This window comes from Pseudochrobactrum asaccharolyticum (assembly GCF_003314995.1).
Taxonomy (GTDB): domain Bacteria; phylum Pseudomonadota; class Alphaproteobacteria; order Rhizobiales; family Rhizobiaceae; genus Pseudochrobactrum; species Pseudochrobactrum asaccharolyticum.
The window spans coordinates 537,283-578,933 of sequence record NZ_QNRH01000004.1 but is presented as its reverse complement, the minus strand read 5'-3'; the positions used below and the strand labels follow the sequence as shown (position 1 = coordinate 578,933).

At 50.5% G+C, this 41,651-nt stretch carries 36 protein-coding genes and 1 tRNA gene; 11 read left to right on the top strand and 26 right to left on the bottom strand.

Translation table 11 applies throughout. The features are described 5' to 3' along the window. Nucleotides 1-81 precede the first annotated feature (81 nt). The 5 genes from DFR47_RS13910 to DFR47_RS13890 all read right to left on the bottom strand — a co-directional run bounded on the left by DFR47_RS13910 (nt 82) and on the right by DFR47_RS13890 (nt 3,488). Nucleotides 82-164 (bottom strand) — tRNA-Leu (locus DFR47_RS13910). 133 nt (nt 165-297) lie between these two features. Then, the gene (locus tag DFR47_RS13905) at nt 298-879 is read right to left on the bottom strand and encodes a GDYXXLXY domain-containing protein (protein ID WP_113944979.1); all 582 of its coding nucleotides are present in this window, start codon (nt 877-879) and stop codon (nt 298-300) included. Next, the gene (locus DFR47_RS13900) at nt 876-2,039 is read right to left on the bottom strand and encodes a DUF2157 domain-containing protein (protein WP_170137502.1); all 1,164 of its coding nucleotides are present in this window, start codon (nt 2,037-2,039) and stop codon (nt 876-878) included. Before DFR47_RS13900 ends, DFR47_RS13905 begins: the two co-directional genes overlap by 4 nt. Nucleotides 2,040-2,118: 79 nt before the next feature. Further along, nucleotides 2,119-3,057 (bottom strand): sterol desaturase family protein, encoded by a 939-nt coding sequence (locus DFR47_RS13895; RefSeq protein ID WP_113944977.1) that lies wholly within the window; start codon nt 3,055-3,057, stop codon nt 2,119-2,121. 23 nt (nt 3,058-3,080) lie between these two features. Then, nucleotides 3,081-3,488: a hypothetical protein gene (locus tag DFR47_RS13890; RefSeq protein ID WP_113944976.1), complete on the bottom strand. Its 408-nt coding sequence runs from the start codon at nt 3,486-3,488 to the stop codon at nt 3,081-3,083. Nucleotides 3,489-3,982: 494 nt separating this feature from the next. Between DFR47_RS13890 and DFR47_RS13885 the strand changes: the two genes are divergently transcribed. The 3 genes from DFR47_RS13885 (at nt 3,983) to DFR47_RS13870 (ending at nt 7,295) form a co-directional block, all read left to right on the top strand. Then, a complete protein-coding gene (locus tag DFR47_RS13885) occupies nt 3,983-4,135 on the top strand; it encodes a DUF1127 domain-containing protein (RefSeq protein WP_022711474.1) in 153 nt (50 codons plus the stop codon). 411 nt (nt 4,136-4,546) lie between these two features. Beyond that, nucleotides 4,547-5,950 (top strand): methylenetetrahydrofolate--tRNA-(uracil(54)-C(5))-methyltransferase (FADH(2)-oxidizing) TrmFO, encoded by a 1,404-nt coding sequence (gene trmFO / locus DFR47_RS13875; RefSeq protein WP_113945030.1) that lies wholly within the window; start codon nt 4,547-4,549, stop codon nt 5,948-5,950. Nucleotides 5,951-6,248: 298 nt separating this feature from the next. Next, complete coding sequence (locus DFR47_RS13870; RefSeq protein WP_147245566.1) at nt 6,249-7,295, top strand: hypothetical protein; 1,047 nt, start codon at nt 6,249-6,251, stop codon at nt 7,293-7,295. Between the two features lie 169 nt (nt 7,296-7,464). Here DFR47_RS13870 and DFR47_RS13865 read toward each other — a convergent pair whose 3' ends face one another. The 4 genes from DFR47_RS13865 to yajC all read right to left on the bottom strand — a co-directional run bounded on the left by DFR47_RS13865 (nt 7,465) and on the right by yajC (nt 11,875). Then, nucleotides 7,465-8,337, bottom strand: coding sequence for a phytoene/squalene synthase family protein (locus tag DFR47_RS13865; RefSeq protein WP_374788317.1), 873 nt, complete (start codon nt 8,335-8,337; stop codon nt 7,465-7,467). 3 nt (nt 8,338-8,340) lie between these two features. Further along, the gene (locus DFR47_RS13860; protein ID WP_113945028.1) at nt 8,341-8,730 is read right to left on the bottom strand and encodes an Mth938-like domain-containing protein; all 390 of its coding nucleotides are present in this window, start codon (nt 8,728-8,730) and stop codon (nt 8,341-8,343) included. A gap of 260 nt (nt 8,731-8,990) precedes the next feature. Beyond that, nucleotides 8,991-11,240 carry a protein translocase subunit SecD gene (gene secD, locus DFR47_RS13855; RefSeq protein ID WP_113944973.1) on the bottom strand — a complete coding sequence of 750 codons (2,250 nt, stop codon included), beginning with the start codon at nt 11,238-11,240 and terminating at the stop codon, nt 8,991-8,993. A gap of 290 nt (nt 11,241-11,530) precedes the next feature. Beyond that, complete coding sequence (yajC, locus tag DFR47_RS13850; protein ID WP_113944972.1) at nt 11,531-11,875, bottom strand: preprotein translocase subunit YajC; 345 nt, start codon at nt 11,873-11,875, stop codon at nt 11,531-11,533. A 419-nt stretch (nt 11,876-12,294) separates the two neighbouring features. On the opposite strand from yajC, the gene DFR47_RS13845 reads away from it, so the two are divergent. After that, complete coding sequence (locus DFR47_RS13845; RefSeq protein WP_113944971.1) at nt 12,295-13,161, top strand: ATP-binding protein; 867 nt, start codon at nt 12,295-12,297, stop codon at nt 13,159-13,161. Between the two features lie 64 nt (nt 13,162-13,225). Here the strand turns inward: DFR47_RS13845 and DFR47_RS13840 are convergent, their stop codons facing one another. The 12 genes from DFR47_RS13840 to DFR47_RS13785 form a co-directional block, all read right to left on the bottom strand. Further along, nucleotides 13,226-14,641, bottom strand: a complete 1,416-nt coding sequence (locus DFR47_RS13840) for a LysM peptidoglycan-binding domain-containing protein (protein WP_374788316.1) — start codon at nt 14,639-14,641, stop codon at nt 13,226-13,228. A gap of 324 nt (nt 14,642-14,965) precedes the next feature. Continuing rightward, nucleotides 14,966-15,604, bottom strand: coding sequence for a protein-L-isoaspartate(D-aspartate) O-methyltransferase (locus DFR47_RS13835; protein WP_245416551.1), 639 nt, complete (start codon nt 15,602-15,604; stop codon nt 14,966-14,968). Between the two features lie 277 nt (nt 15,605-15,881). Further along, nucleotides 15,882-17,162 carry a serine--tRNA ligase gene (serS, locus tag DFR47_RS13830; RefSeq protein WP_113944968.1) on the bottom strand — a complete coding sequence of 427 codons (1,281 nt, stop codon included), beginning with the start codon at nt 17,160-17,162 and terminating at the stop codon, nt 15,882-15,884. A 158-nt stretch (nt 17,163-17,320) separates the two neighbouring features. Next, nucleotides 17,321-18,157, bottom strand: coding sequence for a twin-arginine translocase subunit TatC (gene tatC / locus DFR47_RS13825; protein ID WP_113944967.1), 837 nt, complete (start codon nt 18,155-18,157; stop codon nt 17,321-17,323). After that, nucleotides 18,154-18,789, bottom strand: a complete 636-nt coding sequence (tatB, locus tag DFR47_RS13820; protein WP_113944966.1) for a Sec-independent protein translocase protein TatB — start codon at nt 18,787-18,789, stop codon at nt 18,154-18,156. Before tatB ends, tatC begins: the two co-directional genes overlap by 4 nt. Nucleotides 18,790-18,898: 109 nt before the next feature. Further along, the gene (locus tag DFR47_RS13815) at nt 18,899-19,123 is read right to left on the bottom strand and encodes a twin-arginine translocase TatA/TatE family subunit (protein WP_113944965.1); all 225 of its coding nucleotides are present in this window, start codon (nt 19,121-19,123) and stop codon (nt 18,899-18,901) included. A gap of 381 nt (nt 19,124-19,504) precedes the next feature. Then, entirely contained in the window at nt 19,505-20,179 is a 675-nt protein-coding gene (scpB, locus tag DFR47_RS13810) for an SMC-Scp complex subunit ScpB (protein ID WP_122005360.1), read from the bottom strand. 50 nt (nt 20,180-20,229) lie between these two features. Continuing rightward, nucleotides 20,230-21,126 (bottom strand): segregation and condensation protein A, encoded by an 897-nt coding sequence (locus DFR47_RS13805; protein ID WP_113944964.1) that lies wholly within the window; start codon nt 21,124-21,126, stop codon nt 20,230-20,232. A gap of 33 nt (nt 21,127-21,159) precedes the next feature. Then, a complete protein-coding gene (nagZ, locus tag DFR47_RS13800) occupies nt 21,160-22,185 on the bottom strand; it encodes a beta-N-acetylhexosaminidase (RefSeq protein WP_281011642.1) in 1,026 nt (341 codons plus the stop codon). Nucleotides 22,186-22,361: 176 nt separating this feature from the next. Next, nucleotides 22,362-25,697, bottom strand: coding sequence for an SPOR domain-containing protein (locus DFR47_RS13795; protein ID WP_113944963.1), 3,336 nt, complete (start codon nt 25,695-25,697; stop codon nt 22,362-22,364). A 188-nt stretch (nt 25,698-25,885) separates the two neighbouring features. Continuing rightward, nucleotides 25,886-27,643, bottom strand: a complete 1,758-nt coding sequence (gene argS, locus DFR47_RS13790; RefSeq protein ID WP_113944962.1) for an arginine--tRNA ligase — start codon at nt 27,641-27,643, stop codon at nt 25,886-25,888. A 128-nt stretch (nt 27,644-27,771) separates the two neighbouring features. Continuing rightward, complete coding sequence (locus DFR47_RS13785) at nt 27,772-28,968, bottom strand: deoxyguanosinetriphosphate triphosphohydrolase (protein WP_113944961.1); 1,197 nt, start codon at nt 28,966-28,968, stop codon at nt 27,772-27,774. A 387-nt stretch (nt 28,969-29,355) separates the two neighbouring features. On the opposite strand from DFR47_RS13785, the gene erpA reads away from it, so the two are divergent. Together erpA and xth are read left to right on the top strand one after the other, a co-directional pair. After that, complete coding sequence (erpA, locus tag DFR47_RS13780) at nt 29,356-29,682, top strand: iron-sulfur cluster insertion protein ErpA (protein ID WP_113944960.1); 327 nt, start codon at nt 29,356-29,358, stop codon at nt 29,680-29,682. Nucleotides 29,683-29,764: 82 nt separating this feature from the next. Then, nucleotides 29,765-30,544 (top strand): exodeoxyribonuclease III, encoded by a 780-nt coding sequence (xth, locus tag DFR47_RS13775; RefSeq protein ID WP_113944959.1) that lies wholly within the window; start codon nt 29,765-29,767, stop codon nt 30,542-30,544. Nucleotides 30,545-30,737: 193 nt separating this feature from the next. Here xth and DFR47_RS13770 read toward each other — a convergent pair whose 3' ends face one another. Further along, on the bottom strand, nt 30,738-31,496 hold the full coding sequence (locus DFR47_RS13770; RefSeq protein WP_113945025.1) for a tetratricopeptide repeat protein: 759 nt from the start codon (nt 31,494-31,496) through the stop codon (nt 30,738-30,740). Nucleotides 31,497-32,144: 648 nt separating this feature from the next. Between DFR47_RS13770 and DFR47_RS13760 the strand changes: the two genes are divergently transcribed. The 3 genes from DFR47_RS13760 (at nt 32,145) to DFR47_RS13745 (ending at nt 34,197) form a co-directional block, all read left to right on the top strand. Then, nucleotides 32,145-32,804: a thermonuclease family protein gene (locus DFR47_RS13760; protein WP_113944957.1), complete on the top strand. Its 660-nt coding sequence runs from the start codon at nt 32,145-32,147 to the stop codon at nt 32,802-32,804. Between the two features lie 105 nt (nt 32,805-32,909). After that, nucleotides 32,910-33,596: a uracil-DNA glycosylase family protein gene (locus DFR47_RS13750; protein WP_374788315.1), complete on the top strand. Its 687-nt coding sequence runs from the start codon at nt 32,910-32,912 to the stop codon at nt 33,594-33,596. Nucleotides 33,597-33,717: 121 nt separating this feature from the next. Further along, nucleotides 33,718-34,197, top strand: coding sequence for an Lrp/AsnC family transcriptional regulator (locus DFR47_RS13745; RefSeq protein WP_113944955.1), 480 nt, complete (start codon nt 33,718-33,720; stop codon nt 34,195-34,197). Between the two features lie 349 nt (nt 34,198-34,546). On the opposite strand, the gene cobT is transcribed toward DFR47_RS13745, so the two are convergent. Further along, the gene (gene cobT, locus DFR47_RS13740) at nt 34,547-35,572 is read right to left on the bottom strand and encodes a nicotinate-nucleotide--dimethylbenzimidazole phosphoribosyltransferase (protein ID WP_113944954.1); all 1,026 of its coding nucleotides are present in this window, start codon (nt 35,570-35,572) and stop codon (nt 34,547-34,549) included. Between the two features lie 179 nt (nt 35,573-35,751). Between cobT and DFR47_RS13735 the strand changes: the two genes are divergently transcribed. Continuing rightward, a complete protein-coding gene (locus DFR47_RS13735; protein WP_113944953.1) occupies nt 35,752-36,456 on the top strand; it encodes a TIGR02281 family clan AA aspartic protease in 705 nt (234 codons plus the stop codon). Nucleotides 36,457-36,610: 154 nt separating this feature from the next. Next, entirely contained in the window at nt 36,611-37,666 is a 1,056-nt protein-coding gene (gene dusA, locus DFR47_RS13730) for a tRNA dihydrouridine(20/20a) synthase DusA (RefSeq protein ID WP_210207311.1), read from the top strand. Nucleotides 37,667-37,839: 173 nt separating this feature from the next. Here the strand turns inward: dusA and DFR47_RS13725 are convergent, their stop codons facing one another. The 3 genes from DFR47_RS13725 to DFR47_RS13715 form a co-directional block, all read right to left on the bottom strand. Next, nucleotides 37,840-38,979, bottom strand: a complete 1,140-nt coding sequence (locus DFR47_RS13725) for an alpha-D-ribose 1-methylphosphonate 5-triphosphate diphosphatase (RefSeq protein WP_113945023.1) — start codon at nt 38,977-38,979, stop codon at nt 37,840-37,842. A 44-nt stretch (nt 38,980-39,023) separates the two neighbouring features. Then, complete coding sequence (locus tag DFR47_RS13720; RefSeq protein WP_113944952.1) at nt 39,024-39,800, bottom strand: DUF1045 domain-containing protein; 777 nt, start codon at nt 39,798-39,800, stop codon at nt 39,024-39,026. 346 nt (nt 39,801-40,146) lie between these two features. Continuing rightward, a complete protein-coding gene (locus DFR47_RS13715) occupies nt 40,147-41,604 on the bottom strand; it encodes an NAD-dependent succinate-semialdehyde dehydrogenase (RefSeq protein ID WP_113944951.1) in 1,458 nt (485 codons plus the stop codon). Between the last annotated feature and the right edge of the window lie 47 nt (nt 41,605-41,651).

Here is a 41,651-nt window from a genome sequence, read left to right as displayed (position 1 = left end):
AAAAACGCAAATCAGCAAAAATCGCTACATCTAATAAAGTAGCAATTTCAATGAGTTACAGCAATTCAAAGGGAGTAAAAATGGTGCGGATAGAGGGACTCGAACCCCCACGGTCTCCCGCCAGAACCTAAATCTGGTGCGTCTACCAATTTCGCCATATCCGCAACCGAAGCAATAATGCTTGCGTTGTGGGCGCTCTATAGCATTCAATTTTCAGAGGGCAAAGGGAAAAAACAGAATATTTTCGAGATAAATCTGTCATGCACAGATCTTACCGCTTCTTCCCTCTGCAAGCTCTCAGAACAGTGGTTCGTCAAAAACCTGTTTGCCGTCAATGCGCAAGGCGCGGATGGCTGCTACGCCCTTCTCATTCACCGACAAAACAATATCCACCGCACTGTCCCGCTGGGCATGTTCTACTGCCAGCCCTTCACCTTCCGGCACATAATAGCGCTCTATGCCATAGACAACAGGAATGGTGGAATTATCATCATAGATCTGGAACGGCGCTTCCACCTCACCGCGCAGCACCATTTCATTATCTTTCAGCGCATCAGGGCGGGTGTATTGCGCACGGTCTGCAGTCCACACACCATCGGCCTGTTTGACCACCACGACATAAATGTAGTTCAGCCCGCTTTTGTGCGGCAGTTCACCACTGATGAGGCGTGCAGGCAGACGGGAAATCTCATAGCTCAGCGTCACAAAATCCCCGCGCATCAGATCACGCGGATCAACCGGCATCGTCCGCAACACCACTTCCGAACCATTGCGCAAAATACTGATCCGCTGCTGCACGCCTGCCAGCATGACACTGGTTTGCAACAATGCCGCGATAATGGCCGCAACATAAAGCCAGCGCTTTTTAAGAAGGTTCATGGCTGCTGCTCCCCATCATGAACGGACATCGCTTTGACAGCCGAGCCATGCAGATATTTTTCCATGCGGGTAACCAGATAAGCCAACCCCATCACCAGAATACCACCGATCAGGAACACACCGGATGTGCCGATCATCGTGCCCACTGTCACTGTGGCCAGATACAGCACATGCAGCGAGAAACCGGCATAAGCGAACCAGCGCAACTGACCACTTTTCTCACCGGCAATAATCAGGGCGAACACACAGACAGCAATCGCAACCAGCGAATAGACAGCATCAGCCCCTGCCTCATAATTATTGAACACCCCTTTGTGCTCAACCTGAAAGATAAACAGCGCCAGCAACAATGCAGCTAAACCATAACCGGCAAGCTGTGAACCAAAGCCGTAGCTATAGCGCTCAAAAGCCGGCCAGCGCCCCTGACAGATAATCAGAATAGTGCCAAGCACGATCATCAGTATCAAAGTGACCGCGCTTTCCAGATCAAAATACAAAGCCAGAAAATATGCCAGTGTCAGCATCGCCAGCAAATGCATGGCTTTGTCAGCCTTGGTATAAATAATCGCTGCGGCACAAGCGGCAATATAAAGCGGCAAAACCCAGCGATAAGATGCAACCAGATTAATCTGTCCGCCAAGCTCGCTCAAAACCGTATAAAGATAAAAACCGCCGATACCCAATGCTGCGGCCGTCAGGATTGGTGCGCGCAGAAGAACACCTGCGATCAGCACGCCAATGCCCCATGCCAGAGCTGCTGTCGTCATATCACCGGACATATGATACATCTGCCCGACCAACGCGATACCGGCACCATAGGTAATGGCCGAGAGCAGATAGAGCGACGGCGCAAAGATCGCCGCCAATTTATTTTCGCTGCGCTGTTGTAACCATGCACCGCCGAGATAACCGCCCCACATAATAAACAGGATCAGCGCCACACGCCAAATGCGGGGGATGACATCCCAATTCGCTGCAATGAACAGGATCAGCGCAGCGCCAAGCAGCAATGAGCCCAGCACTGCGAGCACACCACCCATACCAAAGCCGTTATGACGGGTTTTCACATCAAAACGCAGTCTGTCTGCGGTTTCCTGATCAAGCAGTCCTTGCGACTGCCATTGATCAATCTGTCGTGCCAGCGAAACAAATAAGGACAAATGACATTCCTGTATAAGCCGTTACAAGTAAAAGTGGCTGATACAATAGAACATACGCAGCCCTAATAATCCTGTTAAATTAAGAAGGAAGATCAGGCAATCCCGGTTTTCCTGCCTCTTCAGGATGCAGACGCACATAATCTGCTTTCAAATCTTCCGATGTTTTGCGGCTGCCATCATGGCTCCAGCCCGGAGGCGCTGCCATATACATCAGCCTTTGGCGCAGGCTCAGCCCCGGTGAAAGTACATCTTTCAACATGCCGACCCATTCATGAAATGCCACCCGCACCGGATTGAATGTGCCAATATTCCGCACAATGCCATAACGCGGCATATCCTCGGGCAGCTCCTCAACGAATGTGCCGAATAATCTGTCCCAGATAATCAACGTACCGGCAAAATTCGCATCCAGATAACGCGGATTGGTTGCATGATGCACGCGGTGATGCGACGGCGTATTGAAGATAAGCTCAATAGGCTTCCACATTTTGCCGATTGCCTCGGTATGAATCCAGAACTGATAAATCAGGTTAAAACCATAGACAAAGGCAATCACCGCCGGATGAAAGCCCAACAGCACCAACGGCACTTGCAGAATAAACATACCGGTAATCTGCCCTGTCCATGACTGACGCAAAGCCGTGGTGAGATTATAGTGCTGGCTGGAATGATGATTGACATGTTCTGCCCAGACCCAGCGCACCCGATGGGCGATGCGGTGATACCAGTAATAGCGCAGATCATCGAAGATAAAAGCTGCAACGAATACCCACCAATGCAGCCCTAAATCGAAAAACCGGAACTGCCATACCCACAACAAGGCCGTTACCGAGACAAAGCCAAGCAATAAACCGGCAACCACATTGCCGGTTCCCATCAACAGGCTTGTCAGCGCATCACGGGTTTCAAACTCGCCTTTACGGTGCCAGTACCGCACCACAACCAGCTCAATCATAATAGCAAGGAGATAAAGCGGCACTGCCAGCAGTGTCACATCGAAGAATGCCGGTTCATTCATAAAGACAACTCCCCTTCTTATTTTTACGTTCTTGCCAGCCAGTCACAGACCTCATCACGGGTCTTTTTGTCTTCGAAAGAAAAACTGGCCGCTGGCCATGTAAAATCGTGCATACGCACAAACAGTCTGGTTTCGTCCTGTTTGCGGATTTCCTGAATATCGTCAGTCTTTAAGATACGTGTCAGAAACTTCGCGCCGACCCCATGGACAATGCCTGTGCCCTGCTGCGGCAAATCAAAAAATGCTGTGCGGCGATCCCGCGTAAAATAAATTTCACTGATCCCGCATTCCGGATAATCCTGCCGGAAATGCGCAATCACCTCTGTATCGCTGTTTAAAACACTCTGCTTGTTGCCGCCCAAAAAATGAACGGCCAGCACACCGCCGATAATACCGGCAGCAATCATGCCAATCAGTACAGGCAAACTCAACAAGCGACCTGACCTCCCCCGCAAACAAGCCATTCTCATGTCTGTCAGAGAGGTTCACACGAAACCCGCACGCTTTCAAGCACTCAATAATCGGGTGTAAAAAGCTGTATTTTCTGCATTGCAGTGATTTTCAGATATCGCAATGACCATCTGTGATCATCCGGCAAAGCCTTTCTCAGCAAAAACATCTGCTCTGCCCGTATAGCTCTTGAAATCAGCAAAATCATACACAACCCATGCGTGATGTTTTTGTGACAAGAACATTGCTTATCCGCATAAAAATTGCGCGCAATTTCCCTTAAACGAACGAAAATTTCCCGACAGCCAAATCTTGTTCAAATAGCGACAAAATCGCGATTTAAATCGTTTAAATGAGGCTTGCAAGGCTCGCAGAGGAGCTATGCAAACTTGTCTCTCCTCATTTCTGAAGCCGCGGGCTATATACAGGACAACAGATTACACAACACCACTAAACACAATCGAGGGTTTTAAAAATGAACATCATTCGCTCTTTCAACAACTGGCGCCGTTACCGTGACACAGTTTCCGAACTGAACCGTTTGTCCAACCGTGAACTCGGTGATCTCGGTATCTCCCGCTCCGACATTCCTTACATCGCCCGCAAGTCCAACACTGCTGGCATGTAATTAAAAGACCGCTCGGTAAAACTGTCAGCTTAAGGAATTCGCCGGAACTGATAGTGAGCTGAGTTACAAGATAGCTGCGCCGGAGTTTCCTCCCGACACCGGCGCCTGAGAATACAACATCCTCCCCTTCGTGGCCGGTATTCCTCCTCCCGTACCGGTCATGTAAATTGCCTGCTGTCGTTCCTCCCGTTTTTCAGCAGGCATATAGCGCGGTCGGATTTCATTCCCTATTGGAATCCAGAAACCTGCGCTGACTGATACCTCCATATCAGTCCCTCCCCTAAAAATAGCTTCGTCGCCCTCCCTCCTGCGACGAAGCTATTTTTTTTATGCATTCCACATCATGCAAAAGCCTGTGATCAGACATTCAGGCAATTGATGCAAAGCCGCAAAAGCGGTATTGGACAAAGCATGTCCAGTTCATCATCTTATTCACCTGTTCACATTATCGGCGGCGGCTTGGCAGGCAGCGAAGCAGCCTGGCAGATTGCCAATGCCGGTATTCCCGTCATCATTCACGAAATGCGTCCTGTACGCGGTACAGATGCGCATAAGACGCAAGGACTGGCAGAACTCGTCTGCTCCAACTCCTTCCGTTCGGATGATGCTGAAACCAATGCCGTTGGCGTGCTACATGCAGAAATGCGTCTGGCCAATTCGCTGATTATGGCTTGCGCCGACGCCAATCAGGTTCCGGCGGGCGGTGCGCTCGCTGTTGACCGTGACGGTTTTTCTGATGCCGTCACTGCAAAGCTTGAAGCCCATCCGCTCATCACTATCCAGCGTGAAGTGATTGAAGGTCTGCCGCCGGAAGACTGGGGCAACACAATCATTGCCACCGGTCCTCTGACAGCTGCAGAACTGGCTGAAGCCATTGCAAAAGAAACCGAAGCCGATTCTCTTGCCTTCTTTGATGCTATTGCGCCAATTATCCATTTCGACAGCATCAATATGGATGTTTGCTGGTTCCAATCGCGCTACGACAAGGTCGGTCCGGGCGGCACAGGCAAAGACTATATCAACTGCCCGATGGATAAAGAACAGTATGAAGCCTTTATTCAGGCCTTGATTGACGGTGAAAAGACCGAATTCAAGGAATGGGAAGGCACACCTTATTTCGACGGCTGTCTGCCGATTGAAGTTATGGCAGAGCGTGGCCCTGAAACATTGCGCCACGGCCCGATGAAGCCGATGGGGCTGACCAATGCCCATAATCCGGATGTTAAGGCCTATGCAGTTGTGCAGTTGCGTCAGGATAATGCGCTCGGCACGCTCTATAATATGGTCGGTTTCCAGACCAAACTGAAATATGGCGTACAGACACAGATCTTCCGCATGATTCCGGGGCTGGAAAATGCAGAATTTGCCCGCCTCGGCGGTCTGCATCGCAATACCTATCTCAACTCGCCGATCCTGCTGGATACCAATCTGCGCCTGAAGTCCCGCCCGCAAATCCGTTTTGCCGGCCAGATCACCGGTTGTGAAGGCTATGTGGAATCCTCCGCAATGGGCTTGCTTGCCGGTCGCTTTGCAGCCGCACAGCAGCGCGGCGAAACTCTGGCTCCGCCTCCGGTTACTTCGGCCTTTGGTGCCTTGCTCAACCATATTACCGGCGGCCATCTCGTCAGCGATGACGAACCGGGCAAACGCTCATTCCAGCCGATGAATGTGAATTTCGGCCTGTTTCCGGAAATTACAGTTCCAAAACAGGAAGGCGTGCGTCTTCGTGGTAAAGAAAAAACACAGGCTAAAAAACGAGCGCTGAGTGCACGTGCTTTGAGTGATTTCAAAATCTGGTTGCAAGAACAGCAATAACATCAAAAAAGCCGCCTCAAAGGGCGGCTTTTTTTATATTATTTCAGTCCAATCAATAATTGACATATTATTACAATTACCATTCAATTAATCAGAGAATTTATATTTCAGCTTACTTTTTCTTGAATTTTCATACATTAGAGCGCCGTGTGCCAGATTTGGCACACAAAGGTCGCTCTAACACTTTAAAAATAGAGCATAATTTTACCTTAAACTGATCCAAGTTTAAGGAATTATGCTCTAATAAATTCACAGCGATAGAAATACAGAGCAGAACGGTGCTTATAAGGTTGCAGCAATGATCTGGAAATTTTTCAAAAGAAAAACTTACGAAGAAACCAGTGAAACCGCGCTTAGCAATGCGGATATTGAAAGTTTCAGGAACACTTATAATCGCGGGACATCCCTACTCAGCTCTATGATACAACCTGATGACATCCGCAATGCAGAGCGATTTATTCGTGTAGAATTTTCACTCTATTCTCGATGGCAAGGTGAGCCATTTCAAGACGCACTTCGTACTACAGAGATTAAGGCTGTAAAACAAATACCAGGTCTACCCAGCGTTTTCATGTTTCATGGAGATGGTCTGGTGCGCGAAGCAGCACTGAATCAACTTCATGAGCCACTTACAACTCCCGCTTGTGTCTATGGTCTGTTCTGGCGCCTGAATGACTGGGCACCTCAAGTTCGCCAAGCTGCACAAAATACGCTGAACCGCTTGATGACGGCGACTCCAGCGGTTGTCATCGTTCCGGTTCTGCGGATTTTGCTGCCGCACGTCATGAATTGGGGACGCTGGACCCAAGAAGGACAGGAAGCACTTGACGTTACGCTGACGAGGCCTGATGTTCTTGAGATGCTGATTGACGATATAGTCACGACCCGACAAGCACAATTAGGTTATCAGTTTCGTGAAATTTGCCGCAATCCTGCAGTCGATCAACATCTTGAACGAATGTTTTATAAGGCGCAGCTGCCTCATATTCGTACGATGGCACTAGATGCGCTGCTTTCACAAACAGTTATTTGGCCAACACGTGAGCGACGAAAAGTCTGTATTGATCGTTATATGGGACGCTACAGAATTGAACAGGTCTTTTTAAAACGCGATGTGACAGTAAACATCGACCCCTATTCTCTTATCGCAGCGGGTGCACTTGATCGCGCTGCCATTGTTCGCAAACGTGCAGCCTCTGGTCTGATCGCCTTTCGAAATCATCCTGAAATCGGCTCAAAATTAGATGAAATCGCTGCAAGCTTGAAGAATGATCCAAGTGCTGCTGTTCGTGGGCGTATCGACTTTTATGAGCGTAAACGGTCTGAAGAAGGAACACCAATATGAAACGATTATCTCTTTCTCGACTAGAGCATGTCGCGCTCAAATGAATTCATTTGAGCTACCGCGAACATACGACAATTAAAAGAATATAGAGCGAGCGCAGTGGGTACGATTAAACGCAACATGCTCTAGAATATTTCACAGTCAAACACCGAAACCGGAAATGCTCTGATTATGCTTTGAGCGAGGATTTCAAGTAAATCCACTGGCGTCGAAGCTGCGACAGATCAATGCCCTGCTCTGCGACCTGTCCGGCCTTATTCTCTGCGCGGTTCAGTACCACAGGCACCAAGCGCACCGGCAAATAGGCCGCTTTCAGGCTGGCAGGCATCGGCTGTTTTTCAAAGGCTGCATAATGTTCCCGCGCCAGCGCGCTCAAAACACTCACCACACGCTGCATGGCTTGCTTGTCATCACCTTTGATGAACTGCTCCGCATTTACGCCAACAGCCTGCAACATATCTTCCGGCACATAGACCTGCCCGCGGCGGCGATGCAACGGCAGCAAACGCAGCAAACCGCTGACCGCCTGCGCGACACCAGCATGACCGGACAGCTCAGCTGAAGATTTCGCCGCATCCGCATCCAATATCATGGCTGCCATCTGCAAAATCGCACAGGCTGTTTCACCGCAATAGCCTTCCAGATCATTGCGGCTCGGCATTGCATCATTATAAAGATCGAAAATCCGCGCTTCACAATAGGCATCGAAGACACTGCGCGGCAGCTGATATTCCTGAATGGCTTGCAGCAATAAAGCAGCCACCGGATTACCGGTCACAGCACCATGCTCGGTACCATTGATGAGATCGCGCCACCATTGCAGGCGCACTTCACCCGGCAATGCATCATGCACCACATCGCGGATACGGGCGATTTCGGCATTAAAGGCATAAAGCGCTGCCAATGCAGGCCGTTTGTCTTCCGGCGCATATAGCACCGCCAGATAGCGGTCAAAATCACTTTGGCGCAAAAATTGCAAACAATGCTGGTAATGATCAGTTTCAGCTGCCGGCAGTGCAACCTTATTTTCAGTTTCAGCCACAACTCACTCCACAGCGATCAAGGCAGCAGCGACGGCACGGTCTTCCGCCAGCAGCACATTATAAGTGCGCACAGCAGCACCAGTGCTCATCGGATCGGAGGTGATGCGATGCTCGCGCAAAATCGCCTTCACATCTTCCGGAATACGACGCAGATCCATTCCCGTACCAACCAGCAGAATTTCAATATCGCTTGCCTGTTCGAGGATGAGCTCCAGATCATTTACAGTCAGCAGCGGTGGTTGTGCAGGCTCCCAGCCATGAACGCCGGACGGCAAGCATAATAATGAACCACGATGCGACATTTCCGCAAAACGAAACCCGCCATTGCCATAGGCATCAATCGGGGCACGTCCCGGAAAATGCGCTTCGCGGATTTCAATACCAGTGTTCATCATGTCTCTCTTTATTCAGATCAAGCTATAGCATTTCCAGTTTAAATTGAATCAATGGAAATGCTCTATCTATTTGTTTTACGCATTTCCTAACGCAAAACCGGTTCCTACTTTTGCTGGAAATGCTCAGTATCAGGCACAGAATTTGTCACGTTGCGCCCCTTCTACAGCAATATGGGTATTTTGCCACAAGCTTTAAACAGTTTTGCCCGCAGCTTAAGCGTTGCGGGCAAAACTTATTGTTATTTATGGCTTACGTCTCAGCCTGCAGTTTTGGTTTCCACAGGTTCAATCACGTCAGACGGTCGAATACCCAGCAACCACAGCAACGGCCCCGCAATATAGACCGATGAATAGGTTGCGATGATAATCCCCAGCGCCATCATAATGGCGAAAGAACCGATATCTGCACCACCGAAAATATACAGCGGAATCAGCGCCAGCACTGTTACCAATGACGTCAGGATCGTGCGTGAGAGCGTCTGGTTGATTGCAGCATCCACCAGCATGCTCACCCGCATTTGAGGATAGCGGCGCAGATTATCGCGCACACGGTCATAGACCACCACCGTATCATTCAGCGAATAGCCAAGAACGGTCAGCAGTGCCGCGAGGCTCCACAGATTATATTCCAGACGGAACAGGGCAAAAACGCCGATCATAATGATAATATCATGCACAGTCGCCAGAACTGCACCAACAGCAAACTGCCAGCGGAAACGTATCCAGAGATAGGCAAAAACACCAATCAGCGACAGACCAAGCGCAGCGTTACCAATGCGGGACAGATGTTCGGATACAGTCGACCCAACCACTTCAACGCGGCGGAACTCATAATCCTGCTCGAACTCATCACGCAGTTTCACAACAACGGTCTGCTCGGCATCATCGCCGGAATCCTGCGTACCGATTTGCAACTCTGCCAGATTTTCATTCTTACCCTGCACAACACGTGCATTGGCAATATTGAGCTCTGACAGACGCTGATTGATATCTTCCAGATCAACGGCACCATCACGGGACTGCAATTCAACAGAAGAACCACCGTCAAAATCGATGCCGTAATTCAGTCCCATCGTGAAATACAAGCCAAGCGCGGCAACACAGGCAACAGCTGAAATGGCACCGGTAATACCACTCAGCTTCATAAAACTGATTTTAGTATTGGTCGGCACCAGCTTAAGCAGACGCGCAGGAATGGTTGTCGGTTTGGACTGACGTACCCAAAGCGAGATCAGCAAACGTGAGAAGGTGTAAGTCGTGAACAAAGTCGTCACAACGCCGATCGTCACGATGATCGCAAATTCATGCAGCGGGCCGCTACCGAACATCAGCAGTACCAAAGCTGCAATCAATGTGGTCAAATTCGCATCGATCACACAGGCACGGGCGCGTGCAAAACCGGATTCAATAGCCTGCACAACGGAATAACCATTGCGCCGGTCTTCACGGATTTTCTCAAACAGCAGGATATTGCTGTCAACCGCCATGCCGATTGTCAGCACCAGACCGGCAATGGTTGCCAAGCCTACAGCAACACCGAAGAACGACACTACCGCTACAACCAGCATCACATTAACGCCGAGTGCAATCACAGAAATCACACCAAGCAGGCCATAGGACAGCACCATAAACAGCGCAACGACGATCAGCGCGCTCAATGCGGTGATCAGCCCATAGCTCGTATAATTCTGGCCAAGTGCCGAGGCAATGCTGCGCTCTTCCAGCACTTCAACCGGTGCAGCCAGCGGACCGGAACGCATAACAACGCCAAGATTGCTCAATGTTTCCAGATCAAAATCACCGGTAATCTGCAAATCACCGCTTGTAATCGCCTCGCGGATACGCGGAGCAGAAACAATCTGATTATCAATAATGACCGCCAGTACTGCACCCGCATTATTGCCGGTAAAATCAGCCAGCTTTTTTGTAGCAGCTTCGGTCAGTGAAATCGTAATCACTGAATCCTGATCACTGTTCACACCGACTTCGGCATCTGCAATATCCGCACCTGTCAAAATAGGTGCTTTTTTTACGATATAACCAACCGGTGGCTCATCGAAGGAATAGATGATCTCTGAATCCTGCGGTACCAGCCCTTCAGCCAGCGGATCCGGCGTCGTGATTTCTTTCGCCTGACGGAAATTAATCTCACCGGTCAGGCTCAAAAGATCCTTCACCAGCTGAGCATCATAGACCTCCGGCACCTCTGCACGAATCTGATTTTTATTCTGCACAGTGATGCGGGCATTATCATAGCCCAGCTCTGCCAGACGATCAGTCATGACCGCTGCGGTTTTATCCAGATTTTCAGCAGTCACTTTCGGTGATGCCAGCACCACACGCGTACCGCCTGTCAGATCAAGACCAGTGATGATCTGTCCTTTTGGGAAACCGGCAGGCAAGCTGGATAATTGCTGTGCGGAGAAGAAATTCGGCAAAGCAAAGATAAAACCGGCCAGTACGACCAGCCAGATCAGAACCGATTTCCAGCGCGGGAAATAGAGCATCGGTAATCCATCCGTCAAAATTTATGCTGTTTCGCATCAAGGTTGCGCAACAGTCGGGATCAGAAATTACAGCAATGTTATGAGAACAACCGTTGAATAAAATACGGAAAATCCTGCCCACACCACCTCTTTGGTTAACCTTATACGTGATTCGTAAGAATCTCAGCAGGTACGCGGGCTTAAGCAGATAATTTTAAAAAATATGATGCCGCTTTGCAGCACAAAACAGGATTATAAAAATGAAAAAAGCGCGGATAAACCGCGCTTTTCAAACCAATCAGCAAAAATGCTTACTTGTTTTTGTTGTCAGCAACCGGTTCGCCACGGGTGCGAACATCACCAATTGTCGAACGCAGAACGCGGATTTTAACGCCGTCAGCAATTTCTGCTTCCAGTTCGTTATCATCAATCACTTTGGTTACTTTAGCGAGAATGCCGCCACCGGTAACGATTGTATCGTTGCGGCGGATATTAGTGAGCATTTCTGCGCGCTTTTTCATCTGAGTACGCTGAGGGCGGATAATCAGGAAATACATAACCACAAAAATAAGAATGAAAGGCAGAATGCTCATCAGCATATCAGGGCCGAAAGCACCGCCACCGGCGGCCTGAGCATAAGCAGGGGTAACAAACATGAAAGTGACTCCTCGTCAAACTGAAAACTGTCTGATGTTTCTCGACTGCAGAATTCCTTAAACCGGTGTCGGGTTAGGGAATTATGTAGTCAAAGCCCCGTATTTTCGCGGCTGACATCAAATTTATTCACTGCGCATTACAACGGTTATACGCCGTTATGCAACCATAGATGCAAATTCCTGAACCACTTTACCAGTCCGGCCAGCATTTTTTTCATCACGGCCACCGTTCAGACAGAAATTATATTATTTTTACACAACCGTACCCGTGGGTACTATTCAAAGAAAATAATCTTGCTACAGTTGCATCGTCCGTAACGGACAACTCTTTTTGGGAACATATCCGAGTATTCTTGCATCCTGCCGCCCTCACCCGACAGAATACAAGAATGCTCCGGATAGAAAATACAGGCATAAGAATGAACACGACCGAGCAAATACTGAGCGCAAAACTGGATCAGCTGCTGGCTGTCTTGGAGCGTATGGCACCGCCGTCACCAAAGCCGTTGCAGGCTGACCAAGCTGATACTTTTGTCTGGGAGCCATCCCGTTTGGAACTGTCACCGGTGCATAAGGTCAACCGCGTTGATCTGGGGCTTATTCATGGTGTTGACCATGTCCGCGATCAGCTGGTTGAAAATACTGAGCGCTTTGCCCGGGGCCTGCCTGCCAATAATGTGCTGCTCTGGGGCGCACGCGGCATGGGCAAATCCTCGCTGGTGAAGGCCGCACAGGCATCTGTCAACAAAACCGCATCCAAGCCACTGAAACTCATTGAAATTCATCGTGAGGATATCGACAGCCTGCCCGCATTGATGAACCTCATCAAAGATAGCGAATATCGCTTCATTCTGTTCTGCGATGATCTGTCCTTCGACCATGACGACACATCCTACAAGTCGCTCAAAGCAGCACTTGAAGGCGGTGTTGAAGGCCGTCCGGAAAATGTGATCTTTTATGCGACATCCAACCGCCGCCATCTGATGCCACGCGACATGATTGATAATGAGCGCTCCAGCGCGATCAATCCTTCTGAAGCGACGGAAGAAAAAGTCTCCCTCTCCGATCGTTTCGGCCTGTGGCTCGGCTTCCATAAATGTAATCAGGATGATTATCTGGCCATGGTCGACGGCTATGCAGCGCATTACAACTTCAACTATCCCGTTGAAAAGCTTCATGCAGAAGCACTGGAATGGTCAACCACACGCGGCAACCGTTCAGGCCGTGTTGCCTGGCAATATGTGCAGGATCTGGCAGGCAGGCTCGGCATTTCTCTCAAAGCATAATCAAAAAAAGCCCGCTGCATCATACAGCGGGCTTTTTTTATTAACTTGTAACATGCTTTGAAAATCAGGTTTCCAGATATTTCGACGGATTAACCGGCGTTGAATTTTTGCGCACTTCGAAATGCAGCTTCGGTGATTTGGCGTTGCCACTCATACCCGAGCGGGCAATCTCTTCGCCGCGACGAACCTTCTGTCCGCGTGCAACATTGATCTTGCTGTTATGGCCATAGACCGTAACCAGACCGTTTTCATGACGCACCAGAACTGTCTGACCGAATTCTTTCAGGCCATCACCGGCATAGATAACCACGCCGTTTTCAGCTGCTTTAACCGCGGTGCCTTCCGGTACCATAATGTCGATACCATCATTTACAACACCGCCGTCACGCTGACCAAAGCTGGTCAGAACCTTACCGCGTACCGGCCAGCGCATCTGCGAAATACCGGTTGCGGATGGTGCCATAGCCACATCCTGCTCGGCTTCTTCGATCACCTTATTGCTCGCCTGCGGCGGTGTATAAGGCTTCACGCTGCCATCCGGCACCTGTTTGGCAGCAGCCGGAGGTGTCGATGCGGTTTTAACAGTGGTGTCCACGGCAGCCTGTACCGGTTTCGCCACAGCAGCAACCTGTGTTGCCGCAGCCGCAGCAGAAGCAGGAATAACCAGTGACTGGCCGACGCGAATCGTGCCGTCAGACATACCATTGGCCTGCTTGAGAGCCGCAGCTGTCACACCATTGCGCTGAGCAATCGCATGGAGCGTATCACCGCTCTGTACTGTGTAACCACCGGTCGCAGAAGCAACAGCATTATTCACTTTATTGGTCGCAGCTTGTTTGGCATCAGCCACAGCCTGTGTACCGTTTGATTTCAGCTGACCAAGGGTCTGGGCGCCGCTATTGGTTGCAGCTGCAACCATAGCACCACCGGCAGCTTTAACACCCGGAACTGTCAGAGACTGACCTGCCCGAAGCATATTCGGATCAGTAATATTATTGGCAGCCATCAGATCATTCGGCGATACATTCAGACGACGTGCTACGCCGTAGAGTGTTTCACCCGGCTGCACCATCGCGCTATTTGCAGAAACAGCGACCGCATTGGTCATATTGCTGCCTGCCATAGCAACCTGCTGAGAAGCCTGATCACGCACGGACTGAACCGTGTTCTGCACATTATTTTGTGCAGCAGCCATTGGTGCCGCGGCCCCTACCGGTGGCAAATCATTACGCTGCACATTGCCCGAGGCAATACGCTGCGTGGCAGGCGCAACCGGATAATTACCCGCATTGTTATTCTGCTGATAAGACTGATTCTGTGACTGCATAACCGCACGCTGATTATTCGTCGATCCAGTCGTAAGGCCATCCGTAAAGCGTGTCATATCTCCGCTACAACCAGCAACCAATCCCGCAAGCAGGATGACCGCGCTATGACGCAGAAGACGCTCGGACGTATGATGCAAAACAGTTTTACGCATATTCAACCCGTCCATACCCGAAACTCTAAGTAGACTTATTAAAGCGCGTTAATGTTACTCGCTGGTTAAGATTGCTGTAAAAAAATTAAAAGATTCATCAAACAGATACCATATCCACTAAATCAGGCATATTTCATGGATAACGTCACGCAATAATGACGTCATTCCGCCCTGAAAATATGGCGTTACAATGTTTACTGATATGAAAGAGCATTTGCGAGCCAAAAGTGCGAAGCGGTTTTGCGTCGGATAATGCATAAAAACAAATAGTTACAGTGGTTCCAACGATTCAGTCTTAACTGGAACCGCTGTAACTGAATGATTTCAGAGAAAAGCAGCTGGGCCTTCGATAAAAGGCTGATAACGCACTGTCATCAGATCTTCCCGCTCAAAACGGCTGCCAACTTTGGCCATACGGCACATCACCTGCTGGCCGTCGCCCTGCCCGACCGGTGTAATGAGCACGCCATGCGTTGCTAAAAGGTCAAGATATTGCCGTGGCATCGCCTCTGAGGACAGCCAGACGATAATGCGGTCATAGGGGCCGCCAGCTGTAGCATTGCGGCCATCTGCATGTTTACAAACGACATTTTCAATCTGATGCGCCTGAAATTGATTACGCGCCGCCTCAGCCAATGTCTTATAACGCTCAATCGTTGTCACACGGGCGGCAAGCCGCGCCATCACTGCTGCGGTAAAACCGGAACCGGTGCCGATTTCCAGCACCCGATGCCCCGGCTCAATAGCTAAGGCAGATAAAAATCTCGCCTGATCATCAAGCCCTTCAATTGATTCGCCGCAAGGCAAAGGCAGAACGCGGTTGCTATAGGCAAAATCCTGATAGGCTGAATTGAGAAAATGCTGGCGGGGCGTGGCCTCAATCGCAGCAAACAGACGCTGATCATGCAGACCACGGCTGCGCATACGCAGCACAAAAGAAGCAAAGCCCTCTTTGCTGCTCATGCGATATTGTCCCGTATTTGCCTGCATATGAATATTCATGCCTCTAGCTCTGACCCGCAATTTCCATCATTAGAGCGCCGTGTGCCAGACTTGGCACACAAAGGTCGCTCTAACACTTTAAAATTAGAGCATAATTTCACCTTAAACTGATTCAAGTTTAAGAAATTATGCTCTAAGCGGCATCATCGTTCAAAATTGTAAATTCAGAGATAATTTGCAGCAATAAAAAATGCCGGAGATTTGAACCTCCGGCATTTTCTTATTTCAGACCTGAATATCAGGCTTTTTCAATACGGATCATGCCGCCCATATAAGGCACCAGAACCTCAGGAATGGTGATGCTGCCATCTTCTTCCTGATAGTTTTCCATCACTGCAATCAGCGCACGGCCGACAGCAACACCGGAACCGTTGAGCGTATGCACAAAGCGGGTCGATTTTTCACCGGCAGCGCGGTAGCGCGTATTCATGCGGCGTCCCTGAAAATCACCGCAAACCGAGCAGCTGGAAATTTCACGGAATGTATTCTGACCCGGCAACCATACTTCAATATCGTAGGTTTTCTGTGCGCCGAAGCCCATATCACCGGTGCAAAGTGTAACGGTGCGGAATGGCAGACCAAGACGCTTCAGAACTTCTTCAGCGCAACCGGTCATACGTTCCAGCTCGGCTTCCGAGGTTTCAGCATCGGTAATCGATACCATTTCCACTTTCCAGAACTGGTGCTGACGCAGCATACCGCGTGTATCACGACCGGCAGAACCGGCTTCAGAGCGGAAGCAAGGTGTCAGCGCAGTCACACGCATCGGCAGTTCAGCCGCATCCACGATCTCACCATTCACGAGGTTGGTGAGCGGTACTTCTGCAGTCGGGATCAGCCAGCGGCCATCGGTTGTGCGGAACAGGTCTTCCGAGAACTTCGGCAACTGACCAGTGCCATAAACCGCATCATCACGCACCATCAGCGGCACCATGGTTTCAGAATAACCATGTTCCGTGGTATGCAGATCCAGCATGAACTGACCAAGAGCGCGTTCCAAACGCGCCAGCGCACCTTTCAGCACGGTGAAGCGCGAACCGGACATGCGTGTTGCCCGTTCAAAATCCATCAGACCAAGCGCTTCGCCCAGTTCAAAATGTTCTTTTGGCTCAAAGCCATAATTGCGGATATTGCCGACACGGCGTGTCTCGACATTATCATTCTCATCCTTGCCTACAGGAACACTGTCATAAGGCACATTCGGCAGCCCCGAGAGAACATCATTCAGCGCTTTTTCGAGACGACGTTCTTCTTCTTCTGCTTCCGTGAGGAAGGTTTTCAGCTCGGCAACTTCCGCCTTAAGACGATCAGCCGTGGCCATATCTTTTTCGCCCATTGCCTTGCCGATCTCTTTCGATGCGGCGTTGCGGCGCTCCTGCGCTTCCTGCACCTTGGCAATATGCTGACGGCGGGCTTCGTCCAGCGCCAACACATCGGAGGACACAGCAGAGGCTCCGCGCTTGTTAAGGGCAGCATCAAGAGCTTCAGGGTTTTCGCGTATCCATTTAATGTCCAGCATTGGAAGTACCGTTATTTTTAGGTTTCAATTCACCGCAATCACAATGCGCGATTACGGCACCATCTTATATCACAGCCACAGTAAAATTTACGCGCAGCGTGATGCGTGAAAAGGCAGCACTTATGCTGCCTTTTATCTTTAATTATTAGATCAGAAAATCAGGAGGATTTCTGCTCACTATCATCTTCGGGCGTCAGACTATTGCGAATTTCCGTCTGTGTGCGTTTTTTCTCAATCATCTGTGCCAGCCAGATCGAAATTTCGTAGAGCAGGATCGCCGGTATAGCAAGACCGATCTGGCTCGCCGGATCCGGCGGCGTCAGTACGGCTGCCACGACAAAGGCAATCACAATCGCATATTTGCGTTTATCCCGCAGTCCCTGCGCTGTTACCAGCCCGACCTTTGCCATCAGCGAGGTGATGACCGGCAACTGGAACACCAGACCGAAAGCGAAAATCAGCGTCATAATCAGGCTGAGATATTCCGAAACCTTCGGCAACAGCGAAATCTGTACTTCACCATCCACACCGGTTTGCTGCATGGCAAGGAAAAACCACATCACCATCGGCGTGAAGAAGAAATAAACCAATGCACCGCCAAGCAAAAACAGCAGCGGGGAAGCGATCAGGAATGGCAGAAACGCCATACGCTCATGCTTATAAAGACCGGGCGCCACAAACTTGTAAATCTGTGAGGCGATCATCGGGAAAGCCAAAACCAGACCGCCGAACATCGCCACTTTCACCTGCGTGAAAAAGAACTCCTGCGGTGCGGTATAAATCAATGCGGCTTTGCTGCGATCCATCCCTGCCCAGTCCAGCGCCCACTGATAAGGCAGAACCAACATATTGAAGAGATGTTTAGCAAAAGCAAAACACAATATAAAAGCCAGAAAAAACGCTACAATCGACCAGATCAGGCGACGGCGTAGCTCAATCAGATGCTCAAGCAATGGCGCAGAGCTCTGGTCTATTTCATCCTGATCACTGCTCACTGTTCAGTTCCTGTCTTTTTTGTCGTTTTCGCAGCGGGCTTGGCACGCGGCGTTGCAGCTTGTTTAGACGCTGCTTTTTTAGGTTCTGCAGGCTTTGCCGCAGCAGTTTTCTTAGGCGCAGGTTTCACCGCAGGTTTTTCTGCCGGCTCACTTATTGCCTTTTCCACTCTCGGCTTGGTTGCTTTTTTCACCGGCTCTGCTGCCACGGGTGCAGCAGCAGCTTTTGTAGTTGCCGGTTGCGCCACAGGCGCAGCTTTGACCTCTTCTTCTTTCATTTCTGAAAGATCGAGCGGGCTGTCCATGGGAACCGCAGGCGTTTCATCCGGCTTCGGTGATGCATTATTCAGGCTGTTGCGCAGATCATCACCGGCAGTACGTACCGGCTCAAAAATATCCGTTACCGTTTTGCGCGGATCATATTGCTTGACGCCATCAATGGTCTTCTTGACCTCATCCAGCTCTGCTTCACGCATGGCTTCATCGAAATGCGTACGAAATTCGCTTGCCGTAGCGCGCAATTTCGCTGTGGCCTTGCCAAAGGCACGCAACATTTTCGGAAGATCTTTTGGGCCGACAACAACGATCATCACAACCGCAATTACCAGAAGCTCCGACCAGCCTATATCTAACATCGGCGTTCCATTTCATCACCTGTCCGCCTTTAGCCAAAGCTCAGCTCTGAACTTTGGCTAAAAATCAATTGCACCGCTTTGCGGCGCAATCCGGCAGAATGATCCGTAATTACGATTTAGTCGTTTTTTTAGTCGGCTTGACCTGTTCACCGGTCTCATTGTCGATGGTCTTGGAAGAAGCAACATCGGTTTCTTCAGGCTCATTCATGCCCTGTTTGAAGTTTTTGATGCCCTTGGCCACATCGCCCATCAGTTCAGGGATTTTACCACGGCCAAACAGCAGCAGCACAACCGCCAGAACAATAAGCCAGTGCCAGATCGAAAAACTACCCATCTCATATCCCCTAAATGCTCTCTCGGATCATTAATACCGGAGCAGGATTATCCAAATTCAGTCTCTATTTAAGCGCAAATACAGCATTGTTCAAACAGAACCGGCAAAATTTCTCTTTGTTCTACAGCATAGTTACAAAAATAAGTACCCGACATGCACAGAAACAACCAGCAGATGCCTTATTCCGGCCTGTCCGCACCATAAATGCCGCCGCTGCATAAAAGTTTTGAAGCACAGAATTATGACGATTTTAACGGATTTTACGCGTTTACAGCGGTTCCAGTTAAGACTGAATCGTTGGAACCGCTGTAACTATTTGTTTTTACGCATTATCCGACGCAAAACCGGTTCTCACTTTTGGCTCGCAAATGCTATAAAACCTTAATTGCTATCGTCATCTTCCACTTTGGGCATAAACAGCCCCAGCTCCTCAATATCACCGGCGGTTAGCGGGTCTTCATCCGCCAGCAACTCATCCGGACGCACAGTCGGCATCGGCACCGAGAAATTTGACGGCAGACGGGCGGATAGCAGCCCTGCCCCGCGCAATTCATCCATACCCGGCAAATCGCGAATCTCTGCCAGACCAAAATGATCGAGGAAACTATCTGTCGTCCCATAGGTCACCGGACGCCCCGGTGTACGTCTGCGGCCACGCAACTTTACCCAGCCGGTTTCCATCAGCACATCCAATGTGCCTTTCGATGTTTCCACGCCGCGGATATCTTCCATTTCGGCTCGCGTTACCGGCTGGTGATAGGCGATGATTGCCAGCACTTCGAGAGCCGCGCGCGATAGCTTCTTCTGCTTCACCTGATCGCGGCTCATCAGAAAGCTCAGATCAGAAGCAGTACGAAAGGCCCAGCCATCACCGGATTTCACCAGATTAACGCCGCGCAGACGATATTCTCCCTGCAACAGTTTCAGCACCGGCAGCAGATCGACCTCAACCGGCAGCCGCTCAAGCAGCATTTTCTCAGATACCGGCTCGGAGGATGCAAATATAATTGCTTCCACCATGCGCACGACATCGCCCAAGGCTTCACGCGCAGGTATAACAGCAACGTCACCATCTTCATCCGTTGCGAAATCTGTAAAACTCTCAGTCACGCTTCATCCTTGGTTTCACTGCCTGAATCATCTGATGCCGTATCATTTGCCTTGCGATCAGCGGCGCGCACGAAAATCGGCTCAAAAGCTGCATTCTGGCGTAATTGCATCTTCCCTTCCCGCACCAGTTCCAGACTGGCGGCGAAGGAACTGGCTATTGCGCTCGCCCGATCTTCAGGCCGTGCAATATAATCCAGCAAAAAGGCATCCAATGCCACCCAATCCTGCAAATCACCGACCATGCGCACCAGCAATACACGCGCTTCTTTCAGTGACCAGACAGTCCGTTTGGCAATCTGCACATGGGAGACCGCCTGCCTCTGACGCTGCGAAGCATAGGCTGTCAGCAAATCATAAAGTGATCCGCTGTAAAGGCTGGTCTTTTCAACCAGCACCGTTTCCGGCATACCACGGGCAAAAATATCGCGTCCCAGCCGGTCACGATTGACCAGTTTGCCCGCTGCATCACGCATGGCTTCAAGCCGTTTCAGACGGAACTGCAAAACAGAAGCCAGTTGCTCACCGGTCTCGCCGTCCTCGTCTTTCACCTTCGGGATAAGCAAGCGCGATTTGAGATAAGCCAGCCATGCCGCCATCACCAGATAATCGGCTGCCAGTTCCAACTTACGATCCCGCGCCAGCTCAATAAATTTCAGATATTGCTCGGCCAAAGCCAGCACGGAAATCTGCGTCAGATCAACCTTCTGGTTGCGTGCCAGATGAAGCAGCAAATCCATCGGGCCTTCAAAACCCTGCACATCCACATGCAGGGTCAGATCTTCCGCACTGTCAGGCGGGATGATCAGTGCTGCTTCTGCCTGCCACAGATCATCCATAGGCACATCTGCCTTTGGTGCCTGTGAGCCGGTATTTTTTGCAGTATCACTACTCATCGCCCAACCAATATTTTAGTGTCTGCCTATGACTTAAGCAGTTGCAACTTCTACAGGAAAGAACGCGTCGAACTCGGCACGAATTGCCGCTTCATTGCTAAGGTCGGCCTCTCCTGCAAAGACTTCTGCCAGTTCCGCACGGCGCAAGCTTTCGTCTTTCAATTCAGGGATCGCTGCAGCAACCGCAACAGTTTCTTCCAGCACACCACTGCAATGTAAAACCACATCACAACCGGCTGCAATAATATCGCGGGCAATATCATCCAGATTGCCGGACAGGGCTTTCATGGAAATATCATCGCTCATCAGCAAGCCATCATAATCCAGCATATCGCGGATAACGCAATTGATCACAACCGGTGACAGCGTTGCAGGACGTTCCGGATCAAGCGCTTTATAAACAATATGTGCAGTCATCGCTGCTGGCAGATCGTCCAGCTGGCAGAACGGCACAAAATCGCGGGCGCAGAGTTCACTCAAAGGCGCATCTACGCTCGGCAGCTCTTTATGGCTATCAGCAAAAGCACGGCCATGACCCGGCATGTGTTTCATAACCGGCAAGACACCACCAGCCATCAGGCCTTCAGCTACGGCATTACCCAGCACTGCAACCGTTTCCGGATCATGTGAATAAGCGCGTGAGCCAATCACTTCGTGAGAACCTTCAACCGGAACATCCAGAACCGGCAAACAATTGGCATTAATGCCAACGCTCATCAGATCAAAAGCATGCAGGCGTCCAAGCAGCCATGCTGCGCGCATGCCCTTTTCTTCATCCTGTTCATAAAGCGTACCAATCTGCGAAGCCGACGGATAATTCGGCACCAGCGGCGGACGAAGACGCTGCACGCGACCACCTTCCTGATCGATAAAAATCAGGGTCTCTTCACGACCGGTGACTTCGCGGATTTGCGTGGTCAGTGCACGCAACTGCTCCAAACTTTCCACATTGCGGGCAAACAGAATAAAGCCCCATGGACGAATACGGCGGAATAATTCCTGTTCGGCTTCGGTCAGCATTGTGCCTTCGAAACCGGTAATCATGGCTTTAAATGTCATTGCGGCAATGCTCCTCGCCTTTTGTATAACCATTTCGCAGTTAAATGCGCTCATTTAACGCCCGCGATAATGCGTCAAATCAGATAATACTCTCTGCATACCCCATAAAGAGAAAATGCGCTGCGTATTTTGACCATACACAGCGCATTTCAAAAGCGTTTTACATTTTTATCAAATTAGAGCGTCGGGAAGCAGCTGCCACCGGCGGATTTCAGACGATCGCAAAGTGCTGCAGCTTCAGCTTTTGAACCACCCGGAATACGAACACGGTAATAAGTACCTTTGCCCGGAATATCCGCTTTTTTGATATCCACACCCTTGCCACCGATAATATTGCCGTAGCGCGATGTCAGATTGGCATAGTTTTTCTGTGCCAGTTCTGCACTTGGCTGCGAGGCCACCTGAATGAACCACGTGCCTGCCGGTGCATTAGAGGTCGTTACATTGGCATTGGCAACCTGCTGAAGTGTCTGATTTTGTGCAGGACGCTCGACATTGCCAACAACATTGACCGGTTGTTCAGCCGGGCGGGATGGTACAACCGGAGCCGCAGTTGGTTTAGCCTGCTCACCGGATGCTGTGAAAGTCTGTGTCTGTACAACTCGTGGCGCAGCAGCACTCTGTGCCGAAGTTGCCGGCTTATCACTACCAAGACGCTCAGGTACTGCGCTCTGGCTGATCAGACGGGAAGCTTCATCAAGACCATTATCAGTCGCAGCAGGTTCACTTGGCGCAGCCGGTGCTTCACCCGGTACGAGCGTACCATCAGCACGAACAACCATCGTTTTCACAGTACGTGGCGTAATGAGTTCACGCTCGGCCGGCTGAGTATTATTCGCTGCCGGCAAAGCATTACCGCTATTACCTGCATCTTCATTCATCAGACGATCTTCTTCTACGTCCTGTCCTGCCAGCAAGCCAACATCAACCGGCTCTTCCTCGGTATTAATGAGGGTTTTCTGCTCAGGAGCCGCTGGCTTGGTGCCGGACACCTGATCATAAACCGCCTTATCCTGATTTGGAACAACAGCACCGCCTGGGTTTTCCGGCTGCACTTTTACAGGCTGAGTGTCAGCACGCAGTACTTCCGGCTCACCGCCGACAACACCGCCGGATTTGAGCATGAAATAACCGCCACCCACAACGATCAATGCGGCTGCTGCAACACCCGCCCAGAACAACGGCTTACGCTGTTGTGTTTTTTCATGTGGTCGTACTTCAGTATATTCGTCTTCATCACGGGCAAAGTTTTCGCCCAGATTATAGGTATCGAAATCATTAGGCTGCGAACCGGCCAGTGCTCCGGATTGCGTACCTTGTGCCGCCCAGTGATTATAATAATCATCCTGTGTGGCATTGCCCGCAGCATCAGCACGAGCCTGAGGTGCGGAACCGCGCATGGCAGCACCGGCAGCTGCGGCACCGGCAAGACCGGCTGCGGCACCGGCCAAGGCGCCATAACCAAGATCGGCTTCCTGCGGTTCGGCTTTTTTGGCGGCATGGAATTCTGCGAAATTATCCTGCAGAATATTCTCAAACGCCTTGTCAGCTTCACTGGTTGTGTCCGGTGCGGCAGCCTCATTCACACTGATTGTGCTGAAGATTTCTGCAAACTCAGATTCAAGACTGTTCAGACCGGTTACTTTTGCTTCATCGCCATAGCTGACATCCGGCAGATCCAATGCCTGTGTCTGCTCAACTTTATTTTCAGAAACCACAACCGTTTCAATTTCCGGAGCAGGCGTAAAGGCCTTACGCACAGAACTCTGAACCGGCTCATAAGCAGGAATCTCCGGTTCTTCCGGCAAGTCAAATTTCAGATCATCTTCATCCGAAATCGAAAAATCATTTTCCGGTTGAATTTCTTCATCGAAAGAGAAGTCAAAATCATCATTGCTAAAGAAGTCATCTGTTGCAGCAGGCTGCTCGTAAGACTGAGTAGCAGCTACCGGAGCCGGAGCAGCATAAGGCGCAGGCGCTGCGCGTTCCACAGACGGATTTACAAAGGTTTCTGCACCTGCTGCAGCCGGAGTAGCTGCACCGAAGGTATATGATGAGTAACCGCGAACAGCATTATGAGCCAGCGGCGCAACCGGTTCCGGTTCATAAGTCGGTTCTTCTGCTACAGTATTGGTTAGTTCTGCATTGAAGAAATCGTCGGCGAAGTCAAAGCTTTCTCCCTGCGGTTCTTCATAAGCAGCAACCTGTTCCGGCTGGTAGTTGGCTTCAGCTTCAGGCTCTGCAAAGTCTGAACTCTGAGAACCGGCACCAAACAAATCAGCAAAGGATTTAACAGCAGTATCTTCCGCCTGCTCCGCCTCCCAGTTGGTCTGTGGTGCAGCAGCTCGGTTTCGCAAGCTATTCAGATCAGGTGCATCGAAAAACTCATCATCAATCTGCTCCAAAGCAGCCGGACGTTCATTCGCATAGCTTTCCTGCGCGGCTGATTTATAAGGATCATAATCCGTAGTGACAGGTGCAACTTCCGGCGCGGGTGCATCGAAGAGCGGCGCAAAATCAGTCTCTGGCGCAACCGGCTCATTGTAAGCGGCCGGTTGATAGGCCGTTGGTGCCGGAGCGTATGCAGGCTCTTCATAACGAGGTGCTGCTGGCTGTAGCGGTGCTGCGACAGGTGCAGGATCCTGCAACAGGAACGATAGCTCATCCTCGAAGCTGGCAGGTGCTTGCTGAGCAGCCTCACTAAAGGCTTTGCTTTGTGCAAAAGCATCGCTGTAGGACGGCACAACAAATTCCTGCTGCGGCTCGCGGCCAATATCGGAGAAATCAAAAGCGGATGTATCCGCGACCGGCTGCGGCGCAGGCTCCGGCGCTAAAGTCTGGCTCAGTTCATCCTCGAAAGAGGAAAAATAATCTTCCTGAGCCGGCTCAGAGAATGCCGGTGCCTGTGGCAGGTCGGAATAAGCCGCGTAATAGGAATCCTGCGCAGCCTTAGGTGCTGCCGGTGCATAATCCGTTTCTGCATAATATTGGGTTGCTTCCGGCTCGACTGCCGGTTGCTGCACAGCATAATCATCTGCAACGGGTGTCTGCGGAGCATAGGCACGCTGCAAAGGTGCATAGCCGCTAAAATGCGGCTCAACATTATGCTGATAAGGACGGCTCTCAGCCACAGCTGGCGCTGCTGGCCGATAATCCGGCTGCGCAGGCTGGTAGTTGCTCACCACCGGCTCAGATTGATAATTATTTGCCGTTGGCTCAGTTTGATAATTATTCGCCGCTGGCTCAGGACGATAATTGCCCGTTGCCTGCTCAGGCTCTGCGGCGAAGTCCGCTGCAAAGTCGGCATCAAAATCTGCCATCAATTCCCGCTCAAGGCTCATCTCGGCAGATAATTCCGGTTCGGGCTGCGGTGTATAAATATTTTTTTGTTCTGCCGGTTCATCAAAGCCAAAAATGCGCGACAATTCAAACAGCGGATCATTATCCCGCGCCGATTCGTCGCGAACATCACTGTGATTCTGATTGCGGCCCGTCACGCTACTGTCAGTCATGGCGTTTTCCTAATTTCAACTGGAGCGCCCGCCGACGTCTCCCTTATCATTGCAATATAGCAAGGCAATGTGGGCAAAAATTGACAGTAGTTTCCTGCAAAAACGGCACGAAAACGCAGCAAATGCGCCATTCGTGCCGGTCTTTCTCTGAATATTCGGGGGCGATCTTTAAACCGCCCTCACCCTGTTCAGCGCATTTCTGTCGGAGCGTCCGCGCCGATAATCGACAATCCGGATACCAAGACATCAGAAACAACCTGCACAAGCCCTAACCTGGCAAGTGACAAGTTTGTATCGTTAACCTTAATAAAACGTAAGTCCGCGTTGTCCGAGCCACGATTCCACTGAGAATGGAACGCGCTGGCGAGGTCATAGAGGTAAAATGCGAGCCTGTGCGGCTCCTGATGGATAGCCGCTGTTTCGATCAGACGCGGATATTCCGCGAGCTTACGCACCAGCGCCACTTCGCTCTCATCAGTGAGCAGAGACAGGTGTTTGGCAGCCTCTTCACGCTCGATTTTTTCCAGACCAAGCTGCTCTTTCGCCTGACGGAAAACCGAGTTTGCACGCGCAGATGCATATTGCACGTAGAATACCGGATTGTCTTTGGACTGTTCGGTCACCTTGGCAAAATCGAAATCCAGCGACGCATCATTTTTGCGGTAAAGCATCATGAAACGCACAGCATCGGAACCAACTTCATCCACCACATCGCGCAGTGTGATGAACTGGCCTGAACGCTTGGACATACGCACCGGCTCGCCATCGCGGAACAGCTTGACCATCTGGCAGATCAGCACCGTCAGCTCAGCCTTACCTTCGGCAACAGCCTTGGCCACCGCTTCAAGACGCTTAATATAGCCGCCGTGATCCGCACCGAGGACATAGATCATTTCCTCAAAGCCGCGATCAAACTTGTTTTTGAAATATGCAACGTCCGCAGCAAAATAAGTGAAGCTGCCGTCAGACTTAACCAGCGCACGATCCATATCATCGCCGACTTCGGTCGAGCGCAGCAATGTCTGCTCACGATCTTCCCAATCATCCGGCAGCTGGCCTTTTGGCGGCGGCAGCTTGCCTTTATAGACGTGGCCTTTGAGCGTCAAATCGTTGATCGCGGTGCGGATCAGCTTGGCATGGTCAGCATGCAGGCTGCGCTCGGAGAAGAACAGGTCATGATGCACATTGAGGGAGGCCAGATCATCACGGATCAGCGCCATCATGGCATCAATCGAACGGTCTTTAATCAGCGGCAGAACTTCTTCTTCCGGCTTTTCCAGCAGCGATGAGCCAAACTCCTTGGCCAATGCCTGACCAAGTGGCACCAGATAATCGCCCGGATAGAGACCGGCAGGAATTTCACCAATATCTTCGCCCAGCGCTTCGCGGTAACGCAGCATCACGGATTTAGCGACAACATCAATCTGCGCACCGGCATCATTGATATAATATTCTTTGGTTACGTCATAACCGGCAAATTTCAGCAGGTTGGCCAGCACATCGCCGACAACCGCGCCACGGCAATGACCGACATGCATAGGACCGGTCGGGTTAGCGGAAACATATTCCACATTGACCTTGCGCATACCGCCCATTTTTGAACGGCCGTAATCGGTGCCTTCTGCCAGCATAACGCCAAGCTGACGCTGCCAGTAATCATCATTCAGACGCAGATTGATAAAGCCCGGACCTGCCACATCAACAGATGCAACATCCGCATCACCTTTCAGCGCTTCAGCAATTTTAGCAGCCAGCTCGCGCGGGTTGGCACCGACAGCCTTGGAAAGCACCATGGCCGCATTGGTGGAAATATCACCATGTGTGGCATCACGCGGCGGTTCAACACCAACACGGGAAACATCCAGTTCACCGCCGTCTTTATCTTTCAATCCAAGATCTTGCAGTGTCTTTTTAATTTTAACGTCGAAATCAGCAAAGATATTCATAATCTGTCCTGTCGGAACATAAATGCGGAGCTAGCCGCAATTCACATTCAATCAATTGAACGTCATGCGTTTGAAAAGCATAGTACTTAGCAAATCACACAGTCAGAAATGGCAATTTTGCAGCCCGTTTAAGCCAAGTCGGGCGTATGGTCAAACAATCGTCGGTGTTCACGCACGGCATAATTATCAGTCATGCCTGCGAGGAAATCCGCAATCTGGCGCGCAAAGGCCGATGTTTCGTTACCGGCGATCCCTGCCCGCCAATCCGCAGGCATCGCATCGGGATCAGCCATATAGCGGTCAAACAGGTCTTTCACGACCTGATCTGCATTTTTGCGGATCGGCACGACCTGCGCGTTGAAATAGAGATTTTGGTAAAGAAACTTCTTCAGAGTTTTCTCGGCAAGCGCCATATCCGGAGAAAAGCCGACCATCATCTCACTGGCCGAGCGCACATCAGCCACACTCTGCGGATTGAATTTCTTGATCTGCTCTTGTGCATGAGAAATCACATCCTCAACCATGCGTGTGATCTGCCGGCGCATCAGCTCATGGCCACGACGTACCGGATCGAGCTTCGGATAAAGGCGCTGCACTTCCTGCAGGATGTCACGTGTCAGTGGCACTTCCTCCAATTGCTCCAGTGTGAGCAGACCGGAACGCAAGCCGTCATCAATGTCATGCGCATTATAGGCAATATCATCGGCAATGGCCGCACATTGCGCTTCAAGACTGGCAAAACCTGAAAGCTCCAGATCAAAACGCTCATTATATTTGAGGATCGATCCCGGAACCGGCTCACCATCCGAATACGGGCCGGTCAGCGGGCCGTTATGCTTAACCAGCCCTTCCAGCGTTTCCCATGACAGGTTGAGTCCGTCAAATTCCGCATAGCGCTTTTCCAGCAAGGTCACGATACGCAGCGACTGCGCATTATGATCAAAGCCGCCATAGTCTGCCATTTTCTCATTCAGAGCATCTTCGCCCGTATGACCAAACGGCGTATGGCCGAAATCATGCACCAGTGCCACGGCTTCTGCCAGATCTTCATCCAGCCGCAATGCACGCGCCAAAGCACGGGCGATCTGCGCCACTTCAATCGTGTGGGTCAGCCTTGTACGGTAATGGTCGCCTTCATGGGCGATAAACACCTGCGTCTTGTGCTTTAATCGTCGGAAAGCAGTCGAATGGATAATACGGTCGCGGTCACGCTGATAAGGCGTGCGTGTTCGGCTCTCGGTCTCATGCACGAGGCGTCCGCGCGTTTGCGCCGGATCGCATGCATAAGGAGCGCGTTCACGATAGCCGAAACCGATAGTGTCCATTATTTTTCCTGTTATTCCTGAGTATTATCAACTGATGCTTCATCACCAGAGCGGTTTACGTCAGATCGGATCATGGCGCTCGCTCTGGTTTCTTTCGTTTGTCGCATTATTACGGACTGTCAAAGTTGGTCCAACTTGACTGTAAAATGCTCTAAAATCAGTATTCCTGCAAAAGGCAGTTCATGTCTTCCGCAATCAATACACCATACTTCATTATCACAATTACGACGCTAAATAACAGGTCTGATCCGCTGTGCATGATAAAACTTTAGCTTAGATGTGCTGCATCGGGTGATTGCACCCTCAGCGCCTCTGACCTATATTAAAGGTCTATCAAAACATATCCTGTGCGGAACTTGAACCGCCCAAGATTTTAAGGTGACCATTATGACGGACATTTCCGTATCCGATGCCGCTGCAAAGCGCATTGTTAAAATTCTGCAGAAGCAAACCGATAAATCCGCGCTGCGTATTTCCGTTGAAGGCGGCGGCTGCTCCGGCTTTTCCTATAAATTTGATCTCGTCGATGACAGTAATGACGATGATCTGATCATCGAAAAAGACGGCGCCAAAGTGCTGATCGACAGTATTTCAGTGCCTTATATTGACGGATCAGTGATTGATTTTATCGACGATCTGATGGGGCAATCCTTCCAGATCAACAATCCGAATGTAACCTCATCCTGCGGCTGCGGTGTCAGCTTCGCGATCTGACCGGTTTCTTATCATCCTATAACTGCCGCATGATCTGCACTGCGGCAGCTTTTTTATACCAAATCAATACGGGGATACAGCTTTGAAAATTGCTACGTGGAATATTAACGGTGTCAAAGCACGTATCGAAAATCTGCTGCATTGGTTGCAGGAATGCCAGCCCGATGTCGCCTGCCTTCAGGAAATCAAATCCGTAGACGACCTGTTCCCGCGACTGGAAATTGAAGCACTCGGCTACCATGTGGAAACTCACGGTCAGAAAGGCTTCAACGGCGTTGCCATTCTCTCCAAAGTCTCACCGGTTGAGGTCAATCGCGGGCTGCCGGGTGACGACAGCGATGAGCAGTCCCGTTTTATTGAAGCGGTCTTCACCACCGATAAAGGCGTGATCCGCGTGGTTTCGCTCTATCTGCCAAACGGCAATCCGGTAGATACAGAAAAATACCCGTATAAACTCGGCTGGATGCAGCGCCTAGAAGACTGGGCAAAGGAGCGTCTGGAGCTGGAAGAGCCGCTGGTGCTCGCCGGTGACTATAATATCATCCCGCAGCCGATTGATGCCAAACATCCGGAAAACTGGGTGAATGATGCCCTGTTCCTGCCCCAGAGCAAACAGGCATTCCGTCGTCTGGAAAATCTCGGCTTCTACGATTCAATCCGCAATGTCAGTGATGAGCAGATGTTCTCATTCTGGGATTATCAGGCCGGTGCATGGCAGAAGAATAACGGCATCCGCATTGATCATTTGATGCTGTCGCCGGAAGCAGCCAATCTGCTTGAAGGTGCGGAAATTGAAAAGCACACACGCGCATGGGACAAACCGTCGGACCATGTGCCGGTTGTTATTCAGCTTGCCTGCTGAAAACAAAATTATCTCAAAGATTATAAGCCCCTAGAGTCGCAACTTGAATCATTTTGCTAAAACATATCGTGGCAAAATGATTTCTTGTGCATGGGAGTCGGAACTATAACCCGCCTTCTCTCCTGATCAATCAGGGTGATAAAATCCGGCGGCTAGTCATAACCACTCTCACCTTCACCGGTGAGAGATTGTTTTAGTGCTGGCCGATTAAAGCAATAGCGTTACGGCGGTCAGCTTCACCGGCTACAGAGAATGCCTGTTCCTGCATGGAACGGATCCACTCGCAATCCTTATCAGAGCAACGCTCAAAGGCCGAGGTCAACATAGCCAGTCCGCGAACGGTCTTACCGGCCTGAAACAGCATATTGCCGAGCATAGCCTGCGCATTGGCATTGCCTTTATTGGCAGACAGACGGAACCAGCGTGCAGCCTGTGTAGTGTTCTTCTCCACACCATCGCCCTTGAGCAGCATTGCGCCAAGCTCATATTGCGCAGTCGGATCGCCGAAATTGGATGCAGCCAGCGTATAAAGATCGCGTGCCATATCGGGATTAGAGCGCACAGGAGAGTCAGGAATACCGCGTTTCATGTAGCGGGCGAGCTGCACCAGCGCACCGGCAACATAAGATTCATTCTCGGAACCGGGTTCGGCGCCCTCATGAACAATCTTTTCAAAAATCTTGTAGGCTGCGTAATCATCTTCCGGAACGCCGTCCCCCTGAGCATACATGCTCGCGAGTTTCCAGTTTGCGCCCGGATGTCCCTGATCCGCTGCGTAACGCAGAGCTTTCACAGCTTCATCTTTATGTCCGCTTTTGAAGGCAGATACACCGAATTTGAAAACTTCAAACGGATTGCTCTTCTTATCCGCATTATCCGGAATATCGAATGCGAATGCACTGCTGCACACAACAGTGAGCGCAACACCAACACCACAGACAGAATAAGCGATTTTCTTAAACGACCCGATCACGACAGCATTCTTTCATTATCGTTCGCCAAAACAAGTTTGGTTAAAGACAAGTTAACGAGATGAGAAAAATTAGCCACTTTTTCAGGCAAGATTACGACCCGTGCAGCAGATAGGCTCAGCAGAGTTGTTTCAATCTGTTCCGCAATTGCAGCAACAGTACAGAGCTGCTCCTTAAGCTGCGGATTTCTTTGATAAAAACTACAATTCTGCAATTACCGACCTCAATGAAAGACAAAGACTGTTTATCACTCTGCAACGACTGAACTTTGTCTGCTGTCTATCGGTGCCCCGCATTTATGGCGGGAAATAGGCCAAGTCCGTCTGCTCAACCATACCTCGTGTGAAAGATAAATACTGTTACCAAAACAACACAAATTTGTACGTATATATAAATACGCCCCCTTGAATCCCGCGCTAATTGCGCTTTCACAGCACCATAGTTGCCAGCGCGTTGCCAATTATAGTTAAGCAAATAATTATAAATGCCACTTTCCCTACAAATTGGGATTTTCAGAAGAATCACTCTTCAACAGCGATTCTCATCTCTCCGGTAAATAGTTTAATTATTCAGACCTCTCTTCCGGCAAGCCTCTTTTCTTCAATGCAGAGCGCTTTATAGTCCCCCTCATGAAACCACGAGCATCCGGTCGCAGACCTCAGCCTTACAGACCACGTACACCGCGCCGCCAATATCGCAGGCCGCAGCGTACGCCCTATTCCTTTTTGCGTCGCTCCGGCATTGCCGCCGCATTACTGCTGCTCGCCATTTATGCAGCCCTGCAAACATTTATGCCCGACTGGCCTGGTCTGCTTTCAGCTGACAGTCCTTTCAGGCCTCAAAACTCAACCAATAATCGTACCCAGCCTGCCCCTGCACAATTAAGCGGGCGTGGCAGCAGCCTGCATATTTATGACGGTGACACCATTGCCATACAGGGGCAACGTATTCGATTTAAAGGTATGGATACGCCGGAATCTGCGCAAAGCTGTACCCTTGACGGTAAAGCCTATGCGTGCGGAGACCGTGCCACTGCGGAATTGCGCAAGCTGATTGGCGGAGAGACTGTCACCTGCACGTCTGAAGGACGTGACCAATACAAGCGCATTCTCGCTTATTGCTCCGCCGGTACGACTGATCTCAACCGGACGATGGTTGAAACGGGCTGGGCTGTTTCTTATGGTCTTTATCAGCGCGAAGAAGCTGATGCGCGTAAAAATAAACGCGGCCTGTGGGCTGGTGAATTTGAACGACCGGCCAAATGGCGCAAAAACAATCAGCCCCGTTAGAGCTGTTTCAGTTCATACTGAGCCAGTGAAACCGCCCTATCTCTTTGTCTTCACTGCATTATCCGACGCAAAACCGCTTCGCACCTTTGCTGGAAATGCTCTATAATGACCGTAATCAGAGCCAACGGTAAGATGTCAGCAGATCTATTGGAATTACAGCAGCAAATTGACAAATGCACGATCTGCCGTGATCAGCCGCTCAATGGTAAAAAGCTGGATCATGAGCCAAATCCTGTCTGTATATCTTCTGCTACCGCCAGAATTGCCATTTGCGGTCAGGCTCCGGGTATTCGCGTCCATAAGACCGGCATTCCGTTTAATGACCCCTCCGGCACACGTCTGCGCCAATGGCTCGATGTTACGAGCGAAGAATTTTACGACGCCGAACGCTTTGCCATTATCCCGATGGGGTTCTGCTTTCCCGGTTATGACAAACACGGTGGTGATCTGCCGCCACGCAGGGAATGCCGCCTGACATGGCATGACCGGCTTTTTGAGCTGATGCCGCAGATTGAGTTGATAATCGCCATCGGAAGCCATGCCCAGACCTATCACCTCAACCGCAACCCGACCTATCGGAATTATTTGCAGGGACAGAAAAAGCCGCTCAATATGACTGAGACAGTGATGAACTGGCGACGCTATATTGGGAGCAATCAGAATGAAGGGCCTGCCGTCCTGCCTTTGCCGCACCCCTCATGGCGCAATAGCGGTTGGCTAAACCGTAACCCGTGGTTTGAAAATGAGCTTTTGCCGGTGCTTCGTCAAAAAATCCGGCACCTCTTGATATAATGAAAATATTTTCTAACTTAACGGATATCACGAGCATTATATTCTTCGCATTTACAACTGCACTCCTTCATAAGGTATACAGTTTTAAAAATATCGCATTTGGCGCTGATTGTGAGGCAAAATGGACAGGCTAGACAGAAAAATTCTCCGTCTGTTGCAGGAAGATGCAACGCTGGCAGTAGCAGATATTGCCAAGAAAGTTGGTCTGTCCACCACCCCGTGCTGGCGCCGTATTCAGAAACTGGAAGAAGACGGCATTATCAAACGCCGCGTTGCAGTTCTTGATCCGGTTCGAATTAATGCACGGGTTACTGTCTTTGTTTCTGTACGCACCAGTTCCCACAGCCATGAATGGCTGAAGCGTTTTGCCGAGGTTGTACAGGAATTTCCGGAAGTCGTGGAATTCTACCGCATGAGCGGCGATATTGATTATCTGCTGCGTGTGGTTGTGCCGGATATTGCTGCCTATGATGCGTTTTACAAACGCCTGATCAGCAAAATCGAAATCCGCAATGTGTCCTCATCTTTCGCGATGGAACAGATCAAATATACCACAGAGCTGCCGCTGGATTACATGATCCTCGATAAAGACGGCAACTGATAGCTACAAAAATGGCACTATCCTTTACGGTTAAGGATAGTGCCATTCATGTTACAGGCGACATAAAACATATCCGAATATGAATTGTAAAAAACAGCAGATATACCAGCGTTTAATATATCCCCTCTCTGATTGCTCAGCCAATATTACTTTCAAAAAAATAGTGCCGCCCGTTCTTTAAAATTCGCTTTCTCAATATGCTCTCATATTAAAATTTGCTGAGCTTCATACAATCGCAATTAGTTGCAGTATTTTTGAATTATTTTTCATATTAGAAAAATTTGTTCCCTAAAAACAAAAAATCCGGCTCACAATCGTGGCCGGATTTTTATTCTGTAAAACACAGCTTTTAGGAAACGCTACGACCATTCATGCCTGCGTCTTCGGCAGTCGCTGTTGCGATATGGCACTGGGCAGCTGTTTTCACCAAACCTGCAGCGAGCGCCGCACCGACGCCGGAGCCAAGGCTGATATTCAGATCAAGCAATGGTGCTTTACCCATTTTCTCCAGCAGCAGACGATGCCCCTGTTCAGACGACACATGCGAGAACAGGCAATGGTCCAGAGCTTCGCCGTTAATCGCCAGCAGAATAGCTGCGGCGGCACTGGCGACATAACCGTCTATCAGTACCGGAATTTTCTCAGCACGTGCAGCCAGAATAGCACCGGTGATTGCAGCCAGTTCACGACCGCCCAGACGACGCAGCACTTCCAGCGGATCACGCAGATTACCTTCATTGAGTGCAACAGCTTTTTTCACCGCAGCGATTTTTGCAGGCAAAACACTTGCATCTTCACCGGCAGCCAGTGACACCCAGTCTTCAGCCTGACCGCCAAACAGCGCCAGAGAAATTGCAGCGGCAATTGTTGTATTGCCAACACCCATTTCACCGATGCAGAGCAAATCTGTGCCACCGGCAATTGCTTCCATGCCAAAAGCCATAGTAGCAGCGCAGGTGCGCTCATCCATGGCCGCAGTCACGGTAATGTCTTCTGTCGGATGCTCCAGTGCCAGATCAAAAACCTTCAGGCCCAGATCATTGGTAATGCATATCTGGTTAATCGGCGCACCACCGGCGGCAAAATTATTGACCATATCCATCGTCAGCGATTGCGGCTGCGAAGTTACACCCTGTGCCAGCACACCGTGGTTCCCGGCAAAAATCGCAACCAGCGGGCGCATAATCTGCGGTTTTGCTTTACCGCTCCATGCAGCCAGCCATTCTGCAATCTCTTCCAGACGTCCGAGAGAGCCGACCGGCTTGCTCAAACGCGCTTCACGCTCACGAACCGCTTCACTGGCAAATTCGCTTTGCGACGGAAGCTGGCTGATCAGTTCACGAAAATCATCAAATGGCAGTCCGCTGTTACTCACGTTATCAAATCCGTCATTAGCAGTATTGGGAGAAATTCATTTGTGCCTGCTATACGCCCTGCTCACAGTTTTTCAAAGTGCTGAAAAATGAAATTATTGTGCCCGTAGCCTAAAGCCTCCATATAGGGTGCATAAAATTGTTCGGCACCACTATCTACAGTTTCAGGAACCCTGATTATATGAACCGTTTATTCTGGCTGGTTATCGCAGCAATTGCTGTTCTTATACTTGTGCTGGTTATCAATGATGAGAGCGGCACCACGCTTGGTCTTGCCAATGATGATTTTGCTGATGCGGCTTATATGAGTATTTTCGGCGTTGTCGTTGCGGCCGGTCTGCTTGGTTCCGGCATCCCGCTCAATCATATGGTACGCAATATTGCGATCTGGGCAGTGATTGTTCTCGGCCTCGTCACCGGCTATCAGTATCAATATGAGCTGAAAAACATTGCCAATCGCGTGACCGCTGGTCTGATACCGGGCACTGCAATCAGCGGCAATAATGCCGAAGGTTCAGAGACTGTGAGCATCAGCCAGTCGGCAAACGGGCATTTTGAAGTCAATGCTCTGGTCAATGACCAGCGCGTCAACTTCATGGTCGATACCGGTGCCTCAACCATTGTGCTGACACAGGCCGATGCGCAGAGAGTGGGCATTGATACCAACAATCTCAAATATACTATTCCGGTCAGCACCGCGAATGGCCGCACTATGGCTGCGACAGTGCCTTTGCAGGAAATAAAAATCGGTAATATCGTCCGCTATGATCTGCGGGCTCTGGTCTCGCAGGAAGGTCAGCTCAATGGCAGCCTGCTGGGCATGAATTTTATGAACAGCCTGAGCGCCTATAGTGTACAGCGCGACCAGCTGATCCTGACCGACTAGAGCGGTTTACGTTCATGTTGGATCGCAGTGCCCGCTCCAGTTTCTTTACTTTGTCGCATTATCACGGACTGTCCAAGTTGATCCAACTTGACTGTGAAATGCTCTAAAACTGGACAGAACAGCCATTAAGCAGTATGCCCGCCTAAATTTACCTATGAAGAAGATGATTGTGACCACACCAGCTAAACTCTATGCCGCCAAAACCTTTTCCATCGCGCCTATGCTCGACTGGACGGACAGGCATTGCCGTTTTCTGCATCGTCTTCTGACACGCCATACCCTGCTCTACACAGAAATGGTGGTGGCTGATGCCGCTATTCATGGCAAGCGCGACCGTTTGCTTGGCTTTTCTGAACAGGAACATCCGGTCGCTTTGCAGCTTGGCGGTTCTGATCCGCTTAAGCTGGCGGAAGCAGCGAAGATCGGTGAATCTTTCGGCTATGATGAGATCAATCTCAATGTCGGTTGTCCGTCAGACCGCGTGCAATCCGGTGCTTTCGGCGCCTGCCTGATGCTGACACCGCAACTGGTGGCAGATTGCGTTGCCGCGATGAAGCAGGCGGTAAACATTCCGGTCACCGTAAAATGTCGTATCGGCGTTGATGATCAGGATCAGGAAGTCGCACTTTCAGAGCTCAGCCGGATGGTGATTGCCGAAGGTGCAGATGCACTCTGGGTACATGCCCGCAAAGCGTGGTTGCAGGGACTGTCTCCGAAAGAGAACCGCGATATACCGCCACTGGACTATGATCGCGTCTATCGCCTCAAACAGGATTATGCGCAGCATTTTGTCGGCATTAACGGCGGCATTACCAGCATGGAGGCAACAGCGCTCCATTTGCAGCACACGGACGGCGTTATGATGGGCAGAACCGCCTATCACACCCCCATGGTGCTGCGTGAGGTGGATCGTCTTGTTTATGGTGATGAAACCGCACCGATGCCGATGGAAGATGTGCTGGATGTGATGTGCGACTATGCAGATCGCCATATTGCTAATGGTGGCCGCCTTGCTCATGTTGCACGGCATATGGTCGGGCTATTTCAGGGTCAGGCCGGTTCACGCCGCTGGCGGCAGGTGCTCTCGACGGATGCCACACGCAATGATGCGGACAGCAAAATCATCCGCAAAGCCTATCAGGTGATGTGCGAAACTGCTGCTGAGGTGGAAGAAAACAACGCCGCCCGTGCGGAACAGGCGGCGGAATAATTCACGTCCATTCAAGCATCCCAAAGATCGAAGCGCTCTGCAGAGCAGCTTGAGATTTGGGTTATGACGAGGCGAAAATGGTAGTTCTTGGGAACCGGAGCGGAATGTACATTTGGTACATGAGCACCGGAAGCGCAAAGAAACGCCATTTGCAGACCGTCAAAGCCCTGATATCAGCTTACTCTTTTGGATTCACGCCAGACTGAGCGCACCACCGGCACATCGTCGATAACATTCACGCGCACGAGATCAGCGCGCAGACCTTCAGCAATTGAACCGCGATCTGTCATGCCCACAGCTTTGGCCGGATTGGTGCTGACCATACGGATAGCCTGTGGCAGATCAATATGCTCGACCACATGCGCAAGGTTGAAAGCCCCCTGCAACATGCTGAAAGGGATATAATCCGACGAGATAATATCGAGATAGCCTTTTTCAGCCAGCTCCAGCGCCGAAACGTTACCGGAATGCGAACCGCCACGCACCACATTCGGCCCGCCCATCATCACGCCGATACCATTGGAGTGTGATGCTGCCGCAGCTTCTACCGTGGTCGGAAACTCAGCAACAGAAACACCATGCGCCACAGATTCATCCACATGCGCCTGTGTTGCATCATCATGGCTGGCCAGCATAATGCCGTTTGCATGGCAATAATCAGCAATTAAAGCGCGGTTTGTTGCTGAATTGCGCTGCGATTCACCAACACGGCGATCACAATAGGCCTGATAATCGTCTTCGCTGACTTTGTTCTTACGCATGAAATAGATGCGGTAAGATTCCATATCCGGAAACTGACGTTGGCCCGGCGCATGATCCATCAGCGATGCAAGACGCACACCGGACGCACCGCGCAGGCGTTCAAAGGCGCTGATACAATCATTGGACGACACTTCGCAGCGCAGATGCAGATAATGCTCCGAGCGTAACCGGCCTTGGCTTTGCGCCGCCTGCAAGGCATCAGCCAGCAGCAGCATGTCATCAATAACCACTTCACACTCACCGTCATGCCCGACGCGCAAAGCATCAAACACGGTGGTGATTCCCGAGGCGGCAATCTGCGCATCATGCGCCTGAATAGCCGCCAGCGGGTTCCAGCGTACTTTCGGGCGGGGTGCATAATGACCTTCAAGATGGTCCGTATGCAGCTCCACAAGCCCCGGTATCAGATAGTCGCCTTCCATATTTTTGCCAGAGGCTGAGATCGTGTGATCAATCGCAGCAATTTTTCCCTCACGCATCACCACAGTACCGGTGATAATTTCATCAGGAAGGACAATCCGTGCATTGGTCAGGATTGTTTCGGCTGGCATAGTCTTATCGGAAGCGGACATATTTTCTCTTACAAATTAAATGCTTACTCAGCGGCGAGTTTTACCGCCTGCTTTTCGACTGAATTCATGTTTTGAGCTGTAACAGGTTTGCCTGCCGAAGTCTGCCCTACTGGCTTACCTGTAAGAGGGTGCAGAGAATGGACTTCGAATGGTACACCTGATTCTGCTTCGGTAAACAGAGCCAGATTGGTGATTTTAACAGGCTCGCTCAGCACCGGCGCAAAAAATTCTTCCAGCACGGTGCGCACATGCGCCTGTTTCTCCTCCGGCACCGCGCCGGTGAGTGTCATATGAAAGCGGAATTGCTCGAACACATAAGGGTAGCCCCACTGGTCGAGATTGGCACGATGGATTGCATCCAGCTTTTCCGGCTTGCGCTTGGCCATTTCCTGCTCATTCAGGGGCGCACGGAAACGCTCAAAATGCACAACCACATCATTGGCCAGCTGCTGCAACTCGGCACAAGGTTCGGACGGCACCAGCGCAAAGAAAGGTCCGATCTGCGAGACTTTAAGCCGTGGCAATTGCACGGACTGATAGGCTGAAGCAAAATGCATCATGCTGGCAAGCAGATGATGCTCTTCGTAATCCTCATGCAGACGAAACGGTGCTTTCAGCGTTGCATGGAAACCGTAGCGGCGCGGCTCTGCGGTGAGCGCACTCACTTCTTCAGGGCTGACAGAGCCGATGACCGGCGTGCGTACCACCATACCGTTAAATGCATTGCGTCCAAGCCAGTTGGCGGCTACGCGCAACAGCGGATCATGAGCGGATGGTGTAAAATAAATTCCGTAACGCATAAAAATCCCTTTTCACAGGTTTATGAACCGGCATGTCAGACGTCAGCCGCAATGCTTTATCATAAAAGGCCTGATGATGCGGGCTCTATAAACCTATAGTCCGCACCTATTATGACAAAATGCCAAAAAACGCCTATATACCCCAAAAATCAGAAAAAACACCGAACCGGCTTTTAGAAAAAATCTTTAAAAACAAACACAACTGAACAATTTTCAAATCAAGCCGGTATGCAAGATTGCAACATAGGACAGGCAATCAGAATTTCCATAGCTGCAAAAACTTTCAGGCAGAAAACGGATGGCAGCAATATTATATGCCATCCGGATAATTGTGATCAGGCCTGACTTACAGCCCCAGTCCGCCGATACAGACATATTTAGTATCGAGATAATCCTCGATGCCCTGATGCCCGCCTTCTTTACCAAGCCCCGATTCTTTCAAACCACCGAACGGTGCTTCCACAGTTGAAATCAGCCCCTCATTGACGCCGACCAGACCATATTTCAAGCCTTCCATCACACGGAAAGCACGGCCGAGGTCCTGCGTATAGAAATAACAAGCGAGACCATATTCCGTATTATTGGCCTGCTCAATCACATCGTCTTCGGATTTGAATTTATAGACCGGTGCAACAGGGCCGAAAATCTCTTCTTTGGTGAAGCGCATACGCGGCTTGGCATCAGCAATCACAGTCGGTTCAAAATAAGTACCGCCCAGTGCATGGCGCTGACCACCGGTTACAACACGTCCGCCTTTTTTCACGGCATCTGCGATGAATTCTTCAACCTTTTCAACCGCACTCATATCAATCAGCGGGCCTTGCTGTGTACCGTCTTCCAGCCCGTTGCCGATTTTAAGCTGCTCCACGGCTGCTGTGAATTTCTCAATAAAGCGGGCATAAATCTTGGACTGAACGAAGAACCGGTTAGTGCAAACGCAGGTCTGACCGGAATTGCGGAATTTTGCAGCAATCGCTCCCGCCACAGCACGATCCAGATCAGCATCATCAAAAACAATGAATGGTGCATTACCGCCCAGCTCCATCGAAACTTTTTTGACTGTGCCTGCCGTCTGCTTCATCAGAAGCTTGCCCACCGCTGTTGAGCCAGTGAATGTCAGCTTGGCAATTTGCGGATTGCGGGTCAGCTCACCGCCGATTTCACTGGCCGAGCCGGTGAGAATATTGACGACACCGGCAGGAATGCCCGCCTCTTCACACAACACACCCCAGACAAGACCGGAATATGGCGTTTGCGTTGCCGGTTTGACCACAACCGTACACCCCGATGCCAAAGCAGGGCCGATTTTACGCGCCAGCATTGAGGACGGAAAATTCCACGGCGTAATCGCAGCGACAACGCCCACCGGCTCTTTCGTCACCATAATGCGCCGGTCTGCCCAAGGTGACGGGACAACATCGCCATAAACGCGTCTTGCTTCCTCCGCATACCAAAGAATATAGGCAGCGGAACTTGCCACCTCGCCTTTGGCCTCGGTCAGCGATTTCCCCTGCTCCATTGTCAGAATTTCAGCCAGCGTATCCTGATGCGCCAAAATCAGATCATGCAATTTGCGCATTTTCTGCGCGCGTTCATTGGCGGTGGTTTTGCGCCATGTTTTAAACGCCTGCGCAGCAGCTTCAATCGCGCGCGCAGTCTCTGCTTTTCCGGATTTCGGAACAGTTCCCAGCACTTTGCCGGTCGCCGGATTAATCACATCAATTGTGGCACCACTGTCTGCAGCAACCCACTGACCGCCAATCAGATTAGCCTGTTTGATAAACCGGCTGGTATTTGCCGTCATAGTCTCTCTCCTCAAGACAATACATGCAAATCTCCTCATATTTGCAT

Bases quoted from the DNA above. Each gene is read 5' to 3' on its own strand.
- DFR47_RS13715 (WP_113944951.1), bottom strand. From the start codon at position 41,604: ATGACGGCAAATACCAGCCGGTTTATCAAACAGGCTAATCTGATTGGC.
- DFR47_RS13805 (WP_113944964.1), bottom strand. From the start codon at position 21,126: ATGAGTAGTGATACTGCAAAAAATACCGGCTCACAGGCACCAAAGGCA.
- DFR47_RS13735 (WP_113944953.1), top strand. From the start codon at position 35,752: ATGAACCGTTTATTCTGGCTGGTTATCGCAGCAATTGCTGTTCTTATA.
- nagZ (WP_281011642.1), bottom strand. From the start codon at position 22,185: ATGACATTTAAAGCCATGATTACCGGTTTCGAAGGCACAATGCTGACC.
- DFR47_RS13885 (WP_022711474.1), top strand. From the start codon at position 3,983: ATGAACATCATTCGCTCTTTCAACAACTGGCGCCGTTACCGTGACACA.
- DFR47_RS13795 (WP_113944963.1), bottom strand. From the start codon at position 25,697: ATGACTGACAGTAGCGTGACGGGCCGCAATCAGAATCACAGTGATGTT.
- DFR47_RS13870 (WP_147245566.1), top strand. From the start codon at position 6,249: ATGATCTGGAAATTTTTCAAAAGAAAAACTTACGAAGAAACCAGTGAA.
- yajC (WP_113944972.1), bottom strand. From the start codon at position 11,875: ATGTTTGTTACCCCTGCTTATGCTCAGGCCGCCGGTGGCGGTGCTTTC.
- DFR47_RS13760 (WP_113944957.1), top strand. From the start codon at position 32,145: ATGAAACCACGAGCATCCGGTCGCAGACCTCAGCCTTACAGACCACGT.
- secD (WP_113944973.1), bottom strand. From the start codon at position 11,240: ATGCTCTATTTCCCGCGCTGGAAATCGGTTCTGATCTGGCTGGTCGTA.
- argS (WP_113944962.1), bottom strand. From the start codon at position 27,643: ATGAATATCTTTGCTGATTTCGACGTTAAAATTAAAAAGACACTGCAA.
- DFR47_RS13840 (WP_374788316.1), bottom strand. From the start codon at position 14,641: ATGCGTAAAACTGTTTTGCATCATACGTCCGAGCGTCTTCTGCGTCAT.
- DFR47_RS13835 (WP_245416551.1), bottom strand. From the start codon at position 15,604: ATGAGCAGCAAAGAGGGCTTTGCTTCTTTTGTGCTGCGTATGCGCAGC.
- trmFO (WP_113945030.1), top strand. From the start codon at position 4,547: ATGTCCAGTTCATCATCTTATTCACCTGTTCACATTATCGGCGGCGGC.
- erpA (WP_113944960.1), top strand. From the start codon at position 29,356: ATGACGGACATTTCCGTATCCGATGCCGCTGCAAAGCGCATTGTTAAA.
- DFR47_RS13750 (WP_374788315.1), top strand. From the start codon at position 32,910: ATGACCGTAATCAGAGCCAACGGTAAGATGTCAGCAGATCTATTGGAA.
- DFR47_RS13905 (WP_113944979.1), bottom strand. From the start codon at position 879: ATGAACCTTCTTAAAAAGCGCTGGCTTTATGTTGCGGCCATTATCGCG.
- DFR47_RS13720 (WP_113944952.1), bottom strand. From the start codon at position 39,800: ATGCGTTACGGAATTTATTTTACACCATCCGCTCATGATCCGCTGTTG.
- DFR47_RS13815 (WP_113944965.1), bottom strand. From the start codon at position 19,123: ATGGGTAGTTTTTCGATCTGGCACTGGCTTATTGTTCTGGCGGTTGTG.
- DFR47_RS13745 (WP_113944955.1), top strand. From the start codon at position 33,718: ATGGACAGGCTAGACAGAAAAATTCTCCGTCTGTTGCAGGAAGATGCA.
- DFR47_RS13895 (WP_113944977.1), bottom strand. From the start codon at position 3,057: ATGAATGAACCGGCATTCTTCGATGTGACACTGCTGGCAGTGCCGCTT.
- DFR47_RS13860 (WP_113945028.1), bottom strand. From the start codon at position 8,730: ATGAACACTGGTATTGAAATCCGCGAAGCGCATTTTCCGGGACGTGCC.
- dusA (WP_210207311.1), top strand. From the start codon at position 36,611: ATGAAGAAGATGATTGTGACCACACCAGCTAAACTCTATGCCGCCAAA.
- DFR47_RS13725 (WP_113945023.1), bottom strand. From the start codon at position 38,979: ATGCCAGCCGAAACAATCCTGACCAATGCACGGATTGTCCTTCCTGAT.
- DFR47_RS13845 (WP_113944971.1), top strand. From the start codon at position 12,295: ATGAACACGACCGAGCAAATACTGAGCGCAAAACTGGATCAGCTGCTG.
- tatB (WP_113944966.1), bottom strand. From the start codon at position 18,789: ATGTTAGATATAGGCTGGTCGGAGCTTCTGGTAATTGCGGTTGTGATG.
- DFR47_RS13785 (WP_113944961.1), bottom strand. From the start codon at position 28,968: ATGGACACTATCGGTTTCGGCTATCGTGAACGCGCTCCTTATGCATGC.
- serS (WP_113944968.1), bottom strand. From the start codon at position 17,162: ATGCTGGACATTAAATGGATACGCGAAAACCCTGAAGCTCTTGATGCT.